The 57,671-nt window shown below is 36.1% G+C and carries 44 protein-coding genes, 2 tRNA genes and 5 pseudogenes (1 of these 51 running past the window's edge); 24 read left to right on the forward strand and 27 right to left on the reverse strand.

The genetic code is table 11. The annotated features are described in order from the left end of the window. Window positions 1-219 precede the first annotated feature (219 nt). The 3 genes from CS842_RS01280 to idi all read right to left on the reverse strand — a co-directional run bounded on the left by CS842_RS01280 (window position 220) and on the right by idi (window position 1,931). A complete protein-coding gene (locus tag CS842_RS01280) occupies window positions 220-417 on the reverse strand; it encodes a hypothetical protein (RefSeq protein ID WP_103327030.1) in 198 nt (65 codons plus the stop codon). Between the two features lie 573 nt (window positions 418-990). Further along, window positions 991-1,410, reverse strand: a complete 420-nt coding sequence (locus CS842_RS01285; RefSeq protein WP_103327032.1) for a 6-pyruvoyl trahydropterin synthase family protein — start codon at window positions 1,408-1,410, stop codon at window positions 991-993. Next, window positions 1,407-1,931 carry an isopentenyl-diphosphate Delta-isomerase gene (idi, locus tag CS842_RS01290; protein ID WP_103327035.1) on the reverse strand — a complete coding sequence of 175 codons (525 nt, stop codon included), beginning with the start codon at window positions 1,929-1,931 and terminating at the stop codon, window positions 1,407-1,409. The genes CS842_RS01285 and idi overlap by 4 nt, the downstream gene beginning before the upstream one ends. A gap of 68 nt (window positions 1,932-1,999) precedes the next feature. Between idi and CS842_RS01295 the strand changes: the two genes are divergently transcribed. Both CS842_RS01295 and CS842_RS06465 read left to right on the forward strand, forming a co-directional pair. Then, the gene (locus CS842_RS01295; RefSeq protein ID WP_103327038.1) at window positions 2,000-3,229 is read left to right on the forward strand and encodes a cation:proton antiporter domain-containing protein; all 1,230 of its coding nucleotides are present in this window, start codon (window positions 2,000-2,002) and stop codon (window positions 3,227-3,229) included. 543 nt (window positions 3,230-3,772) lie between these two features. After that, window positions 3,773-3,952 (forward strand): PspC domain-containing protein, encoded by a 180-nt coding sequence (locus CS842_RS06465; RefSeq protein WP_146037422.1) that lies wholly within the window; start codon window positions 3,773-3,775, stop codon window positions 3,950-3,952. Window positions 3,953-4,415: 463 nt separating this feature from the next. On the opposite strand, the gene CS842_RS07725 is transcribed toward CS842_RS06465, so the two are convergent. Further along, window positions 4,416-4,610 carry an ankyrin repeat domain-containing protein gene (locus CS842_RS07725; protein ID WP_103327997.1) on the reverse strand — a complete coding sequence of 65 codons (195 nt, stop codon included), beginning with the start codon at window positions 4,608-4,610 and terminating at the stop codon, window positions 4,416-4,418. Window positions 4,611-4,843: 233 nt separating this feature from the next. Beyond that, a pseudogene (locus CS842_RS07730) lies at window positions 4,844-5,373 on the reverse strand (transposase); the annotation flags it as partial. A gap of 1,287 nt (window positions 5,374-6,660) precedes the next feature. Between CS842_RS07730 and CS842_RS01320 the strand changes: the two are divergent. Both CS842_RS01320 and CS842_RS01325 read left to right on the forward strand, forming a co-directional pair. After that, window positions 6,661-7,344 carry an SDR family NAD(P)-dependent oxidoreductase gene (locus CS842_RS01320; protein ID WP_103327042.1) on the forward strand — a complete coding sequence of 228 codons (684 nt, stop codon included), beginning with the start codon at window positions 6,661-6,663 and terminating at the stop codon, window positions 7,342-7,344. Window positions 7,345-8,339: 995 nt separating this feature from the next. Further along, window positions 8,340-8,423 (forward strand) — tRNA-Leu (locus CS842_RS01325). A gap of 876 nt (window positions 8,424-9,299) precedes the next feature. On the opposite strand, the gene CS842_RS01330 is transcribed toward CS842_RS01325, so the two are convergent. The 4 genes from CS842_RS01330 to CS842_RS01345 all read right to left on the reverse strand — a co-directional run bounded on the left by CS842_RS01330 (window position 9,300) and on the right by CS842_RS01345 (window position 14,884). After that, window positions 9,300-10,916: a dihydrolipoyl dehydrogenase family protein gene (locus CS842_RS01330; RefSeq protein ID WP_103327045.1), complete on the reverse strand. Its 1,617-nt coding sequence runs from the start codon at window positions 10,914-10,916 to the stop codon at window positions 9,300-9,302. Window positions 10,917-10,981: 65 nt separating this feature from the next. Beyond that, window positions 10,982-11,977 carry a pyruvate dehydrogenase (acetyl-transferring) E1 component subunit alpha gene (pdhA, locus tag CS842_RS01335; protein WP_103327047.1) on the reverse strand — a complete coding sequence of 332 codons (996 nt, stop codon included), beginning with the start codon at window positions 11,975-11,977 and terminating at the stop codon, window positions 10,982-10,984. 84 nt (window positions 11,978-12,061) lie between these two features. Next, window positions 12,062-13,354, reverse strand: coding sequence for a UDP-N-acetylmuramoyl-tripeptide--D-alanyl-D-alanine ligase (locus tag CS842_RS01340; RefSeq protein WP_103327050.1), 1,293 nt, complete (start codon window positions 13,352-13,354; stop codon window positions 12,062-12,064). A gap of 108 nt (window positions 13,355-13,462) precedes the next feature. Beyond that, on the reverse strand, window positions 13,463-14,884 hold the full coding sequence (locus tag CS842_RS01345; protein WP_103327052.1) for an SUMF1/EgtB/PvdO family nonheme iron enzyme: 1,422 nt from the start codon (window positions 14,882-14,884) through the stop codon (window positions 13,463-13,465). A 325-nt stretch (window positions 14,885-15,209) separates the two neighbouring features. Here CS842_RS01345 and CS842_RS07735 point away from each other — a divergent pair. The 3 genes and pseudogenes from CS842_RS07735 to CS842_RS07745 form a co-directional block, all read left to right on the forward strand. Further along, window positions 15,210-15,347: pseudogene (locus CS842_RS07735) on the forward strand (type IX secretion system outer membrane channel protein PorV); the annotation flags it as partial. Window positions 15,348-15,385: 38 nt separating this feature from the next. Continuing rightward, window positions 15,386-15,631 (forward strand): hypothetical protein, encoded by a 246-nt coding sequence (locus CS842_RS07740; RefSeq protein WP_410468532.1) that lies wholly within the window; start codon window positions 15,386-15,388, stop codon window positions 15,629-15,631. Between the two features lie 118 nt (window positions 15,632-15,749). After that, window positions 15,750-15,911: pseudogene (locus CS842_RS07745) on the forward strand (type IX secretion system outer membrane channel protein PorV); the annotation flags it as partial. A 309-nt stretch (window positions 15,912-16,220) separates the two neighbouring features. Here CS842_RS07745 and CS842_RS01350 read toward each other — a convergent pair. The 3 genes from CS842_RS01350 to CS842_RS01360 form a co-directional block, all read right to left on the reverse strand. Beyond that, window positions 16,221-16,877: a YggS family pyridoxal phosphate-dependent enzyme gene (locus CS842_RS01350; RefSeq protein WP_103327054.1), complete on the reverse strand. Its 657-nt coding sequence runs from the start codon at window positions 16,875-16,877 to the stop codon at window positions 16,221-16,223. A 336-nt stretch (window positions 16,878-17,213) separates the two neighbouring features. Further along, window positions 17,214-17,639 carry a hypothetical protein gene (locus CS842_RS01355; RefSeq protein ID WP_103327056.1) on the reverse strand — a complete coding sequence of 142 codons (426 nt, stop codon included), beginning with the start codon at window positions 17,637-17,639 and terminating at the stop codon, window positions 17,214-17,216. A 1,076-nt stretch (window positions 17,640-18,715) separates the two neighbouring features. Continuing rightward, entirely contained in the window at window positions 18,716-20,593 is a 1,878-nt protein-coding gene (locus CS842_RS01360) for an ABC transporter ATP-binding protein (protein ID WP_322746657.1), read from the reverse strand. Between the two features lie 98 nt (window positions 20,594-20,691). Here CS842_RS01360 and CS842_RS07080 point away from each other — a divergent pair, with 98 nt between their 5' ends. The 8 genes from CS842_RS07080 (at window position 20,692) to CS842_RS01400 (ending at window position 30,229) form a co-directional block, all read left to right on the forward strand. Then, on the forward strand, window positions 20,692-20,886 hold the full coding sequence (locus CS842_RS07080; RefSeq protein WP_103327058.1) for a phosphoribosyltransferase family protein: 195 nt from the start codon (window positions 20,692-20,694) through the stop codon (window positions 20,884-20,886). 798 nt (window positions 20,887-21,684) lie between these two features. Continuing rightward, on the forward strand, window positions 21,685-24,729 hold the full coding sequence (gene secDF, locus CS842_RS01370; RefSeq protein WP_241518408.1) for a protein translocase subunit SecDF: 3,045 nt from the start codon (window positions 21,685-21,687) through the stop codon (window positions 24,727-24,729). Between the two features lie 38 nt (window positions 24,730-24,767). Continuing rightward, window positions 24,768-25,037, forward strand: a complete 270-nt coding sequence (locus tag CS842_RS01375; RefSeq protein WP_103327061.1) for a Sec-independent protein translocase subunit TatA/TatB — start codon at window positions 24,768-24,770, stop codon at window positions 25,035-25,037. Next, a complete protein-coding gene (locus CS842_RS01380) occupies window positions 25,030-25,617 on the forward strand; it encodes a phosphatase PAP2 family protein (RefSeq protein WP_103327063.1) in 588 nt (195 codons plus the stop codon). Before CS842_RS01375 ends, CS842_RS01380 begins: the two co-directional genes overlap by 8 nt. Beyond that, window positions 25,614-26,102: a SixA phosphatase family protein gene (locus tag CS842_RS01385; RefSeq protein ID WP_103327065.1), complete on the forward strand. Its 489-nt coding sequence runs from the start codon at window positions 25,614-25,616 to the stop codon at window positions 26,100-26,102. The genes CS842_RS01380 and CS842_RS01385 overlap by 4 nt, the downstream gene beginning before the upstream one ends. Then, on the forward strand, window positions 26,099-28,186 hold the full coding sequence (ppk1, locus tag CS842_RS01390) for a polyphosphate kinase 1 (RefSeq protein ID WP_103327067.1): 2,088 nt from the start codon (window positions 26,099-26,101) through the stop codon (window positions 28,184-28,186). Before CS842_RS01385 ends, ppk1 begins: the two co-directional genes overlap by 4 nt. Next, entirely contained in the window at window positions 28,173-29,069 is an 897-nt protein-coding gene (locus CS842_RS01395) for a Ppx/GppA phosphatase family protein (protein WP_103327070.1), read from the forward strand. The genes ppk1 and CS842_RS01395 overlap by 14 nt, the downstream gene beginning before the upstream one ends. Next, complete coding sequence (locus tag CS842_RS01400; RefSeq protein ID WP_103327072.1) at window positions 29,066-30,229, forward strand: RsmB/NOP family class I SAM-dependent RNA methyltransferase; 1,164 nt, start codon at window positions 29,066-29,068, stop codon at window positions 30,227-30,229. The genes CS842_RS01395 and CS842_RS01400 overlap by 4 nt, the downstream gene beginning before the upstream one ends. 52 nt (window positions 30,230-30,281) lie before the next feature. On the opposite strand, the gene rpsA is transcribed toward CS842_RS01400, so the two are convergent. The 4 genes from rpsA to CS842_RS01420 form a co-directional block, all read right to left on the reverse strand. Continuing rightward, entirely contained in the window at window positions 30,282-32,096 is a 1,815-nt protein-coding gene (gene rpsA / locus CS842_RS01405) for a 30S ribosomal protein S1 (protein WP_103327074.1), read from the reverse strand. Window positions 32,097-32,243: 147 nt separating this feature from the next. After that, a complete protein-coding gene (locus tag CS842_RS01410; RefSeq protein ID WP_103327076.1) occupies window positions 32,244-32,795 on the reverse strand; it encodes an RsmD family RNA methyltransferase in 552 nt (183 codons plus the stop codon). A 107-nt stretch (window positions 32,796-32,902) separates the two neighbouring features. Continuing rightward, window positions 32,903-33,082, reverse strand: a complete 180-nt coding sequence (locus tag CS842_RS07750) for a DUF3822 family protein (protein WP_103327078.1) — start codon at window positions 33,080-33,082, stop codon at window positions 32,903-32,905. Between the two features lie 178 nt (window positions 33,083-33,260). Beyond that, window positions 33,261-33,572, reverse strand: coding sequence for a DUF3822 family protein (locus CS842_RS01420; protein ID WP_103327080.1), 312 nt, complete (start codon window positions 33,570-33,572; stop codon window positions 33,261-33,263). Window positions 33,573-33,648: 76 nt separating this feature from the next. Between CS842_RS01420 and kdsB the strand changes: the two genes are divergently transcribed. Then, window positions 33,649-34,386 carry a 3-deoxy-manno-octulosonate cytidylyltransferase gene (gene kdsB / locus CS842_RS01425; RefSeq protein ID WP_103327082.1) on the forward strand — a complete coding sequence of 246 codons (738 nt, stop codon included), beginning with the start codon at window positions 33,649-33,651 and terminating at the stop codon, window positions 34,384-34,386. Window positions 34,387-34,510: 124 nt separating this feature from the next. Continuing rightward, the gene (locus CS842_RS07565) at window positions 34,511-34,645 is read left to right on the forward strand and encodes a hypothetical protein (RefSeq protein WP_195909819.1); all 135 of its coding nucleotides are present in this window, start codon (window positions 34,511-34,513) and stop codon (window positions 34,643-34,645) included. A gap of 377 nt (window positions 34,646-35,022) precedes the next feature. Here the strand turns inward: CS842_RS07565 and CS842_RS07755 are convergent, their stop codons facing one another. The 6 genes and pseudogenes from CS842_RS07755 to aroB form a co-directional block, all read right to left on the reverse strand. Further along, window positions 35,023-35,241, reverse strand: coding sequence for a rhomboid family intramembrane serine protease (locus CS842_RS07755; RefSeq protein ID WP_430537311.1), 219 nt, complete (start codon window positions 35,239-35,241; stop codon window positions 35,023-35,025). An 89-nt stretch (window positions 35,242-35,330) separates the two neighbouring features. Beyond that, window positions 35,331-36,437 carry a hypothetical protein gene (locus tag CS842_RS07090; protein ID WP_241518411.1) on the reverse strand — a complete coding sequence of 369 codons (1,107 nt, stop codon included), beginning with the start codon at window positions 36,435-36,437 and terminating at the stop codon, window positions 35,331-35,333. 365 nt (window positions 36,438-36,802) lie between these two features. Then, window positions 36,803-37,846: pseudogene (locus tag CS842_RS07760) on the reverse strand (DNA gyrase subunit A); the annotation flags it as partial. Window positions 37,847-38,355: 509 nt separating this feature from the next. Beyond that, window positions 38,356-40,117, reverse strand: a pseudogene (locus CS842_RS01445) (toprim domain-containing protein). Between the two features lie 409 nt (window positions 40,118-40,526). Beyond that, entirely contained in the window at window positions 40,527-43,022 is a 2,496-nt protein-coding gene (gene gyrA, locus CS842_RS01450) for a DNA gyrase subunit A (RefSeq protein ID WP_103327086.1), read from the reverse strand. A 45-nt stretch (window positions 43,023-43,067) separates the two neighbouring features. Next, on the reverse strand, window positions 43,068-44,156 hold the full coding sequence (gene aroB / locus CS842_RS01455; RefSeq protein ID WP_241518412.1) for a 3-dehydroquinate synthase: 1,089 nt from the start codon (window positions 44,154-44,156) through the stop codon (window positions 43,068-43,070). Window positions 44,157-44,569: 413 nt separating this feature from the next. Between aroB and priA the strand changes: the two genes are divergently transcribed. The 3 genes from priA to CS842_RS01470 all read left to right on the forward strand — a co-directional run bounded on the left by priA (window position 44,570) and on the right by CS842_RS01470 (window position 49,021). After that, on the forward strand, window positions 44,570-47,047 hold the full coding sequence (gene priA, locus CS842_RS01465; RefSeq protein WP_146037424.1) for a replication restart helicase PriA: 2,478 nt from the start codon (window positions 44,570-44,572) through the stop codon (window positions 47,045-47,047). 243 nt (window positions 47,048-47,290) lie between these two features. Continuing rightward, window positions 47,291-47,467, forward strand: coding sequence for an O-methyltransferase (locus CS842_RS06790; protein WP_195909820.1), 177 nt, complete (start codon window positions 47,291-47,293; stop codon window positions 47,465-47,467). Between the two features lie 243 nt (window positions 47,468-47,710). Beyond that, a complete protein-coding gene (locus CS842_RS01470; RefSeq protein WP_103328000.1) occupies window positions 47,711-49,021 on the forward strand; it encodes an NAD(P)/FAD-dependent oxidoreductase in 1,311 nt (436 codons plus the stop codon). A 290-nt stretch (window positions 49,022-49,311) separates the two neighbouring features. Here the strand turns inward: CS842_RS01470 and CS842_RS06795 are convergent, their stop codons facing one another. Beyond that, window positions 49,312-49,473 (reverse strand): hypothetical protein, encoded by a 162-nt coding sequence (locus CS842_RS06795; RefSeq protein WP_195909821.1) that lies wholly within the window; start codon window positions 49,471-49,473, stop codon window positions 49,312-49,314. Window positions 49,474-49,717: 244 nt separating this feature from the next. Then, window positions 49,718-50,089, reverse strand: a complete 372-nt coding sequence (locus CS842_RS01475) for a hotdog fold thioesterase (RefSeq protein WP_241518413.1) — start codon at window positions 50,087-50,089, stop codon at window positions 49,718-49,720. A 2,724-nt stretch (window positions 50,090-52,813) separates the two neighbouring features. On the opposite strand from CS842_RS01475, the gene fmt reads away from it, so the two are divergent. After that, on the forward strand, window positions 52,814-53,806 hold the full coding sequence (fmt, locus tag CS842_RS01480; RefSeq protein WP_103327094.1) for a methionyl-tRNA formyltransferase: 993 nt from the start codon (window positions 52,814-52,816) through the stop codon (window positions 53,804-53,806). An 83-nt stretch (window positions 53,807-53,889) separates the two neighbouring features. Next, on the forward strand, window positions 53,890-54,180 hold the full coding sequence (locus tag CS842_RS01485; RefSeq protein WP_103327096.1) for an HU family DNA-binding protein: 291 nt from the start codon (window positions 53,890-53,892) through the stop codon (window positions 54,178-54,180). A gap of 56 nt (window positions 54,181-54,236) precedes the next feature. Here the strand turns inward: CS842_RS01485 and pdxH are convergent, their stop codons facing one another. Together pdxH and CS842_RS01495 are read right to left on the reverse strand one after the other, a co-directional pair. Then, window positions 54,237-54,884 carry a pyridoxamine 5'-phosphate oxidase gene (pdxH, locus tag CS842_RS01490; RefSeq protein ID WP_103327098.1) on the reverse strand — a complete coding sequence of 216 codons (648 nt, stop codon included), beginning with the start codon at window positions 54,882-54,884 and terminating at the stop codon, window positions 54,237-54,239. A 506-nt stretch (window positions 54,885-55,390) separates the two neighbouring features. Further along, complete coding sequence (locus CS842_RS01495) at window positions 55,391-55,771, reverse strand: START-like domain-containing protein (RefSeq protein ID WP_195909822.1); 381 nt, start codon at window positions 55,769-55,771, stop codon at window positions 55,391-55,393. Between the two features lie 122 nt (window positions 55,772-55,893). Here CS842_RS01495 and CS842_RS01500 point away from each other — a divergent pair. Continuing rightward, window positions 55,894-55,967, forward strand: a tRNA-Met gene (locus tag CS842_RS01500). Window positions 55,968-56,557: 590 nt separating this feature from the next. Then, on the forward strand, window positions 56,558-57,097 hold the full coding sequence (locus CS842_RS01505; RefSeq protein WP_103327103.1) for an NAD(P)H-dependent oxidoreductase: 540 nt from the start codon (window positions 56,558-56,560) through the stop codon (window positions 57,095-57,097). 24 nt (window positions 57,098-57,121) lie between these two features. On the opposite strand, the gene CS842_RS01510 is transcribed toward CS842_RS01505, so the two are convergent. Then, window positions 57,122-57,671: the 3' portion of a thiamine diphosphokinase gene (locus CS842_RS01510; RefSeq protein ID WP_103327105.1), read on the reverse strand. 74 nt of this gene lie beyond the right edge of the window; only the last 550 of its 624 coding nucleotides appear in the window; its start codon lies off the right edge, out of view — the gene reads right to left on this strand; the stop codon is at window positions 57,122-57,124.

Below are 57,671 nucleotides of genomic sequence, written 5' to 3' on the forward strand. Positions count from 1 at the left end.
CTGTTTACACACTTCGTGGGATAGTGCTACGAGAGTTTTGAGTTTTCTTTCTGCGTAATTCGATAAATCACATTAGAATCCCTGATGTTTGCGATAAACATGAATATAAGATGTATAGATGATTTTCAGTTTATAGATGAATTAGGTATTCGTTTTTCTAGCAAACTACTAGAATCTTAATTATTAATCTTTTATTTTTAATAAAAAACGCTCTACCTCCTAAAGTACAAAGGCAGCGCGTCCAGCGCTATGGTGATGATAGTGGCGAGCATACCCCGTTTGACCCTTTAAATTCTCTTCCATCTTAAGCTGTACATTTAGAGTGGCGTCTTTAAGTTCGCACTTAACCTCTACCTTATCCACTTCGTTTTTAACATTAGCGATATCTTCACTAAGTTTTGATTCCACCTTAGCCATATCTTTCTTGGTGGCGAGATAACTGTATTTTGTTCTCTATCTGAGCGGGTATGGTATCTTCTAAATAGGCTTGTAAGGATATCTGCTTCTTCCTTTCCTATCTTCTTAGCAAGAGAGTTGTGCACATCGATAACGTAGGTTCTTCTGGCTTTAGCTGTGGTTATAGTTTCCAAAACTAAAAAAAGATAAGCGAAAATCTAAGGAAAATATAAAAAACTTTTAAGTTTTTGTTTCTCTTCTTTGTCGCTTTGTTTTATAATCAATAGGCTGCCTATATCGGACTGTTTTGGTAGTAAGCTTTTTCTCTCTAGAGTTCGTCTTTAAACCACTTTAGAGGTCTTTGTCTTTATCGGGGTGATAAATATAGATAACATGACCTCCATAAAGGATTCGTTCACTTTCAAAGTGGCATGGGTTAAGATAGTATGGTAGTAGCCCTTCCTTAAGAGATTAGGCTTTAATGTGTTGTTTAATCAGGTGTTAGTACAGTATAGTCAAAAACTATAAATGACATTATAAAATTTCTAAATTGAAACTACCAATAAAGCACGATTGTTTTTACAGATCAGAGGATTAAAAATGGGAGTCACCGGAATATTCAGCGAAATTTCTTTCAGTTTCGTATAAAACTGCTTTCAGTGAAATTTCCTTAGGAATTCTGTTTCTCAACTTTTCCCATATAAATATAACGATATTCTCGGTAGAGGGGTTTACATAACGAAAATACTCCACATCTTTATTGAAATATTTGTGATCGAAAAGCATTTCTATTTCTTCGTAAATAATTCGTTTAAGGTCCTCGATACTAAAGACGAAACCTGTTTGTGAATCTGGAATCCCTCTGAGGCTTACGATAAGCTCATAATTATGTCCATGGGGATGGATACAATTTCCAAAAATTTCAGTATTCTTTTCTTTTGACCATTGAGAATTGAATAAATGATGTGCAGCGCAGAAATGTGCTTTTCTACTAAGGGTAACTCTTCGGTTCATAAAATCAGTTCATTTAAATGTTGTTCGAGGATAATTTTAAGCCATACAGCATATTTTTCCGGGAATTCCCTGATAGCTTCTCGAAGCTCATCTAAAGGGATCCATTTCCAGGAAGCAATTTCCTGATTATTGGGTAAGGGAACATCATTGTAATTCCCAACAAAAACATGATCGAATTCATGTTCGGTGAGGCTATTGTCAAGCTTAGCTTTATAGGTGAAATAGAATTCTTTCCGTAAAACGCAATCAAAACCCATTTCCTCTTTTAACCGACGATGAGCAGCTACTTCAGTGCTTTCTTCCTTATATGGATGGCTGCAAGCAGTATTGGCCCAAAGCAAGCTCGAGTGATATTTTTCAAGAGAGCGTTGCTGTATCATCAAATGACCCTGGTTATTGAAAATAAATACGGAAATGGCTCGGTGTAGGTTTCCAACCTTGTGAGCCTGTAATTTTTCCATAAAGCCAAGAGGCTGATCTTTAGAATCTACCAATATGACTTGCTCCTGATCTTGTTGCATCTAAAATTTTTACTTGCTCAAATGTAATCAATATGGGTTAATTTTGATCCTTCACCAAATACGGCTACATGAACTATAGTATATTAATTTCCCTTTTCTGCCTACTTATCATCGCCTCGTATCTTTTTGATATGGTAGCTCGAAAAACCAAATTTCCCTCGGTGATTTTACTGATCCTTTCAGGTATGGCACTCAAAGTTTTAGCGAAATCCTTTAATTATGAAATTCCGGAGCCTTTTATGAAAGAAATTTTACCTAGTTTGGGAAATATAGGTTTGATATTAATAGTTCTTGAAGGTGCACTCGAGCTCAAAATAACCTCTAAGAAAAAAAATCTGATTATACGAAGCCTTTTAGCGGCCTTGATGATTTTGATCTTCACTTCTTTAGCCATAGCCTACGGCTTTTATTTATTTTCAGACTACAAAGTCCCTTTTCTTATATGCGTGCAACACTCGGTTCCTTTTGGAGTGATAAGCAGCGCGGTAGCTATCCCAAGCGTCCGTGCTTTGAAAAAATCAAAGAAAGAATTTATTATCTATGAATCGACTTTTTCAGATATCTGGGGAATCATTTTGTTTAACTTTATCGTTAGTAACGATAGTATACAGCTTAAAGCTTTCGGACAACTTGGGATGGATATTTTTTTAGTATTTATCGCTTCGCTGGTAGTTACTTACCTTTTACTACAGCTAATAGCCAGAATCAGCCATCACGTGAAATTTTTCCTGATTCTTTCGATTCTCATCCTTACCTTCCTCATCGGAAAGTATTACCATCTCTCTACCTTGATCATCATATTTTTCTTCGGACTATTTCTAAAAAATGCCCAGCGTATCGTTCCTGAAAAAATCAAACGTTATGTTCCTATTGAAAAAGCGGAAGAGGATTTGCAACAATTTTTTGTATTGACCGCTGAAAGCGCTTTTTTAATTCGTACTTTTTTCTTTTTATTTTTTGGATTTTCAATTGATCTTGAGCGGATTACTCATTTGGATGCTTATTTATATGGGGGCGTTATTTTGTTGATCATCTCTGCTGTCAGAGGGATTTATCTGGGCTTTACCCAGCCGCGCAAGCTGATGCCGGAATTTTTCATATCACCAAGAGGTTTGATAAGTATTCTATTGTTTCTGCAATTCTATGAACATCTGAGCGCACGCAATCAACTTGATTTTTTGTTGGTGAAAGAGAATACTTTATTGATCGTTATTTTAGGTTCTATGCTTATGATGATGATAGGTGTTGTAAGATCTGAGACATATTCTACTAAAAATAATAAAGCCCCACAAGACTGATCTTAGAGCTTTTTATTTTTTGATAACACTTTACACATATTACTATGCTTTTCATGGCAGTTAAATTTTAATATGTATATGCATTACATATTACTAGGCTATGAATATGTAGAACACTAAATCGCAGATGAGAAAAGAAATTTTAGAATTTTGTATTCTTGAGCATCCTCAGGCATGACGAAGCTTATACTTCAAATATAGGAATATTAAAGCTCAACTTCTGGTCGTTGAGGGCACTGTATATCTTTTGCTAAATCGTCAGAAATATTGCATTACCGCTGGAAAGAATCTTTATCTAGACCTCCCAGAAAATATTACTCTCTAACAAAAAAAGATCAACAAACATTGAAAGAATTACAGAATACCTGGGAAGAATCATATCGATCTATTATTGAACTCACTAAAAAAACATATCATGAATAAGATTGTATAGGTAAAGGAAATCATATATGATGCTGAATAACAAATCTCAGAGCCGATCAAAGCAGAATTCCAAGAGAGGAAATCGGTTACAAAAGAGGATGTGGAAAAATTATCCATGAGATGGGAAGGACCGAAACTTATGGAGATGAAGATGAAAAAACTAAACATCAAAAAATATTTGTACAAACTTCTTCAGGATCAAAAAAGCTCTTTAGAAATAAAGACGATAAATACATTGCAGGGATGTGTATGGGTTCGCTGTTTACTCAGGTATTCATGTATTTTTGGTGTGCTTATTAGTTATATTTTTTTCACACCTCTGCATTCCGTACTCATTTACATCGTGTTTTGGGTACTTTTGCCTTGTGCAAAAAACACCTTTGATAAAGTTCGTATGTATGGAAAACCTATAAATTTTGATACTATAAAAGATTCTTTTCAGGAAAGCTTTTCTGAAGAACCCCAAGCAGGTTTAAAAAATTCAACTAATAAAATTGCGAATTTCTTGTATAAAATATTTAAAAGTATTCTGCTATTTTTCCAAAAAAAATATTTATAATATTAATTATCATAGGTATTTTTACTGTCGGTATATTGGTTTACTGATGTTAAGGAACATAAGAAAAAATAACAGAAATTAGGCTATAAAAGGCGCAAATTCTAAAAGACAGAACATAAGGTGAGACCATAGCTTTTCAACCACAATTTGAAACCTTACAAAAAAGAAATGGGGTTTGGTGATCATCATCCTTTAGTTTCTTTATCAACTTCCTTTATTAAGAAGAAGCTTTATAATCTCTGTATTTCGGATAAAAACCGTGACATCAAGCGGAGTTTTTCCAGTATCGTCTTTAACCTCTATATTAGCACCTCTCTCAAGAAGAGTTTTGATGGCTTCCGCATTAATATTATTAACTGCCCAATGAAGCGGAGTTTCTGAAAAACAACTTTTACCTATTTACATCATCCCTTTCCGCTATGATAGTCTTTATAAACTCTGTTTTGTTCTTTTGAGTAAAAAAATCAAGTGGGGTGATTGCGCAACCTTATATCTTTTTGATTGAAATGACGAACAAATCGGTGTTTCGCCCCAAAATGGTTTTTAACCTCTGTATCAGCTCCCGCCGGCTACAAGAGCTTTGATTGTCTCTACCTGGACTTTGCAGGCGGCCAAGTGAAGTGAGGTGGATCAATCGTTTTATTAATCACCTTTGAGCTCTCATGTACTTTAATTCCGTCGAAGCAAATAATCAGATATTTACTCTCCAAGGACCTGTTCTTCCAGGTCGTCACTTTAATGGCTAGAGCATTGGTAATTCGCGATATGGCGGAGGTAGATATATCAAAATTAAATTATAAATTTTCTTGATTTACTCTTCTATATCGTTTACAATCATTCCTTTAGCGTAAAACGAGATGATAATGTTTTCCAAGTCCTCTATGATATTATGTCTTTTGGGAACAAGTACAGGGCTCAATGCTACCCTATCTATCTTGAGGAACTTATATTTGATTTTCTTTAAATGATAATTTTATTTTCTTACTTGCATGCCCGACGTTACGGTAATTTCCTGTGGTTGTTTTGTGATGCTTTTGATTATCTAAATGCGCATCTAACTCTACGTTCAGCATATTTTCTACTCTTTAAAAAACGAACTTAAATCTTCCGCGTTTTTAAGTGAATTACACACAAAAGATCTGCGTAGATTATAATCTATAATATATCAAAAAAATTAATTTTTATAATGATAATTGTGTAAAACAATAATTTAAAAGATATATATTTGTGTTTTTAAACAAAAAATATATCAGTACTTCAGTATAAGACACCTCTACTTTTAGTAGCAACATAACCTCATAAAAATAAAAAACTAAAGAATACATACCCTCTGAGCAAATAAAAATTCACATAGGATAGAATTATGGGCTAATTTTTGAGCAAATTGTTTCTAGGAGTACTTTTGATAAATTCAATTCCCATTTTTGGCAGCGTCGTTTATTATTTATATCCTCTTTAAAATAGTCAAATAGCTAAACTAAATGAATCTTTCATATACAAATGATTTTTCTATGGGATACTTTTCCGGATTTAAAAAACATTTTTTGATTTTAGGAATTAATATTCAGCAAGTAACGAATTTTTAATAAATGTTTTAAGCAAAAATGGCTCTAGAAAATCCACTTTGATGAAAAGTTTACTCGGCTTTCAGCTCGGTTTGTCAGGAGAATCTTTTCTGTAAGGAGAAAATCTATCTTTTATGTCTCCTTCAAAAAAATCTCGATACATGAGTCGCTCTGTCCGGAAAAGCATATAAACCATCTGCTTTGACAATATTACGAGCCGGTAAGTTCATGTCGTATACCCCCCCTTAGGGTATATTTTATTGAACTTGATATACAAGATCGGTACGTTATATAATAATCCTTAGAGCTTATCAAGTTCTCTGATATAAAAAGCGAAAATTTATGAACTAAGTAATGGAGAATGTCAATGCACTATGATTGCTTGTATTCTTGGCCCGGGAAACTTCAATCCTTCTGTTGGATGAACCAACAATTCATTTAGATGTACCTTTATTCAAACTATCTTAACTTTTAATTCGCTTAGCATATATTAGTATAGAATGCATTTTGATCTTTAACTATGAAGTGGAACTGAGACTGCAATGCTCGAATTATATTTTGTAGTTTCATTGAACCATACAGTCTAACATATTAAACTGAATTACTTAAATAAACTTCGTATGGGAAAATCTTTTTTGATTCTTCTCTGGATATATATATTTCAAAAAATAGATTCTTTAAAAAAGTTTCGTTTAAGATTAGTGGAGAATTTCCGTAATGTCTAAGACGCTTTTTAGTCAGAAATACTATAAAAATCGACCTGACGCAGCTGTTCAAATACAGGTAGGCAGGGAAAAATAGAGATCTATCATGATAGAAAATTTAACTATAGAAGGTTTATCTGCTTTAAAAAAATATTTTTAAAATATTAAAGAAATCTCACAATGAGCAAACGAGTAATTATCACAGGAGCTGGACGGGGTATAGGTTATGCCTTGTTCAAAAATTTTTTAGACAATAGACATGAAGTATTAGGAATTTCAAGGGATATTCATCATTTATCCTTGCTCTCAGATATACCACAAAAGCATATATTGTCTTTAGATCTCACAAAAATTTCTTCTTATGAGCGAATTCTTGAAGCAATCCCGCATTGGGATCGTGTAGATATATTGATCAACAATGCAGGCTATCTCATTCGGAAACCTTTTAAAAATTTAAGTGACGGAGATTTTGAGTATTCTTTTAGCCTGAACACTCTTGCCCCCATACGAATGATCCGTATTTTAACCCCCCTGATGAGTCGCAGCAGTCACATCGTTAATATCAGTACCATAGGTGCTGTGCAGGGGAGCAAAAAATTTCCCGGTTTGGCTGCTTATACCACTTCGAAAGCAGCGCTTTGCAATCTTACAGAACTTCTCTCTGAAGAGTTCAAATCTGACGGGCCTATAATCAATTGTTTGGCTTTAGGTTCAGTTCAGACGGAGATGCTGGCGCAGGCCTTCCCGAATTATAAGGCATCTTTAATCCCTGAGGAAATAGCTGACTACATCTATAGGTTTTCACTGGAAGGACAAAAGTTTTACAATGGAAAAGTCTTGTCCGTTTCAATAGCTACACCTTAGTTTTAACAATAAAATTCTCCGAAAGTAAATCGTTATGTTTTCTTAAAAAAATATATAATTTTTATACTTATATAATATAGTTGTTATTTTTAAAAATTTAGCGATTTTAAATCTATAATTATATAAAAAATTTTTTTTTATTTCTTCTTTTAGCAGCAGTTTTTTTTGGGAATTTACTTTACCGAAAGTAAACTAGCTATAGATGGAATCGATCCGATATTGGTTACCTCAGAAAGGTTTCTCATCGCTTGAGTTTTTCTTATGACTCGGTTCATCAAAAGAGCCGATTATAAATAATAAAAAATTGCTGAAAAAAATTTTGGTTAGTTCATTTTTATACATCCAGGTAATTTTTTGTTGCAGTTTATAGATATGAGTTATACCTTATCCTCGCTAGTTTTTCAGCGCTCGCCGTTATAGCGATTGTTATGTGTAATCTTTTGATTATTAGCTACTTTAATTGTTTTTTGATTTTTCCCATTATAGCGTTAGGCTTCTGGTTTAAAATTTTGAGTGATATAATAAAAATTGTAAAAAAAGAGTTGTATACTTCTATTATAATTATCCTTAAAATGATTTTACTGCTGACTTTTTATTTTTAGTACGTAACTGGCATGTTTACTGGAGTTTTTCAAATTTTTTCGCTTTGGTTTATTTGGGTATAAATTGTAGTTTGCTTTCCAGCCTTTTTTGGAACAAAGGAATGACAGGGATGGAAAAAGCAATAAGGGGGACTCTTTTTTATCGCTAGAACCTGTTTTTGGGGTGATTTTAGGGTTTTTCTATTTGCATGAGCCTATTAAGTCGTTGGGGAATTCTTGGTTAATTTATTAGTTTTATCTTCTATACTTATTATTTCTATGAGAGATTTTATAAACACTTCGACAAACAAACAGTCCGTCGACTAAATTTTCAGATTTAAATCTTTCCTTCCGTTTCCTTGACTATTTATTGATATTCTTGTTAAAATAAAATAGCTTTGCAAGGCATTTGAAGCCCACGTGGTGAAATTGGTAGACACGCCATCTTGAGGGGGTGGTATTCGAAAGGATGTGCTGGTTCGAATCCAGTCGTGGGCACAAACTCTAGGCTATAACCTTTTTGGTTTTTATATAACGAAATTTTTGTTCCCTATATAGTATAGGTAAAGAAATAATTCATCTGATTTCTAACCCAGACAAGTTTTATAAGCATGTTCTTCTGCTATGCAGAAGAACAAATTATTTTTTTTAAAAGGTATCTTTATAGCATGTTTATATCATATAGGTTATATATTATGGTGGATAAAAAATCCATTAAAACTATTTACTTTTTAAAAATAAAAAACTGTATAGACAATTCTAATTCAATAAAATATATCAAGTTTTATGACAAATTAATATTATAATTATATGAAATATAATTATAAATTATCATATATAAATTCAAGAACACTTCAATTGATCTTTTTCGAGATTGTCAATGAGAGTCTTAATTTTAAACCTTGCTAAAGAGCTAGTTTAATAATCATTTTCATGCATCAATTATATAAATATTTTTAATATGGTGCCTTCTGAAATACTAGAATCTCTGTTGATTAATCTACAAACGAATGTACAACAACTCTCAAGAGACATAGGATTGAAATCACCGAAAATTTTTATAATATCCGAAACGTATCCTCAAGTATTATTCTTAAAGATCATCTCTTTTTTACCCCCGTAAAGGATTTGATGACGATCATTTCCACGCCGTGGAAGATAGTTTATTTTATAAATAAAAAAGAATCAGGTATAAAAAAGCGCTAAAATATATTATAATCAAATCCTAATTAGATAGTATTATTAATTGCAACAGGTTTTATTAAAAACATTGCCTTCGTTTAGATCAGAATCTCTCCATAACCACTATACTTTTTTACAAAAAGGCTCTATAAAATTTTTCTTTACTAAAAAGTAATTTTTTAAAGAAAATTTTTAAGCGATCATCACAACGGGGTTTTCCAGAAGCTTCTTAAGCTCTTGTAAATAAGCGCTTCCCGTAGCTCCATCTACTGTACGATGATCGCAAGCCAGGCTGAGCTTCATAAGGTTTCTAGGAATAATTTGAGCATTTTTTACAACAGGTTTTTCTAAAATAGCCCCTACCGAGAGTATACAAGAATTGGGCTGATTGATAATGGAAGTAAAAGTTTCTATACCGAACATTCCGAGATTAGAAATGGTAAAAGTGCTTCCTTCCATTTCTTGTGTTTGCATTTTATGCACTCGGGCACGGCCGGCTTTATCTTTCACCTCGGCAGATATTTCGCGAAGGTTTTTTTGGTCAGCCTGTAGGATCACCGGAACTAATAAACCATCTTCAACAGCCACAGCGACACCAATGTTAATGTCCCCATGATAAATAATTTTATCTTCCTGCCAAGAAGTATTGATCTGAGGGTGCATTTTTAAAGCCATGGCAGCTGCCTTGATCACCAGATCGTTAAAAGATATTTTCCCATATTTTAAATTCTCATTAATGGCTTTTCTTGACTGAACGGCATTTTGCATATCCACCTCTATCATCAAATAATAATGTGGAGCGGCAAACTTAGATTCACTCAGACGTTTGGAAATAATTTTACGCATAGATGAATTAGGGACCTCGCGAGATTTCGGTGAAGAAATTACCCGAGAAGGTAGAGTTTGCGTAAGAGTTAGATTTTGAATTTTCTGAGTGGCTTGGGGCTGATAGTTTTCTAGATCCTTTTTTACAATGCGACCGTTTTCACCACTTCCCTTGATCTCAGCTAGTGAAATAGATCTTTCCTGCGCTATTTTTTTAGCCAAGGGCGAAGCGAAAATTCGTGTGCCGTCATTTGCGGAAATGGCCTGATTCTTATCTTTAGATGCGTTATTTTTTTCTGCGGTAAGAGATGAAAAATCGATCTGAGCTTGATTTGCATCATTCTTTTTTCCTATAGAACTTAGTAGTATATTCGTCATATCTATCCTTTGAGGGCCTATGACAGCTAATACAGTATCTATAGCGGCGCTCTTACCCTCAGGTACACCCAGGTATAATAGATAGCCGTCATATTCTGATTCAAATTCCTGAACGGCCTTATCCGTTTCGATCTCAGCAAGCAAATCACCTTCAGAAACTTTATCTCCGGTTTGTTTATGCCATTTTACCACAGTGCCTTCTTCCATCGTATCGCTCAGACGGGGCATGGTGATAACCTCTAATCCTTTGGGAAGATCTTTTGCTTTAGAAGCCGGAGATGTTTCAAATTTCTTATTTGCTGTATTTACTGATGATTCTTGACCTGGTTGTACCGAATTGCCCGAGAGCAATTCAGAGATATCTTCTCCTTTTTTTCCTATGACAGCCAATACAGTATTTACAGCGGCGCTCTTACCCTCAGGTACGCCCAGATGTAATAGATAGCCGTCATATTCTGATTCAAATTCCTGAACGGCCTTATCCGTTTCGATCTCAGCAAGCAAATCACCTTCAGAAACTTTATCTCCGGTTTGTTTATGCCATTTTACTACAGTGCCCTCTTCCATTGTATCGCTTAGACGGGGCATGGTGATCAGTTCTGCCATGTGCTTTTTCTGTTTCTATATTTCCTTTAAGTATAGCTTTAAATGATTTATTATTTTAGTTTTTACTATATTCTACCCCAGAAAGGATAATTTTTCTGCTCATACACCAAATCGTACATCTGCTCAAGTGGAGGAAAATCAGAATCCTCAGCAAAACGAACACATTCCTCTACCCTTTCTTTGGCTTGCTCTTCTATAATACTGAGTTGACTTTCGTCAGCCCATTGATTTTTCAACAAAAGATCTCTTGTTTTTAAAATAGGATCTTGTTTTTTGTATTGCTCGATTTCATCTTTATTTCGATAAGGTTCCGCATCCGACATAGAATGACCTCTGTATCGATAAGTTTTAATTTCCAAAAAGGTAGGCCCCTTACTTGATCTAGCCCGATCGATAGCTTCATAGGAAGCTTCAGCTACTTTTACCGGATCCATGCCATCTACCGGAGCTGAAGGCATATCATAAGACAAGCCAATTTTATAAATATCTTGTAAGTTGGTGGTTCGCTCTACAGAAGTACCCATAGCATATTGGTTGTTTTCACAGATAAAAACCACTGGGAGTTTCCATGTCATTGCTAAATTAAAAGTCTCATGAAGCGATCCCTGACGAACAGCGCCATCCCCCATAAGGGTAAGCGTTACGGCACCTCTGTTGAAATAATTATCGGCAAAAGCAACACCCGCTCCTAAAGGAATTTGCCCGCCAACGATGCCATGCCCTCCATAAAAACGATGTTCTTTACTGAAAATATGCATAGAGCCCCCCATGCCATGCGAGGTGCCCGTTACTTTCCCAAAGAGCTCGGCCATGATTTTTTTAGGGTCTACGCCCATGGCCATAGACAAAATATGGCAGCGATAGGCGGTAATTATGCGATCTTTGCTCATATCCATAGCGTGTGTTAAGCCCGCAGGGATAGCTTCTTCTCCGTTATATAAGTGCAAAAATCCTCTTATCTTTTGTTTAAGATACAGAGAACGACATTTATCTTCAAACCTTCTCCAAAAAGACATATCGGTAAACCACTGCACATAGGTGTCCTTGGTAATTTTCTTCATTTTAAATAAAAATAACTTAAAGCATATAATGGATCGGGATATAAAGTTAATCCTTATCCCACGTTTTCACAAAAATATGTTTTTCTAAAGAAGAGGGACTAATTTTTCAAGAGCCAGTTTTCGTGAACCTTTGATTAAAAGGTGATCTGTAGGTATAGGATGTATTTTTAAAAAATTTTCCAACACTTGGCGATGAGGAAAATATCGTATCCTGTCTTCTTGAATTTTAACCTTTGAAAAATTAGGACCTATCAAAAAAAATTGCGATATATCGGTATTTTGTAGCCTTTTAACGATTTGTAGATGTGCCTGAGTTGAGTAAACCCCAAGCTCGAGCATGTCTCCCAGTATAGCGGTTTTAGTACCTTTTAGACGTTCAAAATGAGCAATGGCTGCTTCCATGCTACTTGGATTGGCGTTATAAGCATCTAAAAAAACATGCAACGAACCTTTTTTAAAGTATTGAGAGCGATTGTTATCGGGATAATAACTCTCCAAAGCCATTTTAATTTCTTGAGCTGAAACTTTAAAACGATCAGCTATAGCGATAGCTGCAGAGAGATTTATGAAATTATAAACACCCGTTAAATGGCTTTGAATAGGTGTCTTTTTAAAAGACAAGTATACACCCTGAGAGTTATCGGTCAATAATTTTACACAAATACCCATGTTTTCATTTTTAGAAAAGAAATAACGCGAAATACCCTGACTTTTTTGCATTTGAAGAGGATCATCGGCATATACAAAAGCTGTTTTTTTATGCAATCTTAAATAGTCATAGAGTTCAGATTTAGCTCGTATAACCCCTTCTCTTCCACCAAATCCTTCTAGATGCGCGCTGCCGAAATTAGTGATATAACCATAATCGGGTCGCGCGATATGAGAAAGCATTGCGATTTCACCCAAATGGTTTGCGCCCATCTCAATCACGGCTATTTTATGAGCTTTACAAAGTTTTAAAAGCGTAAGCGGCAAGCCGATATGATTATTTAGATTACCCTGGGTAAAAAGCGTTTTATATTTCTTAGAAAGTACTCTCGCAATCAACTCCTTAGTGGTAGTCTTTCCATTGCTTCCGGTAATAGCAATCACGGGCAAATCCAATCGACTTCGATGATAAGCAGCTAATTGCTGAAGCGCACAAACGGTATCCTTGACGTAAAAAACACGCTCTGGAAAATGTGAAACAAAGTGAATATCGTCCGTAACGACGGCATGCGCGCCTTTAGCGAGCGCTTCCTCTGTAAAATGATTTCCATCAAATCTATCTCCCCTTAAAGCAAAAAAAAGCCCCTTATCTACTATACACCGACTATCTGTGAATACAGAGGTGCTCTCTAGGAATACTTCATATAAAGCCTCTGTATCAGTATACATTGATAAGTATTAAAGTGTATTAAAGTGTTTTAAAGAGAATAATAAAATCGAACTTTTAGTGATGTCCTCTTTTCCTTCGCCCAGGCTTATCTTACACTAAGCGAAAATCTACCCAATTGGTGGATTCTCCTTGATCCATAACGTGTTTTCGGCCCCGGAAGTCCAGTAAACTTCATCACGCCAGGAAGCGCCTTTAATTACGCGCAGACGGTTACTTATGACAGAGGTCCGTTTCTTTTTATCTTTGAGCACTTTTACTTCCCTCTGAGCATCGACAATAAAATTGTGAACGGGCGCGTTGTATATATTCTCTTTCTGATCAGCTTTGGAAGAATTTGGATCAATGGTGGACGCCTTTTCTCCATCACGGTAATCCTTATCGTCTCCTCTTATTTCTTTTCTTACACTATTTACCCGATCGGGATGACCATTTTCAATAATATCCTTTCGATATTCATTGCCACGATGGTAATTAAAATCACTGGTTTTATCATCGATAACAGGACGATAGATATCAGCAGTCCACTCCGGTGTGCCGTACATCCCATACAACCCAAAATCATTAAATGGGTATTTCTTTGCCTGATTGGATATCAATGAACCATCATTAGCCCATCCCGCTATACCGCTGTAATCTCCGCATCTTTTTCCATCATAAGCTCGAATTCTTTGAGCAGAAGGTAATTTTCCTTTATAAGAATTATAAACTCTTTTTTCGGCGAGATCCAAAGCGGCATACTTCCATTCAGCTTCGGTAGGTAAACGAAATTTAGAGACGAGCAAACCATCATACTGCCCCAAATATCTCAAACGGAGATTAGAATCTTTTGAAGATTCGGACTTTAGAAGATCGATTCCTTCAGTGTCCTTATCAAAGAGCTCCCGGGGATTTGATTTATCAATTTGCGTATTGAAATACTTCGCGCCATATACATAATCAGGATTAGAATAAAGATCTTTTAATAATACAACTTTATCCATAAGGATTTTTTCATTGGCTCTGTCCGTTAGCCACTCACAGTAGCGACTGGCTTGTAAGTAACTGATGTTTACCACCGGATAAGCATCGAAGGCTGGATGTGTAAAATAATCTTCCCCAAAGATATCGTTGCTCTCTAATTTGACTTTCTGAAAAGAAGTTTTTGGAAGAGTTCCATAATAAATTTCCGTAAACGAAGGATCTTCTGGGGGAAAGACATATTTAAGCCAGCTTAAATAACGCCTATATTCTTCATTGTTGACCTCAGTATCGCCCATATAAAAATAAGGCACCTGCATGCGAAGGGGTGAATTATTCCAGTCACCTGTAAGATCGTCTTGAGAGCATCCCATAACAAAAGTACCTCCTGGAATTTCAACCATTCCAGACTTCGGGCTATACTTTGTTTTTTTAAAAGAAAAAAACCAATCTCTCGGATCATTAAGCTTCCAACCGGTAATACTTTCGTGTTTTTTTCTGCCAGGGGAGCAAGAAAGTAAGAAAATTATCAGGAGAAAGGGTACTGTTCTTAAGAAAAACGTCTTTGTCACTAAGTTATGATTTTTTAAGCAGCCATTAAAAGGGTCAAAAAGTAGATTACAAATCTAAGCATTTCTCCATTTAGAAAAAAATCAGAGCCAGTAAAGAATAAAAAAGTACTACATCAATAGTAAAAACTTATTTTTGGATATAAAATATGAGAATTAGCTCGTTGATGTTTTCAATAATTTCACACTTATACGTTCCACTATATTTAAAATCTCAAATACCGAGACGTATTATACGAACCGGAACTATTTTCAGCGCATATCCCCCATGCCGTCGGCACGCGAATCGGGGGATATGGATACGGTTACCACGTAGGATGCTTTCTCGAAGTATTGGAATTCGGCAAAATACGCTTTTAGTAAAAATTACTCCTCAGCAGTCATTGCTTATACCCACTATCTGAGTAAAATTACCAAAGATATTTTTCTACTTAACGGGAGCTTTCATACTTTTTTAGATCAATAACAACGCAGCATAATGGGTGCTAGTATTTTTACTTCAAAATAGGTAATGTCGAATTAAGAGAGCTCATAGGAAATGAAATTGTAAACAAAGGCACAGCGAAACCCAATGAATTTTCTCTGGATTTTTCCCACGACATGAAACTCTCAGACTTTTACGCCATGGCAGTAAGCCTGTATTATATAAGATCAGATATATTTAACAGCATGGCTAATTTTGACGCCAATAAATATCAAGATATGAAAGCAGGTAAGTTCCCTGGCAGTGGATCTCGGTGGTTATTATGAGGGGCAAGCAAACAATTATCGAAGATTAAACGGAATGGCGGGTGCGCTTGGGGTTTAATATTAGTAACATAGGACAAAATTAAGCTACTCTTTAAATGAAACACGCGGAGTTTATTTACCCACTAATTTACGTCTGAGAAGCTCTTATGAATTTATTTTCGATGAGGCCAATCAATTCACCATAGGACTGGAATTGAATAAATTAGTTGTACCTACTCCCGTAAAAGACGGTAAAATTCCAGAGAAAAATCTTATGAAGGTAATTACCAATTCATTTTAGTGATGCTCCGGATGGATTTAAAGAAGAACTTCAAGAGATTACTTACAGCCTAGGCATGGAATACCTATTCAACAAAGCTTTTAAATTTATAGGAGGTTATTTTTTACGAGGCTCTTGAAAAAGGTGGTCGACAATACACCACTTTGGGTTTGGGGATAGCTTATAACGATTTCAATCTGGATGTTTCCTATTTAGTACCTACAGGGGCGACAGCTAAAAACAACCAGCTCGCAAACTCTCTTCGTTTTGTGCTGATCTGGAATTTTAGAGGTTCTTCTGATAATTATTAAAACTTCCCGTAAAGCTCTTTTATTGTGTACGCTCGCCAAAGAGTTTGCTGCCTATGCGCACCATGGTACTACCAGACGCGATAGCTAATAGATAATCTGAGCTCATGCCCATAGAAAGAACCTTAAAATTTGGATCATTTTTATTGAGTTCTTTAAAATTTTTTTTCAGTCTATTAAATTCTTCGCACACTTTTTGTTGATCTTCTGTAAAGGAAGCTATACCCATCAAACCCGAAAGTTGAATATGCGGCATAGAGCAATATTCAAAAGCATCTATAAGATCCCTGACTTGCTTAGTGGTCATACCTGATTTTGAAGACTCTCGTGCGATTTTTACCTGTAAAAGACAACGAATGATCCTGGCATGCTTAGCTGCTTCTTTTTCGAGAGTTTGTAAATGTGAGAGTTTTTCTATGCTATGTACCATATATATAAAAGGGGCTATATATTTGAGCTTATTGCTCTGTATTTTACCGATCATATGCCAGCGAATATCCCTGGGTAGTTTTTGATATTTTTCAGTTAATTCTTGAATGTAATTTTCACCAAAATCTCTTTGACCCTCATCATAAAGGGCTATTATAGAGGAGAGGGTTTGTTTTTTAGAAACTGCTATTAATTGTATTTTACTGCCAATTTCTGCTCGTATTTCTTTTAGATTACTTGAAACATTCATAATAGATTCATTCTATGAATTATGTAAACAAAATATATTTAGTTTATTTAGATTGATTTACAATTTATATAAATTATCACAACGAATTCTAAATAATTTACTATTTCCTTTTTTTACATCTCCCCCAAGTGCGATACAGGATATAAATAAAACTGAATATATATTAAATAAACAATCACTAAATAAAATATTAATAAAAAATTCTTACTTATTAATAATACAACATAGTATGTTCATAATTGCTTCTTCAAATAACAATGACATGAAAATAAAGGAATTTTTACTGGCTATTTTCATCGTCATCGGAATATTACTCCTGAAAAGCTTTAAGATTGACTAGGGTAGTTTTATAGCTTGATATGGTGTTTTTAGAAAGGGGGGCTCTATGTATTCTTCCATCCATTCCGTTACAAAGATAGCTTTATCTTTTTCATAAGATCCGCCGAAGAAATCGGCTAGCGTTTTTCTTGCCCATACGCTGTCAATGGTGCGTCTGGCTATATGATCTTCATTCATGCGTTCAAAGAGATAGGCGGAAAGCTTTTCAAGAGTATCGTTGATCAAATCCTTCTGATGAACCGAGGCTATGTTTCTTACACGTTGATTTTTCTTATTCCAGTTTTTGGGGTTGATAAGAATGTAGTTTCGTATCCTGATATCGAGGTTTCGTCCCTTTATCAATTTGAGGTATATATGAGAGGGACTGTCGTTGTTGAGAATTATTAAATTTACGGAAGTAATTTGTCGCTGTTTTGCCGACAAATATGTCTATAATTGCAATAACATGAAATCATGAGCAAAGGAGAATTTTCTTAAAACCTTGATTTTATTGGCATATACTCGCATGAGTATACATTAGTGAATATTCTTATATAGAATATAAATTTGAGAAGATACCTTTTAATATTAAGACTATTCTTTCACCCTATGATAGGTATATTTTTCGCCTTATGGACATTTTTTCTCTCTTGAATAGTATGTTTTTTAAACAACTATTTTAATATACATCATATATCTCCATAGAAAAAGAATCCTGATATAGTAACCTCGGAGGGATTGCAATAAATACACAACGATTATATTTACTATTTCGCTATTAATCGGAACATTAATATTTTAATGAGGTAAATAAAGAAGATAATAAGTGAATTATGCTTATTGCTAATATGTTTCGTAAACATTTTAGGTGTTTAATTTTTAATTCAGAATTAAAGGAATTCCTCACCAACACATAACATATAAAATTTTTCAGAGGAAATAAGTTAAACGTATTCGCAAGGACGGGTTTATTTATCAATATCAATGCACTGATGATATACGAAAAGGCAAAATGTGCTTCATATATGGGAATATGAAGATCAAGTCGAAAAAGCTTGTGAGAAAAAAAAGACGTGAGGCTCATAATCATACAATACATAAGATAAAATGAACTTATAAGATATTATTCTTTTAAGAATAGGATTTTACAATTATACCACTACTCAGAAGATCTCTATCCTTATATCAAACAAGAGAGAAATTCGAGACTTAAGGGATAGTATAGAAGATCCAAGATTTATTTCTAATTGGCGAGCTCGCCAATTAGAAATAAATCACGAATTAACTCGTATAAAATAAGTATAAAATTTTTTTATCCTTTATTTTGATCACCTTGAGGTTATTTATTTTTATAAATGGATTTTTTCGGAAAACTTAAAAAACCTAAATTTGAAAGATTTTTTATAAAGGCTGATCAACCTGAGATAACACTAACACAGGACAAAGAAATTTTATGAAAATTTCAAGCCTGAGCATTATTTTATAATTTTTTATTAAAATCTTTTGCCTTATTTACACTGTTAAAGGCTCTGTAACGAAACCAAACGGTTATACACGCCATTTTTTTCCATGAGCTCCTCGTGTTTTCCCTGTTCCACTACTTTTCCTTTTTCCAGAACGATGATATAATCTGCGTTTTGAACCGTAGAGAGTCTGTGAGCGATAGTTAATGAGGTGCGCTCTTTCATAATGCGTTCCAAGGCTTTTTGAACGGTTTTTTCCGATACGCTGTCAAGAGAAGAAGTCGCTTCGTCAAGAATTATGATCGGAGGGTTTTTCATCACTGCCCTTGCAATGCTCAGTCTTTGTCTCTGTCCTCCGGAGAGCTTATTTCCACTATCGCCTATAAAGGTTTCATAACCATCAGACAATCCTTCGATAAACTCATGCGCATTGGCCGTTTTAGCTGCTTGAACAACATGCTCCTGGGAAGGATTTTCTATACCCAGTGCGATATTGTTAAATACTGTATCGTTAAAAAGAATAGGATCTTGCGTAACCATACCAAATAGCCCCTGGTAATCTTTTATTTTTAACTTCCGGATGTCTTTACCGTCGATAAGAATCTCACCTTCCTGAACATCGTAAAAGCACCCCAGCAAATTGGCAATAGTAGATTTTCCGCTTCCCGATGATCCTACCAGCGCGATACTTTGACCTTGTAAAATCTTCAGATTAAAACCCTTAAGGATCGGATGCATACCATCGTAACTAAACGAAACATTTCTAAAGATGATATCTTTTGTAAAAGCGCTTATGGGTTGAGCTACAGAGCTTTCTTCAATCGGATCTATCGCATCGATAATTTCCATGACACGCGCCGCGGCAGTTCTCCCTTTCTGCAGATTCGACAAAGAGCCGGCTAAATCTTTAGCCGGGTTGATAAGCTGAAAAAAAAGTCCGATAAAGGGTAGAAAAACCTCTGGGGCCATTCCTTTTTTTTCAAGGACGAGTTTGCCTCCATACCATACAATAAAAATCATCATAACCGATCCCAGAAATTCGCTCATCGGCGAGGCGAGTTCTCTTTTTTGATTAGCTCGCGTCATCCATTTTTTCTGTTGCTCTGCAACCTCCATGAAATGCCTTTTCCTTTGATTTTCAGCATTAAATATTTTAATAATTTTAATTGCGTTCAGACTTTCTTCAATAACGGAAAAAAGTTTGCCGAGCTCGGATTGCGCATTTTGCGCATCTCGTTTGAGACTTTTTCCGATTATCGAAATAAGACCACCAATTAGCGGAAGTACGATAAAAGCGAATAATGTCAGCTGATAGCTCATCATCAATAAGGCTGCTAGATGAAAGAGCAACATGATGGGAGCGCTGATCAAATTGGCCAAAGAAGCTACGATGGCGTTTTCGAGCTCATTTACATCATTTGAAATTCGTGAAAGTAAATCTCCCTTTCGACGATTGGATACAAATGAGATGGGCAGGCTGAGTATTTTAGAGTGAAAATCATTGCGTATATCGCCCACTACAAAAGCACGTATGCTTACCATATAGTACTCAGCAAAATAGCGAAAAATATTTCTCAGTAAAAATAAAAAGACCGTAAGCGCGCAAAAGATTGCCAGAGCGTTTATCCTTTCGTAGGTGGAAGAAAATTTAAGTATGTAGTCGTTTATAAGAACTCTTGCAAGAGAAAACGGCCCTGAAAGAGTGTTTGAGGATCTCTCCACGGGTATATCCAGTAATAAGCTAAGCACAGGGACTATAGAAACCACCGAAACTACCGAGAGTAAAGAATAAAAGGCATTAAACAGTATATTTAAAATATAACGAGATTTGTAGGGGGTAGAGTAAGCCAGTATTCTTTTGAGCGGATCCATGCCATTGCTTTGATATGACACAAAAGTAAAGAGAATTCTGGCTTTGCCTTTTTTGTAATACAATTTTTTAAGGATGCTTTCAATACGTTTACAAAAAAAACTATTTCAAAAATTCCTGATTTTCCTAAAAAAGGAATAATTTTTCGTGATATAAGCCGGTTTTGGCCGACGCTAATTTGCACAAAGACATCGTTGAGGAATTCTATAACTGTTCTCAGGGAGAGGTAGATTCGGTCTGTGGAATCGAAAGTCGTGGTTTTTTATTTGGATCTTTTGTAGCTCAACGTTTAAATGTCCCTTTTATGATGATCAGAAAACAGGGCAAACTACCTGGGGATGTGCTCTCACAGACCTAATGAACTGGAGTATGGCCGTGCTACCTTGTATATCGTTGATCTGTGCAGTTTAGCTTCTTAGTAGGACTCCCCTTGTTAGGAGGCCGCGAGAACTCCTGAAGTATTCAAAAGATATTTTTTCTTTGTTATATTATTAGAAAGCTTGATTTTCTTAAAATATTTATATTTTACAGTTAAGAAAATCTGCTTAACGAGCTTGCATAATTACAAATATGTTTTTAATAAACTCCCCTATTTTCCATTGAAGCTCCTGTTGAGGAGCGTACGAATTCCATAGAGCACCTCCCTATTAACTATTCAGGGGAAAGTTGCTCATCAGAAGAGCCTAAAATTGCCGAATCCTTCTTCTTTTATCTCATCATTTTTATCATATTCTCTGGTCATCCAGCAAGCTTGAGAACTCTAGCGAGAGTAATCTTTTCTGAGGATGAAACAAGCTGTTTAAATCAATCTCTTGCCTGGAAAAAGCACTCTAAATACCCATTTGGTATAAATTTTTTCTTCCCATTTTCTAAAAGAAAAATGTCTTTGTCTTATCAGGGGTAAGATTTCTTTAAAGAAATATAAGGTATGTCTAGATCTACTAGAGTTTTTTTTAATAATAAGAGATCTTTAAAATAGCCCTTTATAAAGGTTTCCGATAAGGTATTTTGTGAAAGGAAATGGCTTTTTTATTTGGGTTTTCTCTTTTGTAACGCACAAAAGAATTTTGTTCGGTTTTATTTGTGAAATAGTATAATTGTTTTTAATAAACATTATCAACATAAAAGTGTCGTTCAAATATATTTTTCGTATTTCATGGAATCTAAGATTTATATTTGCTCGTCAATTCATAAAAACCGTAAGGGGATGAGAGAAAGAGGTTTTATTGCATTTGTATCTATTGTATTATCGCTGATTTGTTTGTATTATTTAAGTTTTACTTATTATGCTTCTAAGATAGAAAAACAGGCATCGGCTTATACCAAGGGGAATTCTGAAAAAGAGCAGTACCTGGATTCGATTTCTAAAGACACCACTAATTTTTTATTTCTCGAGTACAATTATGCAGATGCCAAAAATCGTTCCCTTAATTTGGGACTTGATCTCAAAGGCGGTATCAATGTAATCTTGCAGATCTCTGAACGCGACTTGCTTTTGAAAATTTCAGAAAATTCAAAGAATCCAATTTTTATTTCCGCTCTTAATCAGGCTGATAATAAACAAAAAGCCAGCGGAGCTTCCGATTATTTAGAACTGTTTTTTTTGGCTTTTCAAGAGCAGAAAAAGATACAGAAATCTAATATTAACTTAAGCTCTTCAGAGATTTTTGGTAAAAAATCCCTGGTGGACCAGGTTGATTATAGCAGTCCTGATGAAATGGTTGAAAAAGTTATCCGGCAAAAAGTGGAAACCTCTATCGCTACAGCTTATGATGTAATTCGCTCGCGCATAGATCGTTTTGGGGTAACGCAACCCAATATACAGTGCGTGAAGCGCTCTGGTCGTATTCTTGTCGAACTCCCGGGAGTAAAAGATATAGATCGTGTCAAGAAGCTATTGCAAAGCACTGCCCAACTTCACTTTTACGAAGTGTATCAGCCGCAAGAGGTGTACGCCTATCTTGAGTTGCTGAACAAACGTTTTTTACACCGGGTAAAATCTACCAGTTTTTATTCTTCTCCAGAATTATCTAAGAATCGAGTAGAGGCGATCATTGAAAAGAAAAATTTTGCTAAAGAAAAAGAAGCTGTTGATAAAGTAAAGAAGGGAAGTTTTTTTGAATTATTGAATATTCAAAAAGCACTCCGTTTAGGGAATATAGGCCTAGTAGATGCGGAAAATATAGATCTTGTCAATAAAATATTGAGCGATCCCCAGGCAACAGAATTGCGACCTGCTTATTTGCGCAGCGCGAAATTTCTCTGGTCGGCCAAGCCGGAATATACTACCGGTAAAAAAAAATTTACCCTGTTTGCTATCCGATCCGGAGTTGATGGCGCTCCCGCTATAAATGGAGATGTAGTGGTAGATTCTGAAAAGTCCTTCGATCAGTTTAACAAGGTGATCGTTAATATGCGGATGAATTCCGAAGGCTCCAGAGAATGGAGGCGTATTACCGAGAAAAACGTCAACAAAAGAATCGCGGTGGTTCTTGACGATTTAGTATATACCGCTCCGGTGGTGAATACGATGATTCCCGACGGACGCTCGCAGATTTCAGGAAATTTCAGCATTCAGGAAGCGGATGATTTGATCAATGTATTAAGCGCTGGGAAATTGCCTACTCCGGCTAAAATCATACAGGCTGAAATCGTAGGCCCTTCATTAGGCAAAGAAGCCATTCAAAGCGGTCTAAACTCTTCATTTATCGCCTTAGGATCAGTATTTTTATGGATGCTGATCTATTATACCACAGCCGGCCTTTACGCCAATTTGGCTCTTGTATTCAATTTGTTATTTTTATTTGGTATACTCATATCTTTGGGAGCGGTAGTTACCCTTCCGGGTATCGCCGGTATTGTACTAACACTCGCCATGGCCGTAGATGCCAATATCTTGCTTTATGAGCGCGTAAAGGAAGAGCTTCATAAAGGGAAGTCCCTCAGAAAAGCCATTGATGAGAGTTACAGTTTTAAAGGAGCGCTTTCTTCTATTATAGACGGACAGCTTACCACGCTTTTAACAGGTATTATACTATTCATCTTTGGAAAAGGTCCCATACAAGGTTTTGCAACTACCTTGATCATCGGTATTTTTACCTCGCTTTTCTCGGCCATATGGTTGACCAGATGGTTTATAGAATGCCACTTTTCCAAAAAAAAGCATCTTTCTTTTTTTAGCAAGCTAACCGAATATTTTTTGAAAAATATCCACTGGGATTTTCTCTCAAAGCGCAGATATGCCTATATTTTTTCATCGATTCTTATGGTCATCGGATTGATTTCCCTGGCGAGTCGGGGTTTAAATCTCGGGGTAGATTTTGTAGGGGGGCGTACTTATGTTATACGACTTGATCGCGTTCTAACACCTGAGAAAGCTGCTGATCAAATAGGGAGGGTACTCATTGAAAATGGCCGTCATTCCTCACCTGAGGTAAAAGTATTCGGAAAGAGCAACCAGTTAAAAATTACTACCAAATACAAAGCTACTGAAGATAATCCGGAAGTGGATGATGAGCTTGTGGAAAAACTTTATACCGCTTTAAAGTCATATTTACCCGCGTATTTAAGCATGGAAGATTTCAAGAATGTAAATGAAGGGCAATCTTTAGGCATACTCTCTTCGGTAAGAGTAGGACCTACAGTGGCTAAGGATATTACCAATGGGGCTTTTCTGGCTGTGTTCTTTTCGCTTTTGGTAGTTTTCATTTATATCCTTATTCGATTTAGAAAATGGCAATTTAGCCTCGGAGCGGTGATTTCCCTGTTGCATGATGCCCTGGTAGTTCTTGGAGTATTTTCTATCTTTTATGGATTTTTTCCCTTTTCATTAGAGATAGATCAAGCGTTCATCGCTGCTATATTGACAGTAATAGGCTATTCAATTAATGATACTGTTATCGTTTATGATCGTATTCGCGAATATATTTCAGAAAATCCGCGCAGACCTTTTCGAAAAATGACCAATGAGGCGATTAATAGTACCTTAAGCCGTACAATAAATACCTCTTTGATAACGCTTTTTGTGCTTTTTGTCATTTTTGTATTCGGGGGAGAAACTATACGAGGCTTTACTTTCGCCCTTCTGGTAGGCATCGGTTTTGGAACTTATTCATCAGTGTTTGTATCCACTTCCTTGATGTATGATTTTATAAAGCGCGAACTCAAAAAATCTGATAAGCCTTATCTTGAAAAATATTAAGGTAAGTTTTCTAATTTTGAATTAGAAATTTCAAGCCCATGATTTTTTTGTTTATTAGCTTTGAGCAGAGCTTTTTCATACTCCTTGTCGCACTGTTGATCTTCGGGCCTAAAAAAATTCCTGAAGTAGCGCGATCCCTGGGAGAGGGGATAAGACATCTTCGAAACATCACCCAGGAAATTAAACAGCAAATATGGGAGGCCTCAGAGCGCGGAGAGGATTTGAAAGATAAAGTAGAGCAGGAAACGAAAAAGATTACAAAAGAGATAGACGAAACTTTTACGGGTTCAGTTAAACGCGATGATTGAAAATTTTTCTCTTTTAAAAAATCTCTTGAAGGTCGATGAGCGCTTGCTCGTCTATATTAACCATTTAGGTGCGCCTTTTATGGATAATTTTTGGGTGTATATCACTCGTATGGAAAGCTGGTTTCCCGTTTATTTATTGTTGATACTCTTATTTTATCATCTATGGGGCTGGAAAAAGGCATTTTTTATTATTTGTTTTATAGGGGGACTTATTTTATGTGTAGATCAGAGCGCTGATCTCTTTAAATATACCTTTAAAAGGTATCGTCCCTGCCATGAGCCTTCGTTGGTTGAGAAAATTAGATTGATTCAGGGGATGTGCCGCGGATCTTATGGTTTTTTTTCTGCTCACTCAGCTAATCATTTTGCCTTAACGGTATTTCTTGGAAAGCTTTTTCATAGCTTTGGAAAACACCTAAATTTTATTCTTATTTTTTGGGCTTCGCTAGTGGCTTATAGCCGCATATATCTTGCAGCTCATTATCCACTGGATGTAATTTTCGGTATGGGGGCAGGCGCAGTTTTTGGCTATTTTTTTGGAGAGGTGTGCCACAGAAAATTGAATTTTATGACCAGATGAAAGAGCTTATCCTGGTAAGTCATGCGCAAGCCACTAATGGGTCTTATACCTCCGAAAGAGATCGTCAGTTAACGATTTCCGGAATACAATCCTCCTATAGAACTGCTAATTTTTTTCGAAAACATTATCAGGACCTTCCTCAGTTCTGGATAAGCAGTTCGGTAAGTCGCGCGGTCTATACAACTATTGTTTTTGTGCGTGTTTTTCATCCTTTGCCCTTGCTCAGGATAGAGGAATTCCTTTACACATTTTCTCTCGAGGATTTAAAAACCAGTATTCTTTCTTTAGATGATTATCTTCAAAATGTGATCATTTTTGGTCATAAAAGAGCGTTTAGCGATTTTGTAAATGATCTTGGAGATACTCCTGTGGATAATTTAGCTGCCACGGCAGTAGCCTTAATGCATTTTAAAATTAATAGATGGAAAGATCTTTCCGAAAGAGGCCATTTAAAAAAGCTCATTAAGCCTAAATATATTGTATGAGTCATAAAACAGGACATCTTTTAACAAAAGAGGAAAAAGATAAATGCTATATCAATCGTGAAATTGGCTGGCTTCGGTTCAATGCTTGTGTACTACAAGAAGCAGCGGATCCTGAGGTTCCGCTTATAGAGCGCTTTCGATTTTTGGGTATTTTTTCTAATAATCTAGACGAATTTTACAAGGTGCGTTACGCAAGTATTCGTAGAGCAGCTTTACTTAAAGACAGAAAATATAACAATATTATCGATGAGCAAACTCCTGAAGAGCTTCTTAGTGAAATCAATGCTTTGGTAAAAGATCACATGGAGCATTTCGAGCGCTTGTACCATCGTATTTTAGGTGAACTTGAGAATGAAAACATTTTTGTGCTTACTGAGCGCTCTCTTTCTGAAAAGCAAAAACAATTTATAGGGAAATTTTTTCACGAAAAAATCAGCCATCTTATTGTCACTTTTATTTTAGACGATCTCAACGAATTTCCTCATCTTACTGATGATGCTTTTTATTTTGCGGTAAAGATGTGGCGTGCTCAGAAAAAATCGAGGTATGCTCTTTTAGAGGTCCCTACCAATATGTTTTCACGTTTTATTCAATTGCCCTCTGAAGGACATCGTCAATATTTTATATTTCTAGAAGATATCATCCGCTATCACCTCAAGGAGATTTTTTCAATATTTCGTTTTGATAGTATTGATGCCTATGCAATAAAAATTACACGAGATGCGGAACTCTCTCTTGATAATGATCTCTCCAGGAGTTTCCTAGAAAAAATGGCAAGTAGCGTAGAAAGACGTAAAAAAGGCGCTCCTGTTCGTTTGGTATATGATAAAAATATCCCTTACGATACGCTTAATTACCTAACTGAGAAAATGGAACTTGATGAGTATGATAGTATGATTCCGGGTGGGAAATACCACCATCGCAGAGATCTCATGAATTTTCCTGCTTATAACGCCCGTCTGTGTTATGAGAAAATGACTCCATTTTTACCGGTAGCTTTTGACCATGCCAACAGTTACTTTTCAGTAGTGGATGCTTCCGATCAACTTTTGTGTACCCCTTACCACGGCTTTTCGGTTTTTGTAAAGTTTTTGCGCGAGGCCGCTATCGATCCGAAAGTAAGAACCATTAAAATGACGGTATATCGCGTATCAGATGACTCTCAGGTGATGAACGCTCTGATCAACGCGGCGCGTAATGGAAAAAAGGTAATAGCCATGATTGAATTGCGCGCCCGTTTTGATGAAGCTCATAATATCTATTGGGCTAAAAGGCTACAGCATCATGGCGTAGAGATCATATTTGGCGTAAAAGGCTTGAAAGTACATTCCAAAATGTGCTATATAGAGCGTGTTTCAAAGGGAAATCTTAAACGATATGCCGTTACTTCAACAGGGAACTTCAATGAGCAAACCGCCACTTTTTACACCGATTTTATCCTATTTACGGCAGATCCACGCATTACCAGGGAAATTAAAAGAGTGTTTGAATTTTTCGATGCTAACTATAAGTCCTCTAATTATGAACATTTATTACTCTCACCCAATCAAATGCGCCCTAAGCTGGAGGTTTTAACCGAACAGGAAATTGAAAATGTAAAAAAGGGCTTGCCTGCCTATATCAATTTAAAGATGAACAGTTTATGTGACAGACCGTTGATTGATCAATTGTACAGGGCTTCGCAAGCAGGGGTAAAGATTAGAATACAGGCTCGGAGCATCAGCTCGCTTGTTCCTGGGTTGCCTGGATTAAGCGAAAATATCGAAGCCATTAGCTTGGTAGATAGATTTTTAGAACACTCACGCCTGTATTGGTTTGCTCATGGAGGAGAAGACCTTATCTATATTTCTTCAGCCGACTGGATGCCACGTAATCTTGATTTTAGGGTTGAATTATCGATTCCTGTTTATGACTTATCCTTAAAAAAAAATCTGAAAGATATTTTTGAATGTTATTTTAAGGATGATACTAAAAAAAGAAACTGGCCAGATTTACAGAAAAATAATTTAAAAACTACTTCTTTTCGGGCGCAATTTGAAATCTATCGATATTTAAAAAAAAAGCTAAGAGATGAAAATCAATAATTATGCCGCTATAGACTTGGGATCTAATGCTTTACGACTTCTTATCAGCAGTGTTATAGAAAGCCCTTTTGGTGTGGCTTTCAATAAAACGGCATTGGTACGCGCTCCTGTACGTTTAGGTACAGATGCTTTTATGAAAAAAAAGATTTCTGCTGAAAATATAGAACGTGTAGTAGATGCAATGCAATCCTACGCTTTACTTATGAAGGTATACGATGTAAAAGAATACCTTGCTTATGCCACTTCCGCCATGCGCGATGCCCGAAATAGTCAAGAGATCATCGAAGAGGTACGAAAGCGTTGTGATATTAATATAGAGGTGATCGATGGAAGTAAGGAAGCAAATATTATACTCAACACTGAACTAGATGATTACATCGATAAAAAGGGTACTTATTTGTATATAGATGTAGGAGGTGGAAGTACTGAACTTAACCTTTTTCATAAAGGTAAAATTCTTGCTTCTCACTCTTTTCCTATAGGAAGTGTGCGTTTATTAAATCAATTGGTAAAAGAAGATTTTCTATCTTCAAACGTGGCTCCCTGGCTGAAGGAGCGCGATTCAGTTCTTAAAAGCGCTGTTGCTATAGGTTCAGGAGGAAACATCAACTGCTTATTTAAACTCTCCGGTAAGAATGAGCATACGCCTCTTAAGTTTGATGAAGTAAAGACCTGGCGCTCCAGGCTTTCTTTGCTTACTTATGAAGAGCGCGTTTGTCAATATCATCTTAAGCCGGATCGCGCTGATGTGATCGTTCCGGCTCTGGATATATACTACAGTATTATGAAATATGCAGGCATTGAAAAGATTTATATCCCAAAAATCGGTTTGCCTGATGTTATGATCCAACAAATTTATTGGAATAAACCGGAAATAGTGTGAATATTCATCATAATAATTTAATTCAAGGAATTCTTGAAGGATTGCGAGCTATATTATTTGAATATCGGTACGCTGATAAAGTGGTAAGGCATCTTCTAAGGAAAAATCGTCTTTGGGGGCGTCGTGACCGATCCCAGGTAGCTACGGTTATCTATGATATCGTTCGTTGGAAAAGGCTTGTGAAGGTTATGGCAGGTATAGAGCATTTAACCGAGGAAAATATTCACTTGCTCTTAAACTATTGGCTCGAGAGAAAGGGACGTGTTCCTACGCTCTCTGAGAGAGCTGCTTTTCCGAGAGCTATAGCCTTATCTATACCCGATACGTTAGATACTCTAGGAATGAATGAATTGAAAACTCGTTGGCCTTTGGAAATGGAAGCGCTTAACCAAATTGCCAATACAATCATTCGTGTCAATACACTCAAAATAGACCGGAAAAGCCTCCAGGAAAGACTTTTTGGAGAAGGGATCATTACAGAAACCTTGGAAGAATATCCTGAGGCTTTGCTGGTAGAGGGTCGAAAAAATTTGGTCGGAGCCAAATCTTATCGGGAAGGGCTTTTTGAAATTCAAGATGCTTCCTCACAAAAGGTATCTCATTTATTAGATGTTAAGCCGGGTATGCAAATTATTGATGCTTGCGCTGGTGCCGGAGGCAAAAGTCTACATCTTGCCGCGCTTATGCAAAATAAAGGTCACATTATTTCTATGGATATTTCCAAAAGTAAACTTATTGAATTGAAAAAAAGAGCTTATAGAAATAAGGTATATAATATCCAGACTTTTTGTATAGATCACTCGGATACACAAATACCATCGTTTTATAATTATGCCGATCGTTTGCTTTTAGATGTGCCTTGTTCTGGATTAGGCACTTTGCGCCGCCGTCCGGATCTTAAATGGAAATTTAGTAAATCTCAACTTGAAAGAATTCTTATTTTACAGGCTTGTATTTTAAAAAAATACACTCCTATGCTCAAAAAAGGAGGAAAAATAGTGTATGCTACTTGTTCTATTCTTCCTTCAGAGAATAGAAAACAGATTAACCAATTTTTAAAAGAGTTCCCTGACTATCGTTGTCTTTCGCAAGAGGAAGTCTCCCCTGCGCAAAGTACTCATGATGGTTTTTTCATGACGTTAATTGAAAAAGACGCATAAAATATAGAGATCTTAAGACCTTTATATTTGAGAATATACTTAAAGAAATGACTCAATTATTTCTTTCCATTTGTTTTTTAAGCTTAGCAAGTCCATCAAGATCTCCTAAGGTGGATTTCTCAACGCGTTGCTTTTTCATGACCTCATCAACATTCTTTTTCTCTTCATCGCGGAAGGTGGAGGTATGAGCTACTACGACCCTCTTAAATTCTTTACTGAATTCTATCACTTTAAAAGGCAGCTCCTCGTCTTTTTTTGCACGTGTTCCGTCTTGTTTTTCAAGATAACGAAAGGGGGAAAATGCTTGAATATCCTCATCTTCAAATTGAATAGTTGCGCCCTTATCAAATAAATCAGTAATCTTACCGATGTGAATGCTATCAAGGGCATACTTTTTCTCATAAATCTCCCAAGGATTTTGATTCAATTGTTTATGCCCTATATTCAGGCGTCTACTATTGATATCGAGCTCCAAAACTACAGTCTCTATAGAATCGCCTACTTTGAAAAGCTCTGAGGCATGTTTTATCTTTTTAGACCACGATAGATCTGAATTGTGCACCATACCATCTACCCCTTCCTGAAGTTCTACAAATATGCCATAATTAGTAAAATTTCTTATAATACCTAGATGTTTTGAACCTGCTGGGTATTTATTCTTAATATCAATCCAGGGATCTGGTGTAAGTTGCTTCATACCCAATGACATCTTTCTTTCCTGACGATCAAGCGTAAGTATAACACCTTCTATAACATCATCTACTTTTACAAAATCTTTTGCTAATCTCAATTGACTAGACCATGACATTTCAGATACATGCAAGAGGGCTTCCACTCCTGGATGCTCTTCGATTTCTACAAACGCACCGTATTCAGTTACGGCTGTTATACGACCTTTTATCTTATCTCCAGGTTTAATATTTTCATCTAGATTATCCCACGGATGTGGAAGAAGCTGTTTCATACCGAGTTGTATGCGATTTTTCTCTTCATTGAAATCCAGAATCACTACTTTAACCTCCTGGTTTATCTTAAGTACCTCTGAAGGGTGATTGATGCGTTTCCAGGAAATATCGGTATGATGCACCAGACCATCCACACCTCCCATATCGCAGAAGGCACCATAACCGGTAATATTCTTCACCGTAGCAATGATCACTTGTCCGGGTTGAAGTTCGGACATAAACTTCTTTTTCTGCTTTTCGATGTCCGCTTCTATAAGGGCTTTATGAGATACCACGATATTTTTGAACTCATGATTAATTTTGATGATCTTGAATTCCATCGTTTTATTATAAGCCTCCGTAAAGAAAGCTTCAAAATTTGAAAGTGGCTTATGATCGATTTGAGAACCGGGCATAAAAGCTTCTATATGATCAAGCACCTTAACAATCATTCCGCCTTTGGTGCGCCCGGTAATTTTTCCGGTAATGATTTCACCGTTTTTATAGGCCTCTTTGGCACGCTCCCAAGCGCGCAAAGTTTTCGCTTTTCGATGAGAAAGAATGAGTTGGCCTTTATGTTCGCGCTTTTCCACCATTACATCGATGACATCACCTACTTTAAGATGGAGATTGTCACGAAATTCGTTTAGGGAAATAACACCTTCAGATTTGAAATTGATATCTACGATGACCTCCTTTTCAAGAATCTTAGTGACCACTCCTTTAAGTATTTCATGTTCGTTAATAGTGCTCAGATTCTCGTTATAGAGGGCCTTTATTTTTTCTCTTCCTTCTTTTTCTTCACTTTTTATGCCACTTTCATGAACGCTCCAGTCGAATTCCTCTAATGGAACATTTATGTTAGAATAGATATTTTTTTCAGCAGTGGTCTTTTTTTTGATTTCTTCTGTCTGTTCAGACATGTTTTCGAGGGTATTTTGTATCCTGATCTTTTTCCTTAGAATATTTTTTACGAGGGAAAATAAGGAAAATCAGAAGAGCGTTAAAATGTTATATAAAAGTTTTTCTATTCATAAATTTCCCGAAAAACTCCTGCGAATCTAATCATTTTATTCCTTTTCAAAAAAACTTAAATGAACTCCTCCATATTTTTTCGTATAGCTTGTATAAAAGGGAACGTCAGGAACTTTCCATCGACCTGAGTGTTCTAATATCAAGCAACCGGTTTCTTTTATCCAGTCCTTATGCAGAAGAGTTTTAATCAGATATTGCAATTTTTCAGCTGAAAGATCATAAGGAGGATCCGAAAAAACCAGATCATAAGGTTTTAAAGGCATCCTACTGAGAAAAACAAAGACATCTTCTTGAAAAACTTTGCACTGTTCTGTAAGCTGAAATTTCTCTAAAGTGCTCTGAATATATTGTACGCAATGAAAATGGCTGTCTACTGCCTGTACCTCTAATACGCCTCTTGAGGCGAATTCACAAGTAATATTTCCTGTTCCACAAAATAAATCTAGTATAATAAGATTCTCTAAATTTCGTTTATGCGATAGAATATTGAAAAGTCCTTCTTTGGCTCGATCTGTGGTGGGACGCAAAGAAAGATTCTTAGGTGGCGTAAGTTTTCGACCCTTTAGTTTTCCGGAGATAATTCGCATTCTAATGGGGATAGTAGATGGTAATAGGTCTGTAAAATTTCGGTTCTAACAAGTAAATAGCGACGAATATTTCCTCCATTTCATATTCATATTACCTAAATAGTAAGCTAGCAATTCGAAAACGGCATCGTGAGAGCAAATATGTCCACCAATGTATAACCTGGAAGTTTATGCAGACTAAGGCTCCAGCGCTCTGCAGCAAAAAGCACATAGTAGAGTATTTCTTCTGGAGTATGATAGATAAAATCATTGTAAAGCAACAATTTTTTTCCTTTGAATATTACCATATCAAGCTACCCGGGGTAAAAAAATAAATGCATTTTCATATTATCCTCTTTACAAGCCAAAGAGGATAATAGCAGAGTACCAAAATGAAAAAGGGAAAATCTGGCATATCTTTTTTTTATCGATTATTCAAGCCTTTCGACATAGCTAAAAATTAGCTATGTACCATAGGAAGGAAGATCATTTTTTTTTCAAAGGCGTACGTGCTTTTAAAAAAGCGTTGAACTCCAGCAATTCTTCCTCTCGCTCTTCTTTACAAAAGACTTCTGGAACAAGCACTTGCCAGCCATTTATAAAACTTATGGCAACTTTTTCAAAAGATTCGTTGAGATGCGGATATCGCTCTATATGCTCTTGCATTTGAGTTATCTGCTCATCAAGGGACATCTCATCACACCAGAATCGACCTTTATGCCTTATTTTATTACCTTGTACAGTACTAATAAGAAAAACCCATTGCATCAAAGCGAATAGAAAACATGTAGAAAGCATGATATGGTTTTTTTGCTTAAATTTTTAGATTTAAAGCACTGTAAAAATAATGCTATTTTTGTGAAAAACACATTTTATGAGGTGCATCGCAGCTATACCGGCACGTTACCAGGCCAGTCGTTTTCCAGGAAAGCTTATGGAGAGGCTTGGTGAGAAAACCGTGATTAGAACTACTTACGAAAGAGTTTCCGCCATGGAATTATTTGATGAGATTATGGTAATTACCGACAGCGAGGCTATTTTTCATGAGATGAACAGCCATGGTGCCAGGGTATTGATAAGTCAAAAACAGCACCATACGGGAACTGATCGCATCTCGGAAATTGCTGAAGATCTAGAGGCTGATATCATTGTTAATGTGCAAGGCGATGAGCCCTTTATAGAGCGCAGGGCGCTCGAAAAGTTGTTAAAGGTTTTCAAGAAAGATATTAAGGGGGATATTCAGCTCTCTACCTTGGCGCATCCCTTAAAAGATCCTTTCGATATTCAAAACCCTCATCGGGTGAAGGTGGTTACAGATAAAAATGACTTTGCTCTCTATTTTTCGCGTTCGTCTATCCCATATTATAGAGAAGGTGAAGAAAGAGCAGATTACTTAGGACATATAGGTGTGTATGCTTTTCGCAAACAAGCTCTCATAGACTTTACCAGTTTACCTATATTAGCTAATGAAAGGGCTGAGCGGCTTGAATGTTTACGTTTTCTTGAGCACGGACGTAAGGTAAAAATTGTGAGAACTACCTATAAGGTTATAGGTATTGACACTTTAGAAGATTTACAACGCGCCCGAAAGAAACTTCTTTTTTATAAATAAAAAATATGTTAAGTGTTATCGTGAAAATCACGGCAAAATCTTAAAAAGCAGAGGAGGTTAAAAAAAGTTTATCAGCACTGGTTGTGCCCCCACCCGAAAAGAAGAAGGTTGTATTCAATACGATTTGCATCAGAGTCTGGAGGATCAGAGTATTTTCTTTTTCTACGAAATCTTGGAGAGTAAAAATCATTTAGGCCTTCATTTAAATAGTAAACATTCTAAAGAATTTTCACAGTATATAGAAGATCTATTTTTTTAGTAAAATTATAATATTTATCATTTATTTATTTCAATAAACAACCAGTAAATTACCGGAAGAAGCGCCAGCATAATATTATAATTTATTGATGTAAAACAGCTCAGGAAAGGTCCCTAATGTAGGTAAAAGTCCTGAAACTGCTCCTCTCAGGTAAGCGCTGTATCTTGTATTTCCCAAAGCATTGCGCATTCCGAAAATATAGCTTGGGTAAGCTAAATAAGCGACCGAAAATAACCAGCCGGGCAAGGCAATGGGAAGCGAAAAACCATCATTTTTAAATTCGGGTCATAGCTATCGCAGCATAAAGAATGCTGCTAATCGCGCTCCGGAAGCCCAGATAGCGCTATAGGAGGGTCTGTTTTTTTCTGTATAGAGACTCAGAAGAGCCACCCCCCCAGTATAGATCCGAAATAAATGAATAAAAATAAATTGTTGGAGAAATGATTGATCACCACCGGTCCAAAAAAATAGAGTGTGAGCATATTAAAAAAAAGATGAGCCCAATCAGCATGCAAAAAACCTGAAGTGAGTAACCTTTCGCATTGCTTTTTCTCAAGGATAGTGCTTATATTAAATTTATAGCGATTGAAAAAAATTCATTTTTAAAACCTTTTATGATTATTGTCCAAAGTATAATATGTGCTTGATTCCATTTTTATAATCTTAAACTGATTTGTTCTCCTTTTTAATCCCTTTCGCTTTTTTTACTAGAGAAATTTTCCTCTTTCTCTTTGAAAAGTTCATTTATTTTTATCGATCGTATAGTCATTTTAGAGAGCACTTTGCCTTTGGTCTTAATATTTTTTACGGGCGTAAATTCAGTAAGGCGTATTCTTTGAGAATTCTTATCTTCTGTATTACTAGAGGTAAAAATGAGCTCGATATGCGCCTCGGAACATGAAGAAATCCATTGTATGAAAGATTCTCTATGATTTTCTATAAAAAAAGCCTTTGGGTTTGCTTTTTCATCTATTAAAAAACGTTTAAGAAAATAATTATTTTTTTCTCCGTCGAAGTAAATACAGGAAAACACTTTTCCGGGTTGCCATTTCTCTAAAAACAAAGGCTTTTCAGTGAAGGATCGTCCCAAATCTATGCGAATAAGCTCTGCTATACCCCTTGGCGATAGAACCAGCAATTGATCCTCTCCTTGAAAATTTCCTAATAGTTTTCCAACTCCTTCACTATTGAGAGAGTAATTTTCTTCATTAAACCATATTTCCCGAGCCGATAGGGTAGAGGTGCCATAGCTTTTTAAGCTTATTTTTCTTACCGGATATTTTGTTAGCAGATTACCCTTGGCGTTTTTTCCCTTAATGAGCAACTGGGCAAAATCTATAGTAAAAGATTGTTTTTTAACGCGTGATCCACCTTTTAAGTATATATCCACTTCGGATTCTCCATTGGTATTGGCTGAGAAGTAAAGCACTTTAGAGCCTTCTTCAGCCTGTATGAGTTGATATTGATTATCACGTATTAATCCGGTGGCGGTGAATCGCTTCATAAAAACAGGACCTTTTTTCCCGTGTCGATAAATCATATTATAAATAGTTCGCTCATCTTTCTTCTTCCATAGACCAACATATAAGATATCTTTGCCTACAAATGCCTTTTCTGATACGCGTGTAATCATCATTACTCCGTTTTTTCGAAAAATGATCACCTCATCCAAATCAGAGCATTCAAACAAAAATTCCTCTTTTTTTAGTGTCGTTCCGATAAATCCTTCTCGGTAATTTATATAAAGATTGATATTGGGCAAGGCAACGCTCGCCAGGTGTATATTTCTCAAAACGAACGATTTGTGTTTTTCTCTCACGGGTTTCGCCGTATTTCTTACGAAGATTATTAAAATATTTTATAGCATAATCTGTAAGATAAGCCAGATGTCTTTTCGTTTGAATAATCTTTATCTCAAATTTTTTAATGATTTCTTGTGATTTATCCAGATCAAAACGTGAAATTCTTTTAATGCGTATTTAGGTCAATCGACTTAAATCTTCTTTTCGGTAACCTCCCGAAATAGTTTCTTCGTATTGGGTGCCAAACCTTTATGGATGCCGTTAAGCACACCATCCCAGGTTTCTTGCTCCTCAATTTTGCGATAGATCCACTCCTCGATAAAGATGTGTTCAAGACAAGCTGAATGCCAGGCCCCTCCTGGGCATCATGCAAAGTGATCTCCAATTCCTTTCTAAGCAACGATACGGTATGATCTATAGTTTTTCTGAGGATATCAGAGACTCTGAGGAAGAGCGCGGTTTTTCTTCGTCGATAACACCAGGCTTTTGGCGACACGGAGATCTCACAATCGGTAAAGGCATAGAGAGCTGAGATGGTTTTCTGCACATCACTTCCCGAAGCTAGATGTATGAGAACTTCGACCTTATCAGAGGTGTTGTCTTCGATTTTATGAATTTTAATCTTGCCCTTTTCATTTGCTTTAATAATGGATTCAATAAGGGAAGGTGTAGAAGTTCCAAAAGGAATTTTATTGATGATCACAGCTGGTTCAAGCTTTTTTGTCGAATAGCAAGCGCTCGAATTTTTAAACGACCGCCTCTTTGTACGTCATTGTATTGGCTGATATCTATAAGCCCAGCGGTAGGAAAATCAGGATAAAGTTCGAATTTTTTTTCACATAAATGGGCGATGGTCGCATTAATTAGTTCATTGAAATTATGAGGAAAAATTTTAGTGGAGAGCCCTACAGCAATACCTTCAACTCCCTGGGCTAAAAGAATGGGGAATTTTACTGGCAGATAAACCGGCTCTTTATTTCTTCCATCATAAGAAGACTGCCATTGGGTAATTTTCGGATCAAAGAGGACCCTCCAGGGCAAAAGAGCTCAGACGCGCTTCTATATATCTTGCCGCGGCAGCGCGCGATCTCCTGTATAAATATTGCCCCAGTTCCCCCTGTATCGATTAGAAGTTCTTTTTTCCCGATTTGCACCATAGCGTCAGCTATAGAGACATCGCCGTGGGGATGATACTTCATAGTATTTCCTACCACGTTGGCTACTTTATTATAGCGGCCGTCCTCAAGAGTTCCCAGAGAGAATGCATTACCCTTCTCTGTACGGGTTTAAGACCATCGTAAAGGGAAGGAATAGCGCGTTCTAAAATAACGTAGGAAGCATAATCGAGAAACCAATCCTGATAAAGATCAGAGATTTTAATATGTTCAATAGGAGGCATTTGCGCTTTATCTGTGTGTTTTCTGTATGATTTTCTTCAATGAGTCTTTGAGGGTCTGAATTTGATTTTCATTCAGATAACTAGTGTTGTGCGTTGACTTAATATAACCGGATGGGGGGATGATATATAAAGGATAAGGTTTTTTTCAGGATAAAGTTTTCGATCTTAAAGTCAAGCAGTTTATCTTCGGGAACTTCAAGTGGAATTCCCTCGAGGGAAAAATTTCGTTAAAAACGAATTGGGGTTTCTTACGTTGATTACTTTTCCTTCGCTATCGTAGATAAAATTCGGATGACCTCTCAAGTTCCAGAGCAATAGAAGTAAGAATGAAGTCTAGCATATTTTAAAAATATATTGTCGTTGGAATCTGTATTTAATAAAATAGACAAAGAAAGAGCAATCAGAAGCGTGCATAATAGAATAAAATAGACCATATCTGCTTTCCAGATGATCTTTGTATTGTCAATTTTTATAAGAGTGATTTTTAATTTGACTTTATAGTAGTTTCTTCAAACATTTTCTTTTTCTATTTTCAAGTGATCGATGATAAAATTTTGTCTTTCAGGAGTGTTTTTGCCCATATAAAAACTCAATAACTTTCTGATTTCTGCTTCTTTATCAGAATTTACCGGCTCTAAGCGGATATCTTTTCCGATGAAATGCCTAAATTCATCTGGCGAAATTTCGCCTAATCCTTTAAAGCGCGTGATTTCAGGATTTTTCCCCAAACGTTCCAAAGCTTTAAATCTTTCAACATCGGAATAGCAATAAACTGTTTCTTTTTTGTTACGTACGCGAAATAGCGGGGTCTGCAGGATATAGAGATGGCCTTTTTGCGCGAGTTCCGGAAAAAACTGTAAAAAAAACGTAATCATAAGCAAGCGTATATGCATGCCGTCCACATCGGCATCGGTAGCCAATACCACTCGCTTGTAACGCAATTCTTTTAAACCGTCTTCCATATTTAAAGCCGCTTGCAAGAGATTGAATTCTTCGTTTTCATAAACGATTTTTTGACTCAATCCATAAGTATTTAATGGCTTTCCTCACAAGCTAAAGACTGCTTGGGTTTCTACATCCCGGCTTTTGGTAATCGAGCCACCACTAGCTGAATCTCCTTCGGTGATAAAAAGTGTGCTTTCTCGCCTTCGAATAGCTTTTAAGTTATTATAATGTTGACGGCAATCGCGCAATTTTTATTGTGTAGATTGGCTTTTTTATTGCGCTCTCGTACAATTTTTCGAATGCCAGCCAATTCTTTCCGCTCCCTTTCTGAAGAAAGAATTTTTTTATGGAGAGATTCGGCAGTTTCAGAATTCTTATGAAGAAAATTATCCAGTTCTTTTTTAATAAAATCTCCCATAAAAGAGCGGATGGAAGGCAAATCGGGCCCCATATCATTTGAACCAAGTTTGGTTTTGGTTTACGATTCAAAAATCGGGTCGATAACTTTTATGCTAATCGCCGCGATGATGCCTTTTCGGATATCCGCCGCTTCATAGTTTTTTTTGAAAAACTCGCGCGAATCGTTTTCACAAGGGCTTCGGGCGAAATACGCTTTGGTGCGTGCCTCCCTGAGAGGTGTGTACTGTCCGTTGACGAAAGAGAGGTATTCCTCTTGTGAGGAGCTTTCGCGATGTGTAAGGGCGAGTTCTATATCTCCGCCACGGAAATGTATCAGTGAATAGCTGACATTCTCACTTATTACCCGTTTCAATAGGTCTTTTAAGCCATTTTTGGAAAAAAAACTTTTTGCTGTTAAACATCAAAACCAGGCCGGGATTCAGACAAGCGTAATTTTTGAGCATTTGCGCAATGTAGTCAGTACGAAATCGTAAATCTCCAAATATCTCATTTCTTTTTCCATCACGTATGGAACTTGCTTTAAAGTTAATAGAAAGGGCATTGACCGCTTTAAGACCTACCCCGTTAAGTCCGACGGATTTTCTAAATACCCTAGAATCATACTTTCCTCCGGTATTGATTTTGGAAACTACATCAATGACCCTTCCTAAAGGGATACCTCGTCCATAGTCCCGAACACAAACTTCTTTCTCATCAAGAGTGATTTCTATAATCTTAGCGTTTCCCATGACATACTCGTCCACAGCATTGTCAATAACCTCCTTAATGAGTGTATAGATTCCGTCATCAGGTGCCGACCCATCGCCAAGCTTTCCGATGTACATACCCCGGGCGCAAACAAATATGCTCCTGCCAGCTGAGCGTGCGTATATGTTGTTCAGTATATTGAATACTTGATGATGACATTTTCTATTGATAAATTTTTTTCATAGAAAAAACAGCGTTTACTTTTTTTAAATTTTTGACTAGAGCGCTTTGAATTTTTTATATGCTTTTAAAGCATCACAGATAATCCATTGATGTTTCAAGAACATACATAAATTAAAAAGTAAGTCGATAAGGTCTCACAAAATTTTTATTTAAAATCGTTTCGTTCGAAACGTATAGATAAAAAATCTACTACGCTTTCAGTTTTTTTTCAAAAGATTTTTAAAATATATGCTTTTTATGGTTTTGTTTACTTTAAACAACGATTATTTTTAAATTCTGCATACATGATTTTTCCGCTTTTCTTACTGTAATTATTACATAATTTTACGATTTTAACCGGGGATTATAAAAATTTTCCTGGTTTGTTTTAGTATTTTACTCATAACTATTCCTTTGATTGAGACTCCAGTGTTTCCTCAAGAGCCTGACTTTCGAGCCGTCTATCCTGAATAACCTTAGCTACCGCCGCAATTTCATCGCCTTTTCTCAGATCGATCAAGCGTACTCCTTGAGTGGCGCGACCCATTACACGAAGATCTGATACAGGCATACGAATGGCAACCCCCGATTTATTGATGATCATCAGATCATTTTCATCCGAAACACTCTTAATAGCGATCAACTCACCGGTCTTTTCAGTAATACTTATCGTTTTTACGCCTTTTCCACCTCGGTTGGTTATACGATAGTCTTCCAGAGAAGAGCGTTTTCCATAACCTTTTTCCGAAACCACGAGAATATCTTCTTTACCTTCTTCTTCTACACAAACCATACCGATGACTTTGTCATTTTTATTCTTTAAGCTAACCCCTATTACCCCGGAAGCTGTACGTCCCATGGCACGCACCCTTTCTTCTGGAAAACGAATGGCTTTACCACTTTTTACGGCGATAAGCACCTGACTTTTACCACTGGTAAGTCTCGCTTCGAGCAAAGTATCTCCCTCTCGGATGCTAATGGCGTTGATACCGTTTTGTCTGGGTCTTGAGTATTGTTCAAGAGAGGTTTTTTTAATAATACCCGCTTGAGTGATCATAATTACATTTTGCCGAGCTATATAGTCCGCATCATTGAGGTTTCCGGTTAAAATAAAGGCCCTTACCTTATCATCAGAGCTTATCTGGATGAGGTTTTGTATAGCTCTACCCTTGGCGATTTTCGAGCCTTCAGGAACTTCATAAACGTGCAGCCAGAAACATTTGCCTTTTTCGGTAAAAAAAAGCATATACTGATGATTGGTCGCCACAAGCAGATGTTCAAGAAAATCTTCTTCCCGGGTGCTGGCGCCACGATTTCCTATGCCTCCGCGCGATTGGCGCTTATATTCCGAAAGAGGCGTGCGTTTAATGTAGCCAGCATGCGATATGGTCAGCACCACATGTTCATCGGCTATCAAATCCTCCATGGTAACTTCTCCTCCGGAGTACTCAATTAGGGTACGGCGCTCATCTTTGAATTTTTCTTTTATTTCTAGTAATTCATCTTTGATAACGCGCATTCGCAGGGGTTCTTGCGCGAGGATTTCCTTATATTTTTCTATAGATCTGGAAAGATCCTCATACTCAGCTTTAATTTTTTCATGCTCTAGGTTAGTAAGGCGTTGCAGACGCATATCCAAAATGGACTTTGCCTGGATCTCCGTATGCTGAAATTGTGCGATGAGATCCTCACGCGCCTCATCAGGAGTCTTAGAGCCTCTGATGAGAGCGATAACAGTATCCAAATGATCCAGAGCTATAAGCCGTCCTTCTAAGATATGGGCACGTTCTTGCGCTTTTATCAACTCATATTCAGTGCGACGAATTACAATCTCATGACGGTGATCTACAAAGTGGCGTACCAGATCTCTTAGATTAAGCTGCATGGGGCGACCTTTAACTAGTGCAATATTATTTACACTAAATGAGGTTTGTAAGGAAGTATATTTAAATAAATTATTTAATACTACATTAGGTACAGCGTCTTGTTTCAGAAGATAAACGATACGCATGCCCTTACGGTCGGATTCATCACGTATATTGAAAATATCTTCCAGTTTTCCATCTTTGATCAGATCGGCGGTTTTAGCGATCATATCGGCCTTATTTACTTGATAAGGAATTTCCTCAACAATGATACATTCCCTTTTTTGAAGTTCTTCAAATCGGGCTTTGGCGCGTATAATAATGCGTCCGCGTCCGGTATGGAAAGCCTCCTTCACTCCTTGATAACCGTAAATAATGCCACCGGTCGGAAAATCGGGCGCTTTGATATACTGCATCAACCCTTCTACCTGGATATCCGGATCCTCGATATAGGCGCAAATCGCCTCTATACATTCGCGAAGATTGTGCGGAGCCATATTGGTAGCCATACCCACGGCGATACCCGATGAACCATTAACTAATAGATTGGGAATACGTGAGGGCAAAACGGTAGGTTCTTGCAGTGAATCATCAAAATTCAGTTGGGTGTCTACCGTTTCTTTTTCAATATCGGTAAGCATCTCCTCGGAAATTTTTTGAAGTCGTGCCTCGGTATAACGCATAGCTGCGGGAGAGTCTCCGTCTATTGAACCGAAGTTACCCTGCCCATCGATCAGCAGATAACGTAAAGACCATTCCTGGGCCATACGAACCATGGCATCGTACACCGAACTATCCCCATGAGGATGATATTTAGCCAAAACTTCCCCTACTACCCGAGCAGATTTTTTATAGGGTCTGTTGGACATCATGCCTAATTCGTACATACCGAAAAGTACGCGCCTGTGCACAGGTTTCAAGCCGTCTCTCACATCTGGCAGCGCTCTTGAAACGATTACCGACATCGAATAATCGATGTAAGAGGTTTTCATTTCATCTTCGATATTAATAGGTATAAGTTTTTCTCCGTCGATCATTTGTGGTCTATAAATGTTTTATATCTAATGAATTGTAAATATAGTCTAATCTCTATGGGTTTTGTTTAATACGGTATTAAAACTTTCTCTGATCAGATCTATGGAGATTTCATGGTCATAAGTGCACGCACCGATTTTTGAAAGCAATGCAAAACGAATTTTTCCTTTAAAGTTTTTTTTATCATGATGCAAATGCATCACTATTTTATCTGAAGTGCTCTCATCGATCTCTTTTAAAGGATAAATACCTAAAAGTCTTTGGGCTATCTCTTCATATTGTGATTTTGGCAGCCCATTGATCTTCCAAGACAGCCAAGCTTCACAGACCATGCCCAAAGCTATGGCTTCGCCGTGTAAAAGTGGCGCCTGAGTGCTAAGAAAATGGCTTTCTATACCATGTCCTATGGTATGGCCGAAATTGAGAATTTTTCGTAATCCATTTTTCTCATAAGGATCTTTCGAAACCACATGGCTTTTAATCATATTAGATGTTCGGATCGATTCGTTCCAGGAAGTAGCTCTACTTGCAGGCTGTTTTCCCATTTTTTGCCAGAGCTTTTTATCAGCGATCAGTCCATGTTTGAAAATCTCTGCCATACCCGATTTGAGCTCACGCTCTGGTAAGCTTTTTAGATAATGCTCATCGATGATTACCATTTCCGGATAACGAAACAGACCGATTTCATTTTTGAGATGATCCAAGTCAATACCCGTTTTTCCACCTATGGAGGCATCCACCATAGCTAAAAGGGTAGTTGGAATATTGATAAAGGAAATACCTCGTTTAAAAACCGATGCGGCGAATCCCCCTATATCGGTGATAACCCCTCCGCCAAGATTGATCATCAAGCTGTTTCGGTCAGCTCTCCACTGGCTCAATTGACGCCATATATAAAGACAATTTTCAATATTTTTTTCCTTCTCGCCTGTTTTAATGCAAAGCATCCGCGCTTTTTGTAGTACAGGGATAGACTCAATTAATCGTGGCAAGCAAAGTGTATATGTACGGGTATCTGCAAGAATAAACAGATTTGAATATATTCCTTGGAGTTCAGAGAGTCTTTTTTGAAGCTCAGCATAGCCTTGCTCATGAAAATATATGGGATACTGAACGGTCTTTATGAGCTCTTTCACTTTGTGAAGATTTCAGGCTAAAGTACGAATTTTTATTCTCTATCTTTGATTTCTGATATGTTACATCTAAAGTTTATGAATAAAAATTACCTTTTTGAAAATTCTACTCATTTGGCCTTTCAGCTTAAATCCGATAAAGAACCAAAGAAAACTTTTTGGCTCTTTAAGATGATGAAAAGACTTTACCTTACGTTTTGGGGCTTTTTTAATGACCTGGCTTTTAAAATATCGAATCAAAGGGGTTCACCAATTGATAAAATGTACGATAAATAGAGGTAAAAAACGTATGAAGAAAAATCTCTGGAAATGGATTTTGAGCATGTTTATCTGGAAATTCTTAACGATACAAATGTACCAAAAAGACCGTATGGAATATCTCAAAAACATTCATCTGTGAAAATTCTGTCAATCTTGTGAATTCCACTCGCTATTTCGTGGATCTTATACTGCCTCTTTCATTGGAAGGCATTTTTACCTATAATCTAGAAGAAAATGCTTTTAAAAGTGTGGAAGTAGGTATGCGGGTAGCTGCCCCCTTTCGGGGGAACAGTTTATATACTGGAATCGTTTTTAAAAAGCATACAAAAGCGCCAGAACTCTATAAAACGCGTTCAATTTATCAAATACTCGATGATTATCCTATTGTCACGGAAGAGCAGCTTAAACTTTGGCAATGGATGTCCGATTACTACCTCTGCACTTTAGGTCAAATCTATCAGGCGGCTCTTCCGGGCGCTTTCAAATTGCAAAGTGAAACGCTCATCAGCAAAAGATGGGAAGTTGCTCCAAAAAAAGGAAATCTTTCTGAAAAAGAAAGTTTGGTCTGGGAAGCGCTCGAGAGGGCAAGCAGTCTTTCAATAGATGAAATTTCTCAGTTAATTGAGACCAAAAGCACATTACCTACGCTCAAAAAAATGTTAGATGAATCTCTGATTCAAATTCATGAGCAACTTATTGAAAAATATAAAGTCAAAAAAGAACGTTATATTTTTATTTATCCTGAGCTTCAGGGAAAACAAGAAAAGGAAGAACGATGGTCCGAGATTTTTTCCCGACTGGAAAAAAGTCCGCGACAAAAGGAAGCATTGATGTTTTTTCTTTCTTACAAAGCCAAAGAAAATAAGCCTCTCAGGCAGGTAGAATTTTTAAAGAATTCAGGTGCTTCACAAGCTACATTGCGTGCTTTAATCGAGAAAAAAATCTTACATAGCGAAGCTTTGACTGTAGATCGGGTGATCTATGAAGATATTTCCGGTCCTTTAATCGAATTACCTGAACTTACGGTAGCTCAACAAATAGCTTATCAGAAAATCAGCCGATGTTTTAAAATAACGGATACAGTGGTTTTACATGGGGTAGTGGCTAGTGGAAAAACTGAAATTTACATTCAATTCATACAAAAAACCATTGCTCAGGGTAAAAACGTACTTTATTTATTGCCTGAAATTTCCCTGACCACCCAGCTTGTGGTAAGACTCAGAAAACATTTCGGAGCTCATATGGCCCTTTACCATTCCAGACTACATCAAAATGAACGTGCAGAACTTTGGAGGAAGATTTTGCAAGGAGCCTATCCTCTTGTAATAGGAGTGCGATCAGCGCTTTTCCTTCCTCTATCTTCCCTTGGCTTGCTTATTGTCGATGATGAACATGAAGCAGGTTTTAAACAACAAGAAAGTCTGCCTTATTATCATGCGAGAGACACGGCTTTGATATGGGCGAAAATGCAAGGAGCCAAAAGCATATTGGGTTCGGCTACACCTTCTTTAGAAACTTACCACAATGCCCAAATAGGTAAATATGCCTGGGTAGACCTAAAAGAGCGATACGCCATAAGTAATCCCCCTTCTATAGAGCTCATCGACCTTAAAGAGAATTATCATCGCAAGTGTATGCACGGACTCTTTAGCGAAGATCTTCTATCGGCTATTGAAGAAACTCTCAGAGAAAAAAAACAATTTTTATTATTTCAGAACAGGCGCGGATATGCCCCAATAATTCAATGTCAGAGCTGTGGATTTGTACCTGAATGCGCTCACTGCGATGTAAGCCTTACCTACCATCTCAGCAAGCAAATTCTGCTATGTCATTACTGTGGGTACTCCCAAGCAAACCCTCATTATTGTTTTATGTGTGGAAGTGTAGCTCTTGACCATAAGGGTTTTGGAACTCAGCAGATAGAAGAGCAGCTAAAAACTTTTTTTATGCACGTTCGGGTGAGCCGAATGGATTCCGATGCTATGTATAAAAAGTTTGCCTACGAAAAACTTATGGCTGATTTCCAGGCTAAAGATATCGATGGTCTTATAGGAACGCAAATGCTCGCTAAAGTTTTGAATTTTGAAGAAGTGGCTCTTGTAGGTATCATTCGCGCTGATCAGCTTCTTGCCTATCAGGATTTTCGTGCCGAGGAGCGCGCTTATCAGATGCTTAGTCAACTCTCTGGAAGGTCAGGACGCCGTGAGCTGACAGGTCGAGTGCTTATACAGACTTTTCAAAGAGATCATCCCGTGCTTAAAGAAGTACTCAGGCAAGGATATGAAAGTATGTGTGTCAGGGTATTGCAAGAGAGGAAGCGATTTTTTTATCCACCTTACAGCAAGTTAATTGAAATTACCTTGAGTCATAGCAATGTATCTAAAATTTCTGCCGCTTCCGATCAGTTGGGTAAGTTGCTTCGCGTTTATTTCGGCCCTCATCTATTTGGTCCTGAAACCCCAACGATAGGACGTATCAAAGGCAAATATTTGCGTAAAATTCTCATCAAGCTTCTTCCTGAGAAAGAAGCTTTAGTTCAAGGGCGTAATTATATTCGTAAAGCAATCAAAAATTTTCATACCGTAAAAGCCTGGCGTTCTATCCGGTTGCTAGTAAATGTAGATCCCCTTTGAGTTTTTCCAAAAGTCAATAATTAGTTATTTTTTATAATTATTATTAATAATGAATCTTTTATTTTTAAGATGAAAGATATTTATCCGGATCTGTAAAATATATTCTCTGTAACAGCATACAAGATCCCACTTTTCTTAAAGTACTTGCCAGATAGATATAGATAGATATATTAAATACTCTTAATTCGCGTGCTCAGAAGCGCTTGCTTAGTATGTAGTTCTAATTTGATCAGGCCAATAAATATGGGTTATATCTCAAAAATATATTTCCGAGCTTCGGAGTACACTCATCAGATTCATCAGATCTTTGGTGATGCCCGTAAGGAAATTCCTACCTTAGCGGATCTTTCCGACTCGGTAGTTATCGATGTGCTGAATTTCGATTTGGTACTACCTAGGATGAGAAGAGGGGGTGCATAATTTCTGATAATGTATTGTGGTATGCAAAGGTAGCGGAAAATTTCCCCTGTTGACAACAAAACAAGTTCTTTAGCGCCTCCTACAATGAAAATTTCGTTATGACCCCACAGGGTAGATACACTGATTTTACCCATTCGCGATGGGCTTAGTGTTACACGTGTAAAATAAAATTCGGAAGAATAGCTAAACAATTCCAATCAAGATCGAAATATCTTTTAGCTTTGCATGCTTAATCATAAGAATATGAATATTCCCGAGAGTGGTTTAAAAAGAGTAGTTATTATAGGCGCAGGATTTGGAGGTTTGCAACTTGCAAAGAAGCTTCGTAGAGATAAGTTTCAAGTGGTTTTGATCAATAAGAATAATTATCATACTTTCCAACCTCTTTTATATCAGGTTGCTACCTCAGGTCTCGAGCCTGATTCAATTGCACACTCTGTACGAACTATTATTAAAAAAACCGAGAATTTTTATTTTCGTTTGGCTCAGGTGCATCGCCTCGATTCAAAGTTGAGAAAAGTCCACTCTAATATAGGTGATCTTTCTTATGACTATTTAATCATCGCTACCGGGTCGCAAACCAATTTTTTTGGCAACTCCAGCATTGAGCGGTATGCCTTGCCTATGAAATCAATTCTCGAAGCCTTGGATTTACGAAGTTTAATCCTGCAAAATTTTGAGACGGCCTTGCTTACCAATGATCTTAAGGAACGAGAGCGTTTAATGACTTTTGTAATTGCAGGAGGAGGGCCGACAGGAGTGGAGCTTGCCGGAGCGTTAAGCGAGCTGAAAAACTTCATATTGCCTCGAGACTATCCAGATTTAGATATTAGCCGTATGAACATCCACCTAATTCAGGCCACTCCTTGCTTACTTGATGGAATGTCTAGGGCATCAGCCGATGCGGCGCTGGATTATTTGAAAAAATTCGGCGTAAATGTTTGGCTGAATTGTCCGGTAAAAGATTACAATGGTCAAATCATATACATGGGCAACGGAGAGGAGATAGAATCTGCAAATCTTATATGGGCGGCAGGTGTAAGAGGTGCTCTGATCGATGGGTTTGAAGTGAGTTCTATAGATCGTGGTCGTTTATTGGTAGACCCTTTTAATAGGGTAAAAGATTATGACGAGGTTTTCGCCATAGGCGACATAGCAGCTATGAAAAACGACAAGCGCTTCCCCAATGCTCATCCGATGACTGCCCAACCTGCTATTCAACAAGGTGTTACTCTGGCAAAAAATCTCAATTGCCTAGCTGAGGGAAAAAAAATGAAGCCATTTCGCTACATAGACCGAGGGTCCATGGCTACTGTCGGACGAAACAAGGCAGTATGCGATTTGCCGTGGTTTCAATTCAAAGGTTTTTTTGCCTGGCTGATCTGGATGTTTATCCATTTGGTCAATCTAGTAGGCTTTCGAAACCGTATGGTGGCCTTAACCAATTGGATTATTCAATATTTTCAATACAATAAAAGTGTTCGCTTAATTATACGTCCTTACCACAGGGTTCAGCCAGAGAAGAAAGAGAAGGTGGGATTAATGGAGAACTAAGGATCAATTGGGATATAATATTTTCTATCTTATATAAAAATTTCTTGAATAGCCCTCATTCTTATGATAAATTTTAAAGCGGTGTTTTTTAGTAAACCGAATACCACGGGAATAGGATGCAAATCTTTGATAAGACTATTAATATCAGGTTGATTTCGAAATCAAAAATCGATAAGAATTTTTAGATGTTTAATCTACTCTGATATACTCTACTTTTGGTATGACTTATCAAGATGTTGAATGACCTATACAATGCTCTTCTATTTCTTTTATACTCTTAAAATTTCATTTTAGGTAAGCCCCATTAGCGTGCCTGCCAGGACTATAGTTTGAAAACTATTGACTTTGCTTTTTAAAAGCAACTCAGGGGTGATGCCTATCCAAAGACCATGCATGGCACAAAAGCCTCTAGATAGGTGATGGTGAGATTTTGAAAAGATTTTTTTTAACACGTGATAATACGACTTTTTCTATTTGACCAGATTTGAGCTCCGAAAGGACTTTTTTTTAATTCAGATATATTCTGTTCATTGTTCATGACTACTGATAATAAAATGACTTTTTTTACGTGTAAGTCTCCCGTTACCTATATATAACTGAAGTTTTTACCATGTGGTTTTCGAAAGAGAACAAAGCCTTGATCTTTTTGATGTGCTATACAAGTTTTTACATAAAAGCGTTTAAGCTGTATTTTCTTCAATGGGTAGGATATTTCAAATATATGATATTAGTCATTTTACAAAAAGATATAAGTAATTTATTTTCATCATGTATATTAATCTGTATTACATGCGTTCTTTTACCGTTGTAGAGCATTTCGGCCTTTGCAAATAACGTTCCTTCTTTTTTCGATCGAATATGATTGGCGGAAATTTCCAGTCCCATTGCACATTGATTATCTCTGTTTATATAAAGTAAAGAAAGCATGCTTCCCGTACTTTCAGCTAAAGCTACTGTTGCGCCACCATGTAAGCATCCCATAGGTTGATATACACCCGAGTGAATGGGCATGCACGCTAGCAAAAAATCTTTACCCCGTTCTATAAATTGAACACCGAGGGTTTCCATAAATGTATTTTTACTCAAATGGTTGATTGACTCAAGTTCTGTCATGAAAAAAATCGACACCTATGATTTTCCATTTATAAATTTAATGAAAAAAATGAGCTGATAATAGGGTAAATACAGTATAAAATTTTACCTCATTTAGGAAATTTTATATGTACTTTTTTAAAGATGTAAAGTTTTCCTTGTAAAAAAAAACTTGTTTTTTTTGCTCTAAAAAGCAAAATTCACTTTCAAATACAATACCTTCTGAGAAAATTCCTTTTTAAGCGTAATATTCAAAAGAATCTTTATACTAATATTTCGGACATAAAAAATAGGATTCATTCTTAAATAATTGATCTGAATAAATTACAGAACTCTTTCGACATCGATTAAAATTCGTATTGAACATATATTTCCATGATTCTTATTTTTAATAAATATATAAGTAGGAGCACAAAGCACTTTGAATTCATTTAAAATACAAATAAAATTAACACTTATAAAAAAAGGAAACAAAGTTAAAACAAATGAAGTTTAGAAAATTTTCTTTTACTTAAATGTTAATGCAGAATGATATTGGAAGCTGTTAAATTACTTTTGAATCATGGCACTGAAGAACCAATATACTAAAAAAAAGGTGTGAAGTATTATGTAAAACTCTATAGTAGATAAAGCTAAAAATTTTTTAGCCTAGACATCCGAAAATAAAAAATTCATAGCTATCAACCATGAGAAAATTTTCTCTTTATAGGGAACCATAATTAACCTATTTAGACCTCTGATTGTTTTGTGTTAAAAAGAAATGAGAAAATTTTAAGATCATTTTTATTTTTTTACTTAGAATATGTGTAAGAAGAAATACATTCTTTACAAGAGAGAGTAATATGCTAACCACATGTCTATATAGAAAATATTAAAATACCTATCTCTCCAAAAGAGATCCGAAAAGTAAATTCATGTAAAACAAAAATAATAGCTATAGAAGAAGTACTAAATTAATATGGTCTATAAAAATAATTAAGATTTAGAAACCGATAAAAAAATGTTTTTTAACCCTATTAACAAGACTTTCAAACCAAATTGAGTATAAAGACTATCTCCGTGGATTTTATCGAGTGTGATTTTGATTGTATATGTATCTGCCTTCAGCCTGCTTAAGGATCAAACCTAAGATATTACTCAAAAGAGAGCAAACAATTTATTAAAGACTATTTTATACGTCAAATAAGGTGAAAAAACTCACAAAGTCTTTTAAAGGGGGAGCTATAAAAGTAAGAGGCACTATAAGGTAGTATAAAACAATTGTATTTTTATCTATGGCCAATAACTAAGCCTGGAAGGGATATATTAAGATTTATAAACAACTCCCTTGCCGAGAAGATAGGCAAGAAAGGGGTATTGATACCCTTAATGGAAATAACAAACACCATGGAGGATTTTTAGCTTTAAAGCTATAGCGTATGATAGTTTGCGTCACCACTGATCCATCTGCCGCCCCAAATGAATTTGTTATAATTATTATACTTCTTTCTTATTATTGTAACACATAACAATTTTATGTTGTTTTAATCAGAAATAATAAATTTTAAATTTACCTGTATTCTTGATTTCACCGATAAAAAGTTATTTAATGATAATTAATATGAAATCATTCGTAAAATGATAAATACATATTTTTTCAAAAGTATATTATTTATAAATATTATTATATATTGCTAATAAATACAATTCACATTATGAAAAAATCGATTGTTTTATTTGGAATTTTATTTTTTTAGGTTCCTGAAATTCAAAAATAGAAGAGAAAAGCATTCCACGAGCTTCAAAAAGCTTTTTAGAATTCTCCTATACAAATTAGCTTGTAAATGGTTATTTTAAAGGATATGACTCTATTAAAGAGTTGATTGCAGAAGGATATTTTGGCTAGGTACTTATCATAATATGAATAGAGAACTTGTTCTTCTCGATGGGATTTTTATCTAATAGACTATAATAGTAGAAAGTACGTCATTCGTATAAAAAGATTTTTTAGTTCATTAAAATTAGGCGCACTTCGTCCACCTAAAAAAGAAGGTGCCACTTTAGATGATGTATAAAGATTGTGCTATTTTCAATTTAAATAATCAAAGGGGTGTAGTTATACGAAGGGGTTAGTTTTTCGGGTTTTTATTTCCACTATCTTTCATCATTGATTTCACTACTAAAAATCTTAAAACATAACTCAATATTACAAAAATTTTAGAGGTCAACAGTCCTAGCTTAGAAAGATCTAAAGAGCCACTTAAAATTTATTAATAGTACTGCCCCGTTTGATCTTTAAGTTTTCTTAAAGAGGGCCCTTATAATATTATTATCAAGTCATACTTTTTGAACTTCTGTTGCTTTTTTTCTTATGAAGTATTTAATATTTTTTTATCCCTTGCCATCCCTTTCCAGAGATTTGACATGTCTTTTTTTTGCTTATAAGCTATTTAGTTTACAACTATCTGATTAATAGAAGAATTCCATTAACATATAATAATAAACTATAATTTATATTTAATAGTTTATGGCATATAAAATTCTTTCGAATTTATTGATATTAAGTAGAAGAAATAGTATCTTATGGTGGAATAGTTTTATGCTTAACTTGCTGAGGATGCAAAAAAGGAGATAGTAAATTATTGAGCATTTGCTGTGCAGATTTATATTTTATAAATCATTACGAATTAGTTAACTATAAATTATTTATATATTCTTTTTATGAAAAAATATCCACGTATCGTTTTTATGGGAAGTCCAGATTTTGCTGTTTACTCCCTTGAAAAATTACTCGAGCAGAAATACCCTGTGGTAAGTGTAGTAACTATACCGGATAAACGAGCTGGAAGAGGTCAGAAAATATTTGAACCAGCGGTAAAAAAATATGCCCTCATACACAAGCTTACAATTTTACAGCCTGAACGGGTAAGAGATGCATCTTTTCTGGAAACCTTACGAAATTTGCAGCCTGATGTCATTATTGTAGTAGCTTTTCGTATGCTTCCAAAAGTCGTTTGGAGTATGCCTAAGTTGGGAACTTTCAACCTACATGCTTCTTTGCTTCCGAACTATCGCGGTGCAGCTCCCATACAATGGGCTATTATGAATGGAGAAAAAGAAACCGGTGTCACCACTTTTCTTTTGGATGAACATATAGATAGTGGGGCAATACTTTTGCAGAAAAAAACACTGATTGACCCGGAGGAAACTTTCGGATCTCTTTATCAAAGGCTTGCTGAAATGGGCGCTGACTTGGTTCTTAAAACCCTTCAGGGGATTACTGAAAAAAGCCTGCAGCCTCAATCTCAAATTATAAAAGAAAACCTGAAAACGGCGCCCAAACTTTTTCATCAAGACGGAAAAATTCATTGGCAAGCACCTGTAGAGGATATCTGTAATAAGATTCGTGGATTAAATCCTTATCCGGGAGCTTGGACTCAATTGACAAATGAATCAGGCAAAAAAATGCTATTTAAAATTTATCGAGCTACCTATTCTTATAAATTGCATTCTCAGCCTGTAGGTACAATTATTTTAAAAAACAAAGAAATGAAAATAGCCATTATAGGAGGTTATATCTCTATTATCGAGGGACAATTAGAAGGAAGACGACGTATGCAAGCAGATGAGCTCATCAATGGGCTACAAAGAAAGAATTCTATTGTATTAGATGATGAAATATTAGATCAAAGCATAACTGAAATTTTTCAGTAACTTGGAAGATATTGTTTAAATTCTATATTTGCTCCTATGTTTAAGTATAGTAGTGTTTATCATTACTGGAAAAATTTTAAATCATGAACAAAACCGAAATGATCGAAGCAATAGCTAAAGACATCTATGGGCTATCGAAAGAAAAAATCAACCAAGTGCTGGCTTCTTACGTAATGCAAATTAGTGAATGTTTAGAAAAAGGAGATAAACTAGCCTATCCTGGATTAGGAACCTTTTCAACTCAGATAAGACCTGCCAGAAAAGGGAGAAATCCTCAAACAGGTGAGGCCATTGCTATTCCGGAAAAAACTGTAATAAAATTCAAGGCAGCTGCAGAGATCTCCAATAAAGTAAATCATAAGAATAAAAAATAACGTTATGTATTTTTATTCCTAAATAAAACCCTGTATCAATGGGGTTTTTATTTTTATCAAGGAGCTAAACGTTCTATTTTCCATTGCTGCTTCTCAATAAGTGTAAAACATATCCTGTCATGCAGACGACTATTGCGTCCTTGCCAAAACTCTATATGATGAGGCTTTACCACGTACCCCCCCCAAAAAGGGGGTCTATGAAAATTATGATTCCTAAAGCGATTTTCATAATATACATAGCGCTCTTCAAGATATATCCTTGAAGGAATAATAGAGCTTTGCTGCGAAGCCCATGCGCCTATGGAGCTTTCCCGGGGTCTTTTTAAAAAATAAATATCTGAATCTTCAGCTCTTAGTTTTTTTGCCTGTCCTTTTATGATAATCTGACGTTCAGTATCTGGCCAAAAAAAAGATAAACATACCTTAGAATTTCTCTCTATAGCATATGCTTTTTTGCTTTTGTAATTTGTATAAAATACAAAACCTTCATCTGAAAAAGATTTAAGTAAAACCACTCGCGCTCCGGGAGAATGATCCTCATCGACAGTAGATAAAGATACCGCATTGGGTTCTAATAGATATTCAGAGTTTAAAGCCTCTTGAAACCAACTATCAAAAAGCAACATAGGATCTCTCGGGAGGTCTTTTTCAAGTAATTTTTTTTGTATATAATTCTTGCGCAAATGGCTAAAATCTCGATTCATATAAACTTTTATTTAAGTAGAAAAACTAGAAAAGCTCTAACGAAACTGCGCGCTGCAGTTCTTCAAAAATTTCATGTAAGCGTGTTATCTCATAATTTTTTTCTATAGTGACCTAACAGGTCACACACTAAAGTCCTTTAAAAAAATACCTCATCAGCGCTTTGCATCTCCATATGGAGATAACTCTGCCTATTTAACGGCATAACGATTTACCCTTTCTAAGGTACTCTAAAAATTTACTCCTCAGCACAGATTTTTGCACTACTTCTTCAATTTTAAGTGTTAGAATACATTTCCTTTAAGAAAAAACAAAAAACCTTGTGACTCCTGAACTAACCTGTTATGTTGATTTAAAAAAAGCATATTCACGAATATATACATCGGTCAATCGTTTTTTCAGATCAGAGAAAAACGAGAGTGTACTAAGCGAAATCGGTATTTGTATGTATTATAATTGATCCAAAATATAAATTCCTTAAGAAAGGAAAATTCTGAATAATATTTTATCATCGACCTACAATTCTTTCAAGACATCTGATTTGGGCCTTCCAAAATAACGTAGCTTCCTCTACCTGACCAGGATCGGCAAAATCGGTGACGAAAAGTGAAACATCTCCGGTAATTTCATCTTTTTTAATCTCCATTTCAAAGAAGTATTTTGTATTTTCATCTTGTTCCCATCTAAATCTAACATGACTTCCTGCCTTATTTCGAATTAGAAAAGCCACTTCTTCGTTTCCTTTATCCCATCTAAAAGTAAATTTTTCTCCTAAAGATCGGACATGGTCCGCGAACCATTCCGAGAGCCCCGATGAAGAAGATATATAATTATAAAGAACAGTCATTGAGGAATGCATAATAAATTCTAACTGAAACTTTTCACGCATGCGGATTATTATTTTCGGTTATAAGGGCGAAAGATATAAAAATCAAAGCACTCAAGGATATTATATTTATGGATACTTTTTAGAGAGCTGAAATAAAATGTACATTTGCTATGTCTTTACAGGGCGTGGTAGCTCAGTTGGTTAGAGCGTCGGATTCATAACCCGGAGGTCGGTGGTTCAAGTCCCCCTCACGCTACAAGTTCACTTTATGATTTTTTGTTATTAGTTATCTTTAAAAATCAAATATTTTAGTATTTAATCTTCAAAAACAATGCTTATGATCTTAATTTGTGATAAGTTTTTATCAAAAATTAAAGAATTGTAAGAGATTTTGTGTAATTAGATTATTTAAAGTGAAAAATTTTATCCATTTTTGACAAAACACCCAAAAAGCAAATAAATATCTTTTGATATCTATTATGCATAATAACGTTATTATTGTATCACAGGATTTTCCTCTCTCAAAGAAGCTAAAAATATTTAGGAGATAATACTTTTTTTAACATATCGTTTTTAAAAGTTTAGCAACACCAGATATTGATTTTTACTTTTGAATTTGACGAAAATTATGTAAACAAAAGTCAGTTAGTCTTTACTTTCCTGCAGTTTTTTAAAAATAGTCTTCTTTATCAGGCAAAAACTGTATAAATATTTACATCCTAGAGGATGTTTAATTCTAACAAACGTTTTGCTAAAAGAGAAAATTACAGATCTTGAAATAAAAGATTGTGTTAAAAAATATTAATATATTTGCAAAATAAGCTGCGATAAAAAATATCGACGTAAATGAATACTTTACTGCTGCTTGCACATCCTAATTTAGAATCCTCTATTTCCAATAGGAGAATTATAGAAACTATCTCTTCATTAAAGGATGTTGAAGTACATTCGCTCTATAACTTATACGCCGATAAAAAAATCGATGTAGCGGCTGAGCAAGAATCGCTTGTTAAGTCGGATTTGATAATTTTTCAGTTTCCCATGTTCTGGTTTAGCGCACCACCTATCTTAAAAACCTGGCAGGATCAAGTTTTGAGCCCCGGTTTTGGATTTGGAGCTGCTCAGGAAGATTTTAAATTAAAAGGTAAAAATCTGCTGCTTTCTATCACTACAGGTGGCAAGCGAGAAAAATACCATGTCGGAAATTCTTATAATTATACTTTAGATGAAACTTTACGTCCTTTGCAAATGATGGTCAACTATTGTAAAATGACCTATAAAGGCTATATACAATCTAATGGGAGACCCTTTACAGAGAAAGAAGATCTGGATAAAGAAATAATTAATCACACAGAAAAACTTATCGCTTTTATTAAGGATTTTTAAAACATTTGAGTTTATCAATTTTTTTTAGCGCTCCACAAATAACAGAAGTGAGCCGGATTTATAGCTTATCTTAACTTGATCTTTAATAGCCTTATTTCGCGTGCTAATGCATCCCTTTAGGCTAAGATTTTCGCCCTGAAGGGGGTATTTTAGACCCTTTGTATCTATTCCTTTTGTCTCTGGAAAAGGAAAGAGAGAAATCATTTTTCCTTTGACTTTCGGAAGTATTGTGAGTTTTTCGGCAAAAAAATAGCAGTAATAATTATCATAGAATCGAAGTGATAACTTTTGACTATATTTCAAGCCTACAGAGAGATTGCCAAGGAAATGATCTTGTTCTCTGCCGCTGGCACCCCAAACATCTACATTTTTGAATCCTTTTTCGTCGATGATTTGAAGTGCTTTTTCAAAATCTGTAGAGTTCTGATCCGGTGTGTGAATGAATTGAACACCTTTAGGAAAATTAACTGTTTCCAGCGAATCCCAGTCCCCGTTTACCACATCAGGACTTATGCCTGTTTCCTTTAAGTACCTATATGCCCCGTCGGTAGCGAATATCTTTTCATAATCTCTT

The sequence above is a fragment of the Bacteroidetes bacterium endosymbiont of Geopemphigus sp. genome, assembly GCF_002904345.1.
Taxonomy (GTDB): domain Bacteria; phylum Bacteroidota; class Bacteroidia; order Flavobacteriales; family Blattabacteriaceae; genus GSPS2-BC2016.

Excerpts from the sequence above, each read along its gene's own strand:
- CS842_RS01340 (WP_103327050.1), bottom strand. The coding sequence starts at position 13,354 with ATGTATACTGATACAGAGGCTTTATATGAAGTATTCCTAGAGAGCACC.
- CS842_RS01320 (WP_103327042.1), top strand. The coding sequence starts at position 6,661 with ATGAGCAAACGAGTAATTATCACAGGAGCTGGACGGGGTATAGGTTAT.
- gyrA (WP_103327086.1), bottom strand. The coding sequence starts at position 43,022 with ATGATCGACGGAGAAAAACTTATACCTATTAATATCGAAGATGAAATG.
- CS842_RS01485 (WP_103327096.1), top strand. The coding sequence starts at position 53,890 with ATGAACAAAACCGAAATGATCGAAGCAATAGCTAAAGACATCTATGGG.
- CS842_RS07750 (WP_103327078.1), bottom strand. The coding sequence starts at position 33,082 with ATGGTAATATTCAAAGGAAAAAAATTGTTGCTTTACAATGATTTTATC.
- rpsA (WP_103327074.1), bottom strand. The coding sequence starts at position 32,096 with ATGTCTGAACAGACAGAAGAAATCAAAAAAAAGACCACTGCTGAAAAA.
- CS842_RS01505 (WP_103327103.1), top strand. The coding sequence starts at position 56,558 with ATGAATACTTTACTGCTGCTTGCACATCCTAATTTAGAATCCTCTATT.
- fmt (WP_103327094.1), top strand. The coding sequence starts at position 52,814 with ATGAAAAAATATCCACGTATCGTTTTTATGGGAAGTCCAGATTTTGCT.
- CS842_RS01285 (WP_103327032.1), bottom strand. The coding sequence starts at position 1,410 with ATGAACCGAAGAGTTACCCTTAGTAGAAAAGCACATTTCTGCGCTGCA.
- idi (WP_103327035.1), bottom strand. The coding sequence starts at position 1,931 with ATGCAACAAGATCAGGAGCAAGTCATATTGGTAGATTCTAAAGATCAG.
- CS842_RS01330 (WP_103327045.1), bottom strand. The coding sequence starts at position 10,916 with ATGGCAGAACTGATCACCATGCCCCGTCTAAGCGATACAATGGAAGAG.
- CS842_RS01395 (WP_103327070.1), top strand. The coding sequence starts at position 28,173 with ATGAAAATCAATAATTATGCCGCTATAGACTTGGGATCTAATGCTTTA.
- secDF (WP_241518408.1), top strand. The coding sequence starts at position 21,685 with ATGGAATCTAAGATTTATATTTGCTCGTCAATTCATAAAAACCGTAAG.
- CS842_RS01475 (WP_241518413.1), bottom strand. The coding sequence starts at position 50,089 with ATGGAAACCCTCGGTGTTCAATTTATAGAACGGGGTAAAGATTTTTTG.
- ppk1 (WP_103327067.1), top strand. The coding sequence starts at position 26,099 with ATGAGTCATAAAACAGGACATCTTTTAACAAAAGAGGAAAAAGATAAA.
- CS842_RS01410 (WP_103327076.1), bottom strand. The coding sequence starts at position 32,795 with ATGCGAATTATCTCCGGAAAACTAAAGGGTCGAAAACTTACGCCACCT.
- CS842_RS01420 (WP_103327080.1), bottom strand. The coding sequence starts at position 33,572 with ATGCTTTCTACATGTTTTCTATTCGCTTTGATGCAATGGGTTTTTCTT.
- CS842_RS01375 (WP_103327061.1), top strand. The coding sequence starts at position 24,768 with ATGATTTTTTTGTTTATTAGCTTTGAGCAGAGCTTTTTCATACTCCTT.
- CS842_RS01295 (WP_103327038.1), top strand. The coding sequence starts at position 2,000 with ATGAACTATAGTATATTAATTTCCCTTTTCTGCCTACTTATCATCGCC.
- CS842_RS01380 (WP_103327063.1), top strand. The coding sequence starts at position 25,030 with ATGATTGAAAATTTTTCTCTTTTAAAAAATCTCTTGAAGGTCGATGAG.
- CS842_RS01470 (WP_103328000.1), top strand. The coding sequence starts at position 47,711 with ATGAATATTCCCGAGAGTGGTTTAAAAAGAGTAGTTATTATAGGCGCA.
- kdsB (WP_103327082.1), top strand. The coding sequence starts at position 33,649 with ATGAGGTGCATCGCAGCTATACCGGCACGTTACCAGGCCAGTCGTTTT.
- CS842_RS01280 (WP_103327030.1), bottom strand. The coding sequence starts at position 417 with ATGGCTAAGGTGGAATCAAAACTTAGTGAAGATATCGCTAATGTTAAA.
- CS842_RS06790 (WP_195909820.1), top strand. The coding sequence starts at position 47,291 with ATGGGTTATATCTCAAAAATATATTTCCGAGCTTCGGAGTACACTCAT.
- pdhA (WP_103327047.1), bottom strand. The coding sequence starts at position 11,977 with ATGAAGAAAATTACCAAGGACACCTATGTGCAGTGGTTTACCGATATG.
- CS842_RS06465 (WP_146037422.1), top strand. The coding sequence starts at position 3,773 with ATGGGAAGGACCGAAACTTATGGAGATGAAGATGAAAAAACTAAACAT.
- CS842_RS01385 (WP_103327065.1), top strand. The coding sequence starts at position 25,614 with ATGAAAGAGCTTATCCTGGTAAGTCATGCGCAAGCCACTAATGGGTCT.
- CS842_RS01350 (WP_103327054.1), bottom strand. The coding sequence starts at position 16,877 with ATGAATGTTTCAAGTAATCTAAAAGAAATACGAGCAGAAATTGGCAGT.
- CS842_RS01495 (WP_195909822.1), bottom strand. The coding sequence starts at position 55,771 with ATGCGTGAAAAGTTTCAGTTAGAATTTATTATGCATTCCTCAATGACT.
- pdxH (WP_103327098.1), bottom strand. The coding sequence starts at position 54,884 with ATGAATCGAGATTTTAGCCATTTGCGCAAGAATTATATACAAAAAAAA.